Origin of the sequence: Fodinibius salipaludis (assembly GCF_002287075.1) — a bacterium.
GTDB lineage: Bacteria > Bacteroidota > Rhodothermia > Balneolales > Balneolaceae > Fodinibius > Fodinibius salipaludis.
The window spans coordinates 57,672-115,342 of the sequence record NZ_NSKE01000011.1; the positions used below are offsets into that span (position 1 = coordinate 57,672).

Below are 57,671 nucleotides of genomic sequence, written 5' to 3' on the forward strand. Positions count from 1 at the left end.
GTGTGAATTAGATTGAATATCATTGGCGGTATCGTTAAAAAAGCTGGTAAAGGAAGCCGAGGTATAATTATATTCAAATGCCAGGTTGGACTGCAAAAAGTTCATAAATTGGTCTAAACCCAGCCGTGCGAGCAGTGTCTCCTGATTGTCGGTAAGGCGGTAGGTGCCAAAATTGTAGTTGGGAGTGATGGTGCTTGCCGTGGTATAACTTTGGCCGGAGGTAACGTAACTGAAAAAAGTATTGGCTACGAAATTATCCTGCCAGTTGCCATACTGGTATGAAGCTGAAAAACTATTGGATGGAGACAGGCTAAAATCCGTGGTTCCCTCCTGTATACTTCGGTAATCCGTTAGCCGCTGGGCGCTGAAAAGTGTGTTAAAATCGGGCTGATCCTGTTTATAGCTGTATTGCAGGCGTAGCTCGTTTTTTTTATTGGGTTCGTAGGTAACAGAAACCTCGGGGTTCAGATAAAACAATGTCTCATCAATAACTGCCTGCAAATTAGTGCGGTTCCAAACCAGATTGCCGGAAACTTCGGCGTTGGCCTCCCAGCCTTTGCCAATGGTGTATTGATAGCTTAGCGTTGAAAAAGTGCGGTAACGGTTCCAGTCGCGGCTGTCAGTAAAAGCAGGCTGCCCGGCCACCCGGTTTGCCAGGCTGTTGCTCTGGTGCTCGCCGCCCAGGCGAACGGAAAAGAGGCTTCGAGCATTGCGCGACCAGTACTTAAAATCAGTGCCGATATATGATCCGTCGTTTTTTGTTTGTTGCATGAGCGGGTTAGCGGTAGAGTCGGAGCCGAATGGGCCGCCCGAAAGCACCGGGTTCACTCGCAAGGTTTGGGCATTTGATGAATTTATGTAGCGGACCCGAATGCGGTACGCTTTCCGATCGGCAATTTTGCGGGTAAACCGAAGATGCTGGCTCCATTTTTTTTCGTCTGTTTCCAGCTGCGTCTGCAGCGGCTCGTTTCTGAACACGCGGTCGGCAAGCTCGGTCTCGGGGAAGGTGTTGAATTTACCTTCATATTTTAGATTGAACTTTTGGGACGGGTCATAGGTTGCGGTGAGATTACCCAAGCCGGCGTTAATGTCTTTCTGGGTATTTTGCCGCTGTATCAAATTCGGCACCTGCAGGGAGGGGTCATAGATGGTGGCAAATTGCTGGTTTATTTGCCGGTTGGCGGGCAGAAAATAGCCGACCGCTTTTATTTTAAGATCTTCAGAAAGATTATATATACCTGCACCACCGTGGAAGCTGGTTTTATTATTCAAATACTGCTCTTGGTCAAGGCGGGATACACGGTGCGCCGTTGTGCTCACCAATGAACCGCTGCCGCCAGTGGGCCCAAGTGAAGTGGATGACTGAAACGGAAGGCTTGAGCCTGACTGCAGCAATCTATAGATATTGCCCACGGGGTTGTCGCCAATATTGTTGGCACTTTCAAATAAATAGCCTTTAAAATTTTTGGTAATAGACACCAAGTTGCCGTCGGCCTGGTAGTTCTGGTCCAGATCGTAATAGCCGGTGGCCGTGCCAAAAAAATCGATCTTGAATTCCTCTTTCAGCGCCAGATTCAGCACGGTTTCATCCGATTCACTAATATTTTTCAGTACCGCATTTTCTTGATACTCTTCATATATACTCACCGTTTCAATGGCTTTAGCGGTAAAATTTTTGGTGAGCAGTTGGTAGTTAAACCCAAACAGGTCATCGCCACCAATTAACACCTTGGTAACCGTTTTTCCGTTGGCTTTTATTTGGCCCTGGGGGGTTATGGTGATGCCGGGCAGCAGCCGGAGGATATCTTCCACACTTTCCTCATTGCCCCGCATAAAAGATTCAGCGATAAAAATAGTGGTGTCTTCCTTAGCGATAATAGACGGGCGCTTTTCTTCCACTACCAGCTCTTTCAGTGGCTGAGTTTTTTCTTTGAGAAGAATATTCTTGAACAGCGTGTCGGCTTTTGAATGTGCCGGGATATCAATGATCTGTTTCCCGTAGCCAATGGAACTGATGTGCAGCAGATAGATTTTTCGCAGGTTTAATTCTAAGCTAAATTCCCCTTTTCCGTTCGAGTAGTCGAAGGCTTTAATGCTCGTGGAATCGAGACCGGTGGCATAAATATTGACGTTGGGGATGGGGTGACCAAGGCTATCGGTAATGGTGCCTTGCACGAATATCTGTGCCTGGCATATTTCTGCGCCGGAAAGAATAAAAGCCCCAAATAAGATAATAATGTAAATACGCATTCATCGTTGTTAGTTTATTGATTGGTAGGGTCTTCAAAACTTTCCATCAATTCAATATTAGGTAAGTCAAAAGTCATGTTAGCTAAATCTTCTTTACTAACGTAAGGTCGTACCGTTTTAAGAACAGCTTGTTTATGAAGTTTGTCAAAGTTATCGATAATATTCTTGTATTCGACTAAGGTGATAACTTCTTCCTTACCAGTAAGTGGGATGGGGTCAATGGTACTGACATTTTTAAGCGTAACTTCAATTGCGCTAAAATTGATATTACCACTCTCGTCGTATGCCTGCAGGATCAGCCCCGGCAACCCGTGTAACTTCCAAGGTCCAAATGGTACCGGAATTTCAGGGCTGAACCAAACCGTATAGTTGCGTCCACGAAAGTGGGTGGTAGCTTTTTGAGTAGAATAATTGCCGACCATTTTTGAGCTATCTGCAATAACCCAATCAAGTTGGGAGGCTTTTTCCTTTAACAAGAACAATTTTTGGATGTTAATCATATTCATACGGGAATACATACTATCTTTAACCGTATCAAATAGCGTTATTTGTCCTCTGCCATCGGTTGCACCAGGTACTTTTACTACTTTGGCCGTTGGATATTCTTGTTTGGCTTTTTGGAGTCTATCGGTGGAGGAATATAGGTTCCAACTAAAGATAGATCTCTGGCGGTTAAACTTTAATGTATCATTATTAATAGCTGTAGTGCTCATTTTGATGTTTTGCTGGTATACGACGAAGCCATTAAAGGGATCAGAATTAGTAATATTTTGCTGAGCTTGGACATTTTGTGAAATTAGTAGTGTGATAAAGAATAAATATTTAATCATCGCAAAAAATAGAAAATTGAACTAAAAGGCCATTAATTAAAAAAGCTTCAATGCGAATCAACCACAAACTTTAATGTTATTCAGTTAAATAGGATAAACTTAAAGAGGAGTTTTGAATATCACCTTCACTTACATCTGTCACTCAACAGGGAAATAAAAATGAGTGAAAAAAGTGCAGCTTTTGGTGACAATACAAACCCTCTTCAAGTTTAATATTTATCATTTGGTATTATCTAACATTGAATTATTTATCTAATGTCTATTATTCCTTGCCAGTTTGAATGATAGTGATGTTGCAATCACTTGAAACTACTACAACGGTATTATTGCTTAATTTGACCGTTTTGGGTTCACACTCATCCAACATTAAATTGATTGAAAGAATAGAACTTGTCTGTGAAGGAACACTAACTGTCGGCATTGATTGCATACTACATTTTAGTGTAGTAGTATCCATCTTTTCGATATTGGTGACTTTACTTGCTTGTGCATCTTTAGCATAAGCATTCGTTAAACCAATATTGAAAACAGCCATTAATAGAATAAGAAAAAAAGAAGATTTAATTAGCGATTTCATCGTAGCCTCTTATTTAATTAAGATTGATGCACATTATTATTTTACCAAAGCGTGTGATCTTTCACTTTAATTTTGTCCTTTAAAACGTTCTTAATTTTGTTCCCGCCACTGGGTTGGAGTCAAATCCTCTCTGGTTTTGAAGCTATTGGCAAAAGCTGAATGCGAGTTAAATCCCACAGAGATAGCCGCCGTCGTTACGGGCATGTCGGTTTGATGCAAAATTTCTTTGGCTACTTTAATACGATGGCGTAAAATGTAATCTTTGGGATAGCGATTTACGTGCTTGTAAAAGCGGTAAGAAAAACCTTTACTGTTAATATAGCATTGGGTCTTTACCCATTTTACATTAAGGTGCCGATTAAACAGATGCTCTTTTATAAAAGCAAATGCTCTTTTTATTTGGCGCGGCCATCCTTGTGTGGGTTCGGGCAAGGCAAGCCGATAGTTCTCTTTGATCTTTTTAGGTTGCAAAGGTTTCATGTGCTCAACTTCATCTTGATATTTAGTTGTTTATTTTACCTCTAGACAGGAATCTCTCTATTATAGAAGAGTCATCGGCAAGTTTTTTGTTACAAAATCAGGCTAATATTATAGATTTGTAATAGTTGTAAGCGGATAGGTTTTAAAGTATTTGCCAGTTTGCCATTGCAAGGTGGAGAGCCTGAATGCAGCTATTGCCACTTCGATTGCGCTGTATGATTTGTCTGGGAAAACCTAAAATTTTAATTTCGAAATGGAGACCTATTGATTCTGACCGGCTTATTCAATAACCTGTTAGAACTATTTACGATGTGGCTATTTCCTCCAATCTAAATCATTTTTGGTATGACAAAATCCAAGAAAGACAAAATTTACGTTCTGGATACTTCGGTATTACTGTATGATTCTGAGGCGGTAAAGAATTTCCAGAAAAATGATATTGCTATTCCCATTACGGTGCTCGAGGAGATCGATACGTTCAAAAAGGGGAATGATGTTATAAATCTGCATGCGCGTGAGTTTAGCCGCTACCTTGATAAGATATCCGATAAAAATCTGCTGCAGAAATGGATCCCTTTGAATGGCGAAACACACGGGAAGTTGAGGGTTATCAGTAATGAAAATAGTGAGTTGGATGCTTCAAAAGTGTTTGGAAATGAGAAGAATGATCACCGTATTTTGAACTCGGTGCTCAAGTTGATGGAGGAGGAGCCGAAGAAGAAGGTAATTCTGGTTTCGAAGGATATCAATCTGCGGATTAAAGCGCGGTCGCTGAATATTGATGCCGAGGATTACGAGACGATACAGATCAAGGATATTGATCACCTGTATCAGGGAAAGAAAGAGGTTGCCTGCGACGATGCCATCATTAACAAGATTTATGATGAGGGGAAGTTGCCGTATACCGATTTACAGGAGGAAAAACCCAATAATAATCAGTTCTTTATTTTAAAAGGGCAATCCGGTTCGGCCTTGGGATACTTTAATGAGGAAAGTAGTTCGATAGAGCTGGTACAAAAGAAAACGGCCTATGGCGTAACGCCGCGGAATGCTGAACAGACTTTTGCACTGAATGCTATTTTAAATCCCAATAATTTATTGGTAACCATTACCGGTGCGGCGGGTACGGGGAAAACGTTGATTGCACTTGCAGGCGCGTTGGAACAGCGACGCAATTTTCACCAGATATTTTTGGCTCGTCCCATTGTACCGTTAAGTAATAACGATATCGGCTATCTGCCGGGGGATATCAGCTCCAAGATTGATCCCTATATGCAACCGCTCTGGGATAATTTGTCGTTCATTAAGAATCAGTTTCCGGAGAGTAGCAATAAGTTTCAAAAGGTGGATGATATGCTGGAGAATGATAAGCTGCGTATTATTCCGCTGGCGTATATCCGCGGACGTAGTCTGTCGAACGTGATTTTTATCGTGGATGAGGCTCAGAACTTGACGCCCCATGAGGTAAAAACGATCATTACCCGAGCGGGCGAAAACACGAAGATCATTTTCACAGGTGATATCTTCCAGATCGACACCCCTTATTTGGATACGCAGAGCAACGGGTTGTCATTTTTGGTGGATCGCATGCATGATAACGAGCTCTATGCGCACATCAACCTGGAGAAGGGGGAGCGATCGGAACTGGCAAATCTAGCCAGTAAGTTGTTGTAAGTTTTTTTAGGCGACAGATCTACACGGATTTAAAGTTTAAACAAAGATTTCTAACTACGTTCGAAATGACGGGATGAGTTTTTACAAGCAAAATGTCATCTCGACCAGCGGGAGAGATCGTTGTTTTTTAATCCGTTTACTCCATGTCTCTTTTTGGGATGGCACAGAATATAGCAGGGATTTATGGCCATAAATCCCTGCTACGGATAATGGTAAGAAAATCATTAGAATGGATGATTATATTCTATCAATATGTTGGGCAGCAATCCAACCGGTGGTCCAGGCTGATTGAAAATTGTATCCGCCGGTAATGCCGTCAATATTCAGTACTTCCCCGGCAAAATAAAGATTGTCTATTTTTTTACTTTCCATGGTTCCCATATTTACCTCATCCAGTGGAATACCACCGCTGGTTACAAACTCTTCTTTGTACGTTGTTTTTCCTTCAATCTCATAGCTTGTATTCGTAAGCTGTTCGGTAAGGTGGTGAATATTTTCATTGGAGAGTTCTGCCCATCTTATTTTGGGATCAATATCAACAAGTTCCAGGAAGCGATTCCACAAACGGTTGGAGATAGGGAAAGTGTCCTGTTTCTGCGTAGTTTTCCGCGCGTTGGTATCCCGAAGTTCCTTCAGTTTTTGTTGAACCTCTTGTGAATTTTGGGGATACAGCCAGTTGACCCGAATCGTGAAATCATAATTTTGTTCATAAAGATATCGTGCTGCCCATGCTGACGTTTTAAGCACGGCCGGGCCGCTGAGTCCCCAGTGGGTGATTAAAATGGGCCCGTCATGTTGATAGGAGGTACCCTCAATACTGACCGATCCATTGGCTACCGAAATGCCTGCTAGATCTTCAAAAACCTTTTCTTTGAAATTAAATGTAAATAATGAAGGTACCGGTTCTACAATAGAATGTCCCAGATCTTCCAGCCACTGGTATGTACTGCGTCGATTAGAACCACCCGTTGCAATAATGACGGTATCAAAAATTTGGTTTTCATGATCTCGAATGGTCAGCTTGAATTGGTCACCGTTCGTAGGTTTTACTGCTTCAACTCGATATCGGTTAATAACGTTAACATTGTGTTTGTCTGCTTCTCTATTCAAGCAATTGATTATCGTTGCTGAGTCATCGGTAGTTGGAAACATGCGCCCATCGCTCTCTGTTTTTAATTTCACTTCGCGATTCTCGAACCACGAAACGGTATCAGTCGGTTGAAACTGCTCAAAAGCCCAGCGGAGTTCGCGCGATCCGCGAGGATAAGCTTTTGACATTATTTCCGGGTCGAAGCAATGGTGGGTTACATTGCAGCGTCCGCCGCCCGAAATACGTACTTTGGAGAGGACTTGACGACTTTTTTCAAAAATAGTGACGTTGAGGTCGGGGTTGAGGCGTGCTGCATTTACAGCGGCAAAAAATCCGGCAGCCCCGCCTCCAATAACGGCAAGCTTATTGGGTGTTGGCATATTTTTAAAGGTGGATGAACTCGGAATTTATTTTATCGCCCCAGAAAACGTTTGCATGAGCGTCAAAATCCTCGGTTGAGTCGGTCGTAATGAATCTGCGTGTTCTGTTTTGGGAACACTTTCTCTCAATTTCTGGATGTCGGTTTAAATAATCGGCCAGACTTTTAGCGACAATCTCACCTTGACTCAGAATGGTGATATCGTCTTGGACAAACTTTTTGATTTTTTCAATCAATAAAGGATAGTGCGTACAAGCCAGTAGCAGGGTATCTATTTTTTTAGAGTGTGACAGGATTCCATCGATATGTTGCTTTACGAAATAGTCGGCTCCTTCACTGTCATATTCTTGGTTTTCCACAAGCGGTACCCACATGGGACAGGATTCTTGGTGGACTGTTAATCCGGGAAACTGCTTTTTGATTTCCATCACATATGATCTGGAGTTTACAGTACCGCTTGTGCCCAGAATACCCACATGGCCAGTTTTGGAATAGTTGCCGATAACTTCGGCTGTGGGACGAATAACCCCAAGTACTCTTCGCTCAGGATCAATGTTTGGGAGATCTTTTTGTTGGATCGTACGAAGAGCTTTGCTCGAAGCGGTATTACAAGCCAATATTACCAAGTGGCAGTTTTGATCAAAAAGATATTTAACGCACTCCAGCGTGTAGTGGTAAATGGTTTCGAAGGAGCGGGTACCATAGGGAGACCGTGCATTATCGCCGAGGTAGAGATAGTCGTATTGTGGAAGCTCATCAACGATATCTTTCATGACCGTCAGTCCACCAAAGCCGGAGTCAAAAATGCCAATTGGGGCAGAACTCATCAATCTTGAATTAGGAATTATAAATTAGAAATTAAGAAAAGATTCTTCGTTCGTAATTCCTAATATTAGCCTTCAAAATCAGTTTAGTTGCCGAGCCAGGACTACAGTCTTTTTGAAGCTCAGGTCACTTCCTGAGGTACTATCATAAGCTTCAAAAACAACAATATATATTCCGATACGGTTGCGGCTCTTGTTGTCTTTTCGTCCATCCCAAATAAGCTGTCCTTCAAATCCGGCTTGCTTGCCGTCGGCCAATGTGCGCACCAGGCGTCCGTAGCGATCATAAATCCGAACCTTGATCAGGTAGTCCTGCTGATCAAGTTTGTAGTTAATGAACAGATTATCCTCATACCCGTCATCATCCGGGGAAAAAGGATTGGGGTTGAAACGTATACCTGTTTCCTGATTGACTTGAGCATTTTCTTGGTAGATCGAATTTTCCGAATTTGGTGTCCCGCCTTTTTCAGTTACACTGGATCCCCAATTTGAACCATCACTGCTGGGTCCACCGGGTGCGATACGTTCGAGGGCAATACCGCGAGTATCAATGATATTGGGATTATGCCAGCTTTCATCATAAAACACGGAATCGATGGTAGCGCCCGTACTGTCGGCTATGTAAATAGCATCATCTGAAGAAGCTAAACTGAGACTGGAGCGGTCTGCCCGCATAATGGATTGCATATTAGGTGGCTCCAGATCAAAAAAGGCAGCAGTTTGGCCTTCCTCAAAGTTTGTGTTCTCATCTGCATGGAGGAGTACATGTCCCTGTGGCGGAACCCATTTTGCGGTGGTAGATACCGGCCGTATGTCCCGTATATCTCCGTTTTCATCAGGTTCGTCATGTAGAAACAGTCCTTCAAGGGAAAGGGCATAGTCTTGGGTATTGCGCAGCTCAATATACTCAGTTTGATCGGGCTGATTGTCATCAGAATCGGCCAGAGGATTAAACATGATTTCGTTGATAACCAGGTCTCCTTTTTGGAGCGGTTGCGCTACGGGAATTTCGGATATCGTGGTCATATTCCCCTTTACATCGCTAAGATTTTCTGCCCGAATAGTCGTGCTGTTAGTGTTGATATTATTACTCTTTGAAGTAGGAGAAGACAGGGCAATCACATCAGCTTTAGTTGAATCAAAATCAAAAATTGAAAGACGTTCATCTCCGGCATAGAAAGCAACATCGTCGGTTAGGCGGATGAATTCACTAAACCGAATTTCATAATTACCATTCTTCAATATTTTGGAGAAAATTATCTGGGGAGAATCGGTATCCGCCTGGGAAGTAACATTTTGTTTGCCTGCAGAAATGCCGTTGTCAGAGGGGTTGGTCTGCCAGTTCGAGGCATCATTTGAAGCCGCTAATGGATCTTTACGTTCAAGAGAAGAGCCATCGGTATTATTGCTCCAGCTTTGATAGTAGCGCAATGAATCAATGGTTACACCGTTCTTATTTCTGATATAGATATCATCAGGCGTGTTATTATTTAAGGATGGAAACCCGCTTATTGCTACTCCGTTGGGGATACTTGCCCCAAAATTTTGATTCCCGGTAAGCACGATATATTCACCGGCTTTGAGTTTTATAGGCTTTTCGATTGTTGTTTGGGTACTGTAATCGCCCACCACCCATTCAGTTATATTGAAATTCTTATCGGTGGTATTATAAAGTTCAATGAAATCGGCCTTTCCTTCAGCTCCCGGATCATACAATATTTCATTAATAACGATTTGTCTGGATTGGGCTTCATCAATTTGAAGGTATTCGAGCTCCCGGGTAGCATTCGATAACGTATTGCCAAAAATGTCAGAGATATTTGTAGCTGTAACTGCATAGGTTTGACCATCGGTAAGTTCCTGCTCTAAGAAAAGGGTGACTTTTTTATCTTGTACTGATATCAACTGAATACCAATAGGCGGGGAGAGCTGATAGTTTTGTGCATCGGTTGCTGATGAGGCTACTTTTTCTGAGAATGTGAGCTCAATTTTATTATTCCCAATGCTAATTAGCTTTTCAAAAGAAGGCGGGATTTGATCTTGAGGTACTTCATTTCGGGATCCGGGCGTACCAAATCCATTAGAAGCATCGGTCCAGTTTTTCCGAAATTTTCCGGAAACATCAGTGGTGCGACGTTCCAGCGCGACCTCGTCACCGCCCCAGTCGGAGGTATATTGCAAAGAATCCAGCAGCGTACCGTTTTTATCTCGGATGATGATTTGGTCGCCGCCGTTGTTGAGTGCAGGAAAGTCACCCATGGTTACCAGTGCAATGTCAGGGTATTCGGATTCGATTGTGTTATCAGGAGCAATGACTACAAAACTATCCGGAGGTACAATAAATTGACCGGTGGAAATCGTCCCTTCAAAACTTTCACGGTTATCACTAAGAGTCCAGCCCTGCAGGTTGAGAGATTTATCGGAAATGTTATAGAGCTCGATATATTCAGAGCTGTTTACCGGTGGGGCATACATAAATTCATTGATGGCAACATCTCCCGAATCCACCGGTGACGGTTCATAATAGGTAAAAGAGGTATCGATCGGAGATATTGTATTATCGAAAATATCTTCGGCATCTTCGATTGAAAGTGTGTACTCCTGTGCGTTTTGCAGGTCAGATCCAAGCGAGAGCTCTACCGTATCGGCCGCGGTTTGACTTACCGATGAAATACTGTTGTTGGTGATACTAAAGCTGCCAGCCTGATTCAGGCGCTCATCAAAAACAACTTGTAGCGTGTGTGTGGATAAAATATTCAGCTTAGTGAGCCTGGGCGGTGTATTGTCTTTGTCCATCTCATTGGCTACCCCCGGTGTTCCTCCATTAGAATTGGGCGAATCGCCCCAATTTTCTTCATAAATACTCGGAGCGGAAGCCGATCGTCGTTCCAGTGCCACATCTGTGCCGCCCCAGTCAGAGTTATAGGTTAGAGAATCTGCTTTAGCTCCGGTATTAGTAATCAATTGTACCGCATCAGGTGTTGTATTATTGAGAGCGGGAAAGCCGGCCTGGTGATATGCTCGATCACCAAATACATTAAAAAGTTCTGTGGTATCGGCAGATATAACCAAGAAGTTGTCAGGTTCTATGGGGATGGGATCGGAGCCTAAGCTGGAGCTGCTGTAGTTATCAGCAATTTCCCAGTCAGCGAGATTTAAGTATTTATTGCTGGCGTTTTTGAGCTCGATGTATTCTTCGTTGATTGTCGTCGGATAATCATAAGCAAATTCGTTGATAAGGATATCTCCCTGGGTGTAGGAGTCAAAAAGCTGAAACTTAAAGTCCGTGTTGGGATCGATAGTATTGCCTTCGTTGTCGTCAATATCGCTGACGGTCAGGGTGTATTCCCTGCCGGGGATAGGATTATTGTAAATGAGTTGAACAACATTGCCCGAAGTACTGCTGTTGCTGGGACTTCCGATATCAGGGGTGACGGTAAAGTCCGATGTTTGCACACTGGCCGGATCAACATCTAAATTAAAAGAAACATCAATGGTTTGATTATCTATGATCGAGACATTTTGAATATCGAGTGGCGGGTTAACTTTTGTGACTTTTATATCATCGTATTCAAACAGATTTGATCGGGTGCTGGTATAATCACTGAACAGGCCGATAAATTCACTTTGGGCATAGGTATTGTCTGTTGCCGTTCCCTGTGCGTTATATGAGGCGCCCCCGGTGGGATCAGCGAAAAGTTCCCAATTTCCATTGAGATCTCTGGTTACTCGAATGCGAACAGTTACAGGATTAGTATCAATAATATCATCGGTTCCATCTATAATTTTTGTTGTACTGTTGCCATCCTGACGATAGAGGCTTATTTCATCCTCGGTGTCACCTATTTGAACAAAATACCCATCTATATCGCCCTTCATATCTTGCTTATCAGCTACAATATAGAATCTTGACAGGTTGCTGCTTGATGGGTTGAAACCAAGTTCAATGTATGCTTGCCATTCACCATAGGCGGCTGTTGAGCCAGTACTGATTACCGCTTCAGCACTTTCACTTGGTGCATCGAGCTGAAGCATGTTTGCAGAATTTACGAGATGCTTTGATTCACTGTCGGTCCAAGAGGGATTGTTTGTAAAGTCCCCGTCACTGAAATTTTCATCAATAATGATTGATTGAGCGAAGGCAGGTGATTTAATAGAAATGAATATCCCAATAAAAAGGAAAATCAACTTACTTTTGTATCCCATACCGAGTTTCTTGATAAATAGTCTTTAGGAGAATAATAGAGAAGAATATAAATGGCAAGAAAATCCGTCCGATATAAAAAAGAGGGTGAAACTGCTATCAACAGTTTCACCCCGGAAGGACATTTGATATTGCTCTCTATTTCAACGGCTTATACGCTTTTACGCGTTTCTGTTAGTAAGACCGTTGAGATGGCAAATCCTTACAAAGTTTTTTCAATAATTTTCATATACTTCTTTTTTATCAGAGTATAAATCTAAAATATTTTCAATGAATTATTCTTCCATTCCATCAGTACCCGTTGAAATACCGAATATTAATCACGGTCTTCAGGTTGCAAAGGGATTATTGAAAGTAAAAGAAGATGGACTTCATCTGGAATTTGAAGTCAAGGATAGTATAGTGGGATTGATAACATCCGGAGTTAAGTCCGTTGTGGTTACTTATGTTGATCTGGAAAATATCCGTTTTGAAAAGGGATGGTGGAATGCAAAAATTATTGTGGAAGGGAAATCAATGAAGGTATTTGAAGCGTTGCCCGGAAGTGAGCAGGGAAGGTTGAAGTTAAAAGTTAAGCGCTCCGATCGTGATGACGCACAAAACGCTGTTTCATCGGCCCGGGTTCATCTCTCTGAGCAAAAGCTCAAAGAATTGGATGATGAGAAAACAAAAGGATAAGGTTTAAAATGAAAAAACCCTGTCGGAGGTTAAATTTCCGACAGGGATAAAGTGTAAGGAATAAAATTAATTGATATATCCTTTTTCCGCCAAGAGTTCGGCATTAAGAATGGCTCCGCCCGCTGCTCCTCGAATGGTATTGTGAGCCATGGTAACATATCCTAAATCCATGACTGTTCCTTTTCGAAGTCGACCAACGGCTGTTTGCATTCCACCTTCCCGATCGGCGTGGAGCCGAGGTTGAGGATAGCGATCTTCTTTATAAAGTCGCACCGGATTGGCAGGGGATGAAGGTAAGTTCAGATCCGCAATGGGATTCTCCCAGTCGGTAAAGGCTTGTTCGGCTTCCTCAATAGATGTAGGGGCATTTTTCAATTTCACCGATACCGAAAGAAGATGTCCCTCAATCGTAGGGACACGAACAGCTGTTGCCTGAATGTCAAAGTCGTTAAAGGCAATAGAATTATCTGACAAACTGCCGAGCACTTTGGTAGCCTCGGTCTGTACTTTGGGTTCCTCTCCGCCAATGTAAGGAACAACGTTTGCTACGATGTCCATACTTGAGACGCCGGGGTAGCCGGCCCCCGAAACCGATTGCATAGAGGTGACGACAAGCGATTGAATGCCAAAAGCATCGGAAAGTGGTTTCAACGACATCGAAAGCGGTACAGAAACGCAGTTAGGATTGGTGACGATCCAGCCGTTGCCATTAGCATCGAATGATTGGTTTTTGATTATATCCGCGTGATCGGGGTTGACTTCCGGAACCAGCAGCGGTACTTGGTCATGCATCCGGTAATTTTTTGCATTTGAGATTACGGGAATGCCCGCTTCAGCAAAGCTTTTTTCTATTTCTCCGGCAACGGAAGAATCCAATCCGGAAAAAACAAAGTCGACCCCTGCGAACTTGGCAGGGTCACAAGCTTTAACTTCCAGGTTAGCTGCAGCAGAAGGTTGCTCAGTCTTTTCTATCCAATGGGCAGCCTGTTTATACTTTTTGCCGGCAGAGCGTTTTGAGGCTCCCAGTACTTTTACAGTGAACCATGGATGATTTTCGAGTAAGCGAATAAATTTTTGTCCGACAGCTCCGGTAGCACCGAGTACGCCAACCTGATACGAATGCATATATAAATCTTGTTTTTAAACTAAAGATTACGTTTATCAATGGAATTGATGGGAGAAGCATTCCCAACTAAATCCTTTGAAAGCATCTAAAATACGGATAAAAGGATAATTAATTAAAGCAGTTATTTTTTCTATCTTTCGGCATCTTAAAAATCATTATTGAACCCAAATTTAAGCACGTCCATGTCAGTTACCGAACTCGATAGTTTAGATACGCTTGTATCGTTGGCAAAGTCCCGCGCCTTTATTTATCAATCTTCAGAAATTTACGGCGGACTCGGAGCCGTCTATGATTACGGTCCGCTGGGTACAGAGCTCAAACGCAACATCCGCGATTTCTGGTGGAAAGAGATGACCCAGCGTCATGATAATATTGTGGGGCTTGATTCAGCTATTTTTATGCATCCCAAAGTGTGGGAGGCCAGCGGTCATTTGGATGGATTTAACGATCCCATGATAGATGACAAACAGTCAAATAAACGCTATCGGGCGGATATGCTGATTGAAAATCATATTGCCAAGTTGCGGAGTGACGGTAAGGCTGATAAGGCGGATGAACTGCAAGAGCAGCTTGATACAGCGGGATCGCGCGAAGGCGTCTGTGAGGATTTGTACAATATTATTATGGATGAAGAGATCCGTGCTCCGGAATCCGGCGCCTTTGAATGGACCGAAGTTCGTCAATTTAACCTGATGTTTAAGACCCAATTTGGAGCAACTTCTTCCGGCGGTGATGGTGATGATGCGGTGTATCTTCGTCCCGAGACGGCACAGGGTATTTTTGTGAATTTTAAGAATGTGATGGATACAGCCCGCCAACAAGTACCGTTTGGGATTGCCCAGGTAGGGAAGGCGTTTCGTAATGAGGTTGTTGCCCGTCAGTTCATCTTTCGTATGCGAGAGTTCGAACAGATGGAAATGCAATATTTTGTAGAGCCGGGGACCGATAAAGAAAGCTATGATCATTGGCTTAACAAACGTCTCGACTGGCATAAGAAATTGGGTATTCGTGAAGAAAAATTACGCACGCATCCGCATCCCGAGGATAAATTGGCTCATTACGCTGAAGCTGCCGCCGATATTCAGTACGAATATCCCATTGGTTGGCAAGAGGTTGAGGGCGTTCACAATCGCACCGATTTTGACTTGAGTCAGCACAAGGAGTATTCGGGTAAAAAGTTGGAGTATTACGATCAGCAGAAGCAGGAAAAATATGTACCTTATGTGATTGAGACCTCAATTGGTCTGGACCGTACGGTAATGATGGTACTCTGTGATGCTTACCGCGAGGAGGAAGTGGATGGCGATACGCGAACCGTATTGAAAATGAATCCACAGCTGGCGCCAACTAAAGTGGGAATATTTCCGCTTATCAAAAAGGATAAGTTGCAAGATCTGGCCCATAAGATCACCGATAATCTTAGAGAGGATTACAACGTACTATATGATGAGTCTGGATCTATCGGTAAGCGTTATCGTCGGCAGGATGAGGCAGGCACGCCATTTTGTGTGACAGTCGACTTTGACGGTGTAGAGTCCGAAGGTGAAGATACGGTGACGATCCGCTATCGCGATGATATGACGCAGGACCGCGTGCCTGTCAGTCGCCTCAAAGAAGTGATTGATGACAAGATGAAGAGCTGGAAACCGGAATAGGTGGAAGCTACATGTATGTCATCCTGAACTCATTGCAGGATCTGTAATTTTCAGCTTTATTAAATAAAAAATGGGGCCCATCTGAGAGATGGCCCCATTTTTGTTTAGATTTTCTTGTTCTTATGCATCAGCATTAGCAACGCCGATCACTCCGCATCCCATGCGAGGGCCAGCGGCTCCGGTTGGTTGCGATTCAAGATCATCTTCGCCGCCGTGAATGATAACACCACGTCCCATAATACTTTCGGGACCATTGAGTGTGATGGTATTATCTACATAATCGATAGAAGCATTTCCGTCGGAATCAGCTTCAAGATTACCCATATCACCTACATGGCGGCTTTCGGCATCAGGACTAGCATGTGGATTATCAGCGGGATTATAATGTCCGCCGGCTGAAGTACCGTCATCAGCTCGACAATCACCGTACTGGTGAATATGGAAGCCGTGCTTGCCTTCTTCTAATCCTTCAAATTCACCTTGAACACGAACCCCGTCATCTTCTTTGGTAAAGGTTACATGTCCGGTGGTATCGCCATCTTCTGTGGGATGAACAACAGCAACAGCCTCAGTGAAATCTGTTGCTGGTTCCGTTGTTGTTTCTTCTTGTTCCATCTCTTGTTGGGTGCATCCCATGGCAAAAAAGACTAATGCAAAAGAAAGCAAATACTTTTTAAATGATTGCATAAATAATATGATTTTGGTTTTTGTTATAGTTCCAATCCTCAATCTTTAACAAGAGCTAATGTATAGGCATTCAATGAAAGTTAAAAATATCGATTAGCCCAAGCGGCAAGCACTTCAGCGAGGTAGAAACTGTCTTTTTGTTTAGTAAGCAGGTGATTTGCATCATCAAGCGAAACAAAACTCTTGGGATGGCGTGCTTTTTTGTAAATATTTGCCGCGTTATCAATGCCGACAACCTGATCTACAGGTGAATGAAAAATCATTAATGCACGGTCAAGATTGCGAATCTTGTCATCCATATTATTGGCTTCGAGGTCATCAATAAATTGTTTCTTGATGGTAAAGTCGCGACCCGCCAGCGTGACCGTTGCTATGCCTTTTTCCTCAATCTCGTTGAGTCGGGCTCCAAAATTTTCTTTTACATGTTCGGGATCGGCCGGGGCACCAATAGTGGCTACCGCTTTGCTTTTTGGTATTTTCGAGGCGGACTGTAATACAGCGGCTCCGCCCAGCGAGTGGCCAATGAGGATAGCTGGCGCGCGGTAATGCGATTCCATATAATCAGCCGCAGCAATTAGATCTTCGATATTTGAGGAGAAATTAGTATCTGCAAAATCGCCTTCACTTTCACCTAAACCGGTAAAGTCAAAGCGCAAAACACCGATACCATGTTTGGTAAGGGTTTTGCTGAGATTCGAAACTACTTTTAGGTTTTTTGAGCAGGTAAAGCAGTGGGCAAAAAGGGCATAGTTTCGGGCTTCACCGTCCGGTTGGTCTACCCGTGCTGAAAGCTTGTCTCCGAAAGCGCCATCAAATGTAATTTTTTCTGATCGCATGAGTCCTCATTGATTTATATTTTGTCATTCTTAATTCATTCAGATAACAGACAAGATATAAAAGAATTTTCTTACTATGGCTGATCAACCTACACCACTTTTTCATTTGGCTTTTCCGGTTTCCGATCTCGACGAAACACTAACATTTTATCGGGATGTCCTTGGCTGTGATACCGGACGCAGCTCAGATAAATGGATTGATTTCGATTTTTGGGGTCATCAGGTTGTCGCACATCTAAGTCCCGAAGAAGCGGGTAAATCGAGTATGAACGACGTGGACGGACATGCCGTACCGGCCAAGCACTTCGGATTGATTTTAGAGTGGGAGCAGTGGGAGGAACTGGCTGAACGTCTGGAAGAAGAGGATGTTGATTTTATTATTGAACCGTACGTTCGTTTTGAGGGTAAGCCCGGTGAACAAGCCACGATGTTCTTCAAGGATCCCAGTGGCAATGCACTCGAATTCAAAGCGTTCCGAAATAAAGATCAAATCTTTGCGACGTGATGATAGTATTGAGTAGTGAGATGTGAGTATTGAGGTAAGTAATAAGATTTTTTTCTTTACCGCCTGAAGATGAATTATCAGGCTAAAAGTATCTCTGTATATTACTTAAGAGAGATTTTTATACAATTCAGATATTAAGTAGGAAGGAGTAATAACAGATTGAGTCAATGAACAATCTCTTAACTTCTGCTGCGGCATAACTCACTACTCAATACTCATAACTCACTACTATTCACTAAACTCCTCTTCGATTTCACTCATCTGCGTTGCCAGCTCTTCCCACTTGGCGTAGATTTCAACAAGTTTTCCTTTAAGCTTTTTGTATTCCATGGAGATCTCCTTGACCTGCTCTTCATCATCATAGAAATCCGGCTCAGCCATGAGGTCTTCAATCTCATCTTTCCGCTCTTCGAGGTCTTCAATCTCTTTTTCCAGCGGATCCATTTTCTTTTTCAGCGGCTTGAGTTTATCATGCTTTCTTTGCCTTCGTTGCGCCGCCAGTCTACGTTCTTCTTTGCGGGATAATCCGTTATTGGATGCGTTTGAACTGCTATCTTTTTGATTTTTAGCCTTATCAGACTCTTCTCGTTCTTCCACCTTATCCAGATAGTACGATACGTTGCCGTGAAAGGTGTTGGTCTTATCGGGACGCACTTCCAGAACTTTATCCACGATAGGATCCAGGAAGTCTCGGTCATGGCTCACAATCATATAGGTGCCTTCGTACTGGTCGAGTGCCTGCTGTAAAATTTTCTTGGATTGCATATCGAGGTGATTCGTCGGCTCGTCAAAGATCAGGAAGTTTGCCGGCTGAACCAGCATGCGCGCCAAGGCGAGGCGACTTTTCTCTCCGCCCGATAGTACCGATACCTTTTTGAATACATCATCGCCCTGAAACAGGAAACATCCCAAAATAGTACGTAGTCGTGTCTCATCGGTCTTGGGTGCAGCCTCCCGCATAATTTCAAACACTGTTTTGTCAAGATCCAGCTCATCGGCTTGGTGCTGGGCAAAATAAGAGGTCGTTACGTTGTGGCCGGGCTCTCGTTCACCGGCATCAAAGCCTTCAAGTCCGGCAAGCATGCGAATCATAGTAGATTTTCCCGCCCCGTTGGGACCTACGACCGCAATTTTATCCCCGCGATCGATAGAATAGGAGAGATCCTTAAAAACGACGTTATTATCATATTGTTTGCGAATATTTTTGAGCCTCATGACTACTGCGCCGCTGCGTTCGGGGGGAGGAAACTCAAAGAAAATTTCCTCCTCTCGTTCATCAAGTTCAATTTTATCCATCTTCTCCAGCTGTTTTATTCGACTCTGGACCTGCGCGGCTTTGCTGGCGTTATAGCGAAACTTGTCAATAAAATCCTGAATCTCTTTAATCTCCTGCTGCTGATTCTCATAAGCCTTGCGCAGATGTTCTTTTCGCTCGGCATGCTTTTCCTCGTAATAATCATAATTTCCGGCATAGTCATGAAGATCACCGTACTCCAGCGCCAGTGTGCGAGTTGTGATTTTATTCAGGAATGCTTTGTCGTGCGAGACAATGATAACTGCGCCCTCATAACCATTTAGAAACTGCTCTATCCAGCGGAGCGATTCAATATCCAGGTGGTTTGTGGGCTCATCAAGCAGCAGATACATAGGGCGTTGAAGCAACAGCTTACCGAGCGCAATACGCATCAGCCAACCACCGCTGAATTCAGTGGTGGAGCGATCAAAATCATCAGGTGTAAAACCGAGTCCCATTAGTATCTTCTCGATGTTCGATTCCAACGCATAGGCACCGGACTGTTCAATACGGTTTTGAAGCCTGCCCACTTCTTCCATTGCCGACTGATATTCAGCAGTTCCTTCATCGAGCGTGGCCAGCTCTTCTCGTGCTTTTTGCACCTTGTCTTCAAGCTCCTGAATATCTGCAAAAGCACTTTCCATTTCTTCCTGCACTGTCAAATCCGGATCGGGATCAACACCATCCTGTGGTAAATAACCGACGGTAGCGGCTTTTGACATGGTAATATTCCCAGCATTGGGTTCAACTTCGCTGGCAATGATTTTAAGCAGGGTTGATTTACCGGCCCCATTAGGACCTACGAGTCCCACACGTTCACCGGGATTAATAATAGTGCTAATTTCATCGAGCAGGGTTTCATCCCCAAAAGAGAGTGATATGTTTTCGAGTTGAAGCAAGGAGATAAGTTCTTTAAAATTGGCACTTAATATAATCAACACAGTGCTTAGGCTAAATGTTTATTTCAGATGAAATTCAATATTTTTTGAGTGGATAAGACGGCAATAAGGTTTTTTAATCAGGTGTAATACTACTATTTTTGATCTATGTATTTACTGATTTTTTACTTAGCGCTTGCTATTGGGGTATCGTTTCTGTGTTCTATCTTAGAGGCGGTATTACTGTCAGTGAGCCATTCCTATATCGCCATCATGGAGCGAAAGGGTACAAAGGTCGGAAAGTTGTTACGTCATTATAAAGAGGATGTCGATCGTCCGCTTTCCGCTATTCTGAGTTTAAATACTATCGCCCATACCGTGGGTGCTGCCGGGGTGGGAGCACAGGCGCAAATTGTGTTTGGAGATGCATATGTAGCTATCACATCAGCAGTACTTACTTTTCTAATTTTGGTGCTTTCTGAAATTATTCCCAAAACGATTGGGGCAACCTATTGGAGAAGCTTGGCACCATTTGCGGCAAAAACCTTACGCGTACTGTTGTTTCTGATGTATCCATTGGTGATCATGTCAAAAGCTATTACACGTTGGCTTGCAGAGGAAGAAAAAATACCGAGCTTTAGTCGCGAAGAGTTTGGTGCATTAGCAGATCGTGGAGTAGAAGAAGGTATCTTTGAAGAGGAGGAATCCCGCATCTTCAAAAATTTAATTCGCTTTAATTCATTGCGCGTTAAAGATATAATGACGCCAAGAACCGTTGTGGTAGGTTTTGACGAAACCCTGAAAGTGGATGATGTTCGAGATAATATCGAGCAGCTGCATTTTTCGCGCCTGCCGGTTTATGGTAATGGGCGCGATGAGGTTACGGGATACGTCCTCAAAAATGATCTACTGTTAATGTTAGCCCGTGGAGAAACCGATAAAGAGCTCAAGGAAGTGAAGCGTGATATCCTTATTGTCCCCGAGATGATGCCGCTACAGGATTTCTTTGAGCAGCTCATGAAAAAGCAGGAGCATATCGCGATCGTAGTTGATGAGTACGGTGGTTTCGCCGGTGTTGTTAGTATGGAAGATCTTGTAGAAACCTTGCTTGGCATGGAAATTATTGACGAGGTGGATACTATTGAGGATATGCAGAAGATGGCACGTAAAAAATGGATGGAGCGTGCCAAACGGCTTGGAATTGTTCCTGAAGATGCCAAAGAAGCTTCATCAATTGATTCTGTTTCATAAACTCTCCCCGTCTTACAATTAAAAGGTTTAGGCTACCTTTTGTAAAAAACGATTGTATTATGTTAATAGAAAAAGTCCCCATCTACTTTGAACACTGCTTACATTTTTTTACTGTATGCGGTTCGCCATTTGGTAAATTATTTTAGAGGTTAAAAAGAAGGATTTTTGACTATTAGTTTGTATCAAAAGAAAAAAGTATTGGGACATGTCGCTGTCAGGGGAAGGGGCAGTGATCTAACACTTATCGAGTGATCAGCAAAAAGAAGGCATTTATTAGTGTCTATTTTGATTTATTTTTTAATTATAGGCTATTAGCTTATTTATAATATTAGACCAATCTTTTTAAAACGATTAATTGGAAAGGATCTTAGGACAGAAATACTGATCATAATATCAGTTGTTCGCTAACGAATGAATACGGCAAAAGGACAAACGGATGAGCTTGGGGACGATCTTGTGGAAAAAATCCGCCAGGGAGACGAACATGCCTTTGAGAAGCTATTTTGTAAATACTATTATGATTTATGTTCTTTTGCTTATCAGTTTACAAGCTGTGAGGAACGGGCAAAAGATCTTGTGCAAGATGTGTTTGAAAAAATATGGAATCGCCGCAAAAAGTGGGAAGTTCACCGTTCTGTGAAAGCCTATCTTTTAAAAGCGGTGCGTAACTCCGCAATTAATAACATTAACAAAAGAGGACATCGCAGTGAGGTACGGGGGACCTTTTCCAGAGAGAGACTGAGAAATATAAAACCATCGATTTATCGAGGAGCTGATAAAAAGGATGAATTGGTTGATCAAATCTGGGAAGCTGTTGTTGCTATGCCTAAACGCCGGCGCAGGGTTTTTATCCTTTATCATCGACACGGTTTGAGTTATAATGAAATTTCTGAAGTGCTGGATATCAGTCGTAAGACTGTAGAAAATCACATGGGACTGGCACTTAAAGATATTCGCGCACAAATTGGGTAAGTCAGACCCTTTTCATTGATTGGGTGTTATCTAAAATTGAATCATAATCCCATCTCAAATCGTTCTAAGGCCTTTTTATCCAGCTTAAATTTTTTATTGGGGGGAGAGCACTTTACAGCTGTCTTATGGATGAAGAAAAGAATGATCATTAAAAGACGTTGTAATGCAGCTAAATGGAAAAGAGTATCAATTAATTGCCAGCTATTTGGCGGGCGAATGTACTGACCGAGAACAGAGAAAGGTTGAGCAATGGATTGATCAGAGTCAAGAGAATAAGAGACAATTTCAGGAATTGCGTCGTATTTGGCAGCTTTCCGGTGATGCTGTTTCACCCCAGGATATGGAGTGGGACGTTAATCAGGAATGGAATCGGCTGGACAGGCAAATAAATAAAGAGAAGGGGGCATCGGGTAGTAAGAATTCTGATCAAAAGCGTTATTGGTCTTTTCGAAGTTCCTCTATCCATTCTGGAACCCAGAAATTTATTCGAGTAGCTGCAGTTTTTTTAGTTGCGGGACTTATTGGATTACTATCATACCAAAGCTGGGATAAACCGGCGCAAAAAGATCAAGAACCGATCTTGCGACAAATTAGTACAGGTAATGGGCAGAGAGCAAACCTTACGCTGGCCGACGGTACTGAAGTTATGCTCAATGCCGATAGCGAACTTGAACTTCCCAAAGAATTTGCATCTGATGTACGTGAAGTCCATCTGGACGGGGAAGCTTATTTTAGCGTGTCGAAGAATGAAGAAAAACCATTTTTAGTGCACTCAAACCAATCAACGGTTCGGGTTTTGGGAACGTCTTTTTCTATACGGTCATACCCAGAGGACCAAAAGGTGCAAGTTGTCGTTGAAGAAGGACGGGTATCATTTGGACAGAAAAAAGAAGGTGAGGGCCAAAAAGCGATTTTAAATCGTAATGAATTGGGAACCTTTGACCTTTCAACAAGTACTTTGTCAACGCGAACGGTGGAAGATCTTGAATTATATATGAGCTGGAGAAATGGCTATTTGAAATTTGAAGAGTCACGATTGAATGATGTGGCTAAGGCCTTGGAACGACGATACGATATAAGAGTATTTTTTGAAGAACCCACTCTAAAAACTCTTTTGCTTACGGCATATTTAAAGAGCAGGTCGCTTCAAAATGTATTGGACGTTATTTCAACATCATTGGATATAGAATATGAGTTAAAGGATAATACAGTAACTTTTAGGAAATAATTAGTTGAGGTATGCTTATGACTTTTTTGTAACCGGTTTCACTAAAATAGAAAACGAAGTAATTCAAAAGCGATAGTTCTTAAATAAAAAATCAATCCAAACGGAGGTTCTATGAAAGAATCGTTATTGCATATTTTGTCAAAATCGGTGCTTTGCTGCTTGGCAGTATTGTTGATTTCCCCTGTCAGTCACGCATTGACTACCGATGCTCAGGGACAGTATCTTACGTCTGCTGCAAATGAGTCCATCAGTAAATCATTTTATTCGGTTAGTGAGTACTCTGATCGCATTCCGGAGCTGCAGGAAACTGTTTCAGTTAACGCCAAAGATGCCCCGATACGAGAAGTATTAGAAAACATTGTATTGAAAGCAGATCTTGGAATAGCTTATAATGCCGAACTGTTATCGTTGAATCAATCAATAACCGTTGATATGCAAAAGGTGACGGTAGCCGAGGTTTTGCAAAAAGTGCTTGAGAATACGCCATATGAGGCTGCAATTTCTAAAACACGAGAAATTGTCTTACGAGATCGACCGGAGCCGCAACGACTGTTAATACAGTTTCAGCAAGAAATTTCTGGTATTGTGACAGATGCGGAGACTGGTGATCCGTTGCCCGGTGTTAACGTTATGGTTCCCAACACAACGGTTGGAACATCAACTAATGAAAATGGTGAATATTCCATTACAGCCCCTGATAATGCAGATAGTTTGGCGTTTTCTTTTATTGGCTATCAACGGCAGGCTGTTCCCATAAATGGACGTAGTACTATTAATGTACAATTGCAATCTGAAGTACAATCACTTGGAGATGATGTAGTAGTAACGGCATTAGGAATTACACGTGATGAGCGTTCTATTGGATATTCCTCTCAGGAAGTGGGAGGGGATGATCTTACATATTCCCAAGATCAAAATGTGATTGGTTCCCTGTCAGGTAAAATTGCAGGAGTTCAAATTTCAGGTTCTTCCGGTGCAAGTATGGGCGGTACGCAGACGATTAAAATTCGTGGCGTCAATTCGTTAAGCGGTGAAGGCCAGCCATTAATTGTCGTTGATGGCACTCCGATTTCGAACCAAAACTTTGCTGGAAGTGGTGGGGCCGATTTTGGTAACTTGGCACAGGATGTCAATCCGAATGATATAGAATCAGTGAATGTGCTTAAAGGACCGGCTGCTTCTGCTTTGTATGGTATTCGCGGACAATATGGTGTTGTAATGATTACAACCAAGAGTGGTTCCGGAGAAAGAGACTTCTCTGTCGATTTTAATTCCAGCTTTGAAGTGCAACGAGCCGGGAACTTTATGGAATACCAGAATAAGTATGGTGCCGGTTATAAACTAGATTTTAATACCCTTAGTAATGGTGACCCCTACGTAGCAACAAACTGGGACGAAAGCTGGGGACCCCGAATGGATGGCACCATGGTTCGTGAATTTTTCAGCTTTTATCCGCAAGATCCACGTTATGGGGAGCTAACACCTTTTGAACCACAACCGGATAATGTGAAGAACTTTTTTGAAACTGGGTTCAAATCCAACCAGGGTATAACCATTTCTGGAAGTGGTGAAAATAGCAATTATCGGTTGAGTTTTAACGACTCCAGAACCGAGGGAGTATATCCCAACACTTGGCATAAAAGAAATAACCTTGGAGCCAGTGTTACAACGGACGTAAGTGAAGACTGGACATTTTCAACAAATCTCAACTATGCTCGAAATAGTGGACAACGTCCACCACAGGGATATGGTTATGGTTCTCAATACTTTAGGCAGTGGTTTCAGCGTAATGTGAGTATGGAGGAACTAAAGAACTATAAATATGATGATGGGACAATAAAGCATTGGAATATAGGTGTTCCTTCTGCCGGTGAAACCCCCAGTCCTGCTTATTGGGATAATCCATATTTCTTGGCTAACGAAAATGAAACGCGGGATGATCGTAATCGTGTATTTGGCGATTTCAGTGTAGAGTATAATGTAATTCCCGAGCTGACCTTAAATGCATCAGTGCGGGGAGACGTCTACGTACAGTCAATTGAATGGAAATCAGCCGTTGGCGGTACGGGAACATCCGGCTACACGGTCGGTAAATACGAAAACCGGGAAATGAATTATGATGTCTCAGCACAGTATAAGAACAATTGGGACAAGATTTCTGTAGATGCTACTCTTGGTGGAAATATATATGATCGAAATTACTCATACCTGCGCCAGTCAACAGTAGGCGGATTGTCGACACCGGGCTATTACAATATTGAGGCTTCTGTTGATCGTCCCGACAATACATCTTACAAACTTGAGAAGCAGATATACAGTGCTTACGGTCTGCTTTCTCTGGGATATGATGAAACGTATTTTGTAGATGTAAGTGTAAGAAATGATAAGTCATCTACACTACCCGAAAACAACAATTCATATTGGTATCCATCGGTTTCCGGTAGTTTCGTTTTTAGCGAACTTATTGACTGGGATCCCTTAACGTTTGGTAAACTGAGATTGAGTTATGCACAGGCAGGATCTGATTTGAGTCCCTATCAAACAACACCGGTATATAGTATTGGTACCGTTTATGATGGGACAAATACTCTATCAGTACCTAATAATTTAAATAATCCGAATATTGAACCCTCATTTTCTCATTCTTACGAAGGTGGTTTTGATTTAAGTTTCTTTGGGCGCTTGAAGCTTAACTTTACCTACTACGAACAACAGAGTAAGAACCAGATTATTCCGTTGGATATCTCAGGAACCAGTGGATATAATACAGCTACTATAAATGCCGGACTTATTGAAAACAAAGGTATTGAGATAGCACTTTCTGGGACTCCCATCGAGTCGAAAGATTTTATGTGGGATTCAAAATTCAATCTGGGTAGAAATCAAAATAAAGTTGTTGAGCTTCACCCCGATATTGATGTGTACACACACAATAGTAGCGTTTATTCGGGTACTGCAAGTTATTTGAATTCATATGAAGGAGAAGAGTATGGTGCTTTGGTAGGCCAAGCTTATCAGCGGGATGAAGAAACCGGTAAAATTTTATTGGATGATAATAACTTACCGATCTGGACAGATGCTACCCATAATTTTGGAAGTGTACTTCCTGAATTTACCGGTGGTTTCCAGAATACCTTCAATTATAAAAACTTTAGCCTTGCTACGATGATTAGCTTCCAGTCTGGCGGACAGTTCTTTAGTTGGTCGCGCATGCTGGCCCATAAAACAGGTTTAGCACCGGCTACGGCGGCTGTCAATGATCGCGGTAATAATGTTCGCGATCCTGTTGCAGACGGCGGTGGTGTTAAAGTAGAAGGTATTTCAGCTTCTACAGGGCAAGAAGTTTCTACGTACGTTAATGCGCGCGACTATTACAGAGGTGTCCTCGGAGATGATATTTACGAAGATTGGGTAACCGATGCTTCATATATCAAACTGAGCGAAGTTAAATTGGGATACACGTTTGGCAACGATCTGATGAATAGGTTGCCCATACGTTCGGCTGAAATTGCTGTTTATGCCAAAAACCCGGTTATGATATGGCAAGCAGCGCCCAAAGGGCTGGATCCTTCAGAGCTGTCAACGGGAAGTCAGGATATCACCTGGACAGAGACCGGACAGCTAAACACTGTTCGCACATTCGGCTTGAACTTAAGCTTAACCTTCTAAGAGTATAATTATGAAGAAACTAATTTTATCCATAACCGTAATTGCATTTCTGGTTAGCAGCTGCGAAATAGCAAGTTTTGATAACGATATTAATAAGAATCCTAACTTACCGAGTGAAGCTGCCCCATCGCAACTTATTGCTAATGCAATGTTATCGTTGCCAGGGTTGAGTTCTTCTCCACAAGGTGAATACAATGCGCAGTATTTATCAGAGATCATATATATTGATAATTCTCTTTATCCTGAAGGTACAACCAGTTTCTACTGGCTGTATCAAGGACCACTGATGAATCTTCAAACAGCGATTAAGAATACCAATGTTGCTAATGAAGCAGCTGTCGCTAAGATTCTTAAAGCCTATTACTTCTGGCATATGACGGATCGTTGGGGAGATATTCCTTATTCCGAAGCGTTAAATGGGACGGAAGATTTTACTCCGGCCTATGATACGCAAGAAGCAATTTATGATAGTCTCTTTACATTGCTAAAAGAAGCCGGGGATCAGCTCGAAGTAGGTCGTGGACTTTCAAATGACATTATGTATGGTGGTGATATCGAAAAGTGGAGAAAGTTCGGGAATACCGTTCGTATGCTGATGGCACTTCGCTTATCGGAAAGAGACGAAGCATGGGCCGAAGATGAGTTTACCAATGCTATGGATGACGGAGTTATGACATCAAATGATGATAATTTTGTCTTCCAGCATCTGGCTGATGAAAACAATGAAAACTATTGGTATAACCAGATCATACGCCAATCTCGGGTATGGTGGGCACTACCTGTGAGAATAATCGATATGATGGAACCCAATAATGATCCCCGATTAGCGGTTTATGGGGAACAGGCTGCAAATACCGGCGATTATACTGGCTTGCCATTCGGTACGCCAAACGATGTTGAGGCTGATGACTACTCTTTGTTGGGTACGCAAATTTATGAGCAGGATGCTCCTGTATATCTGGTTACGTATGCACAGGCCAAATTTGCGTTAGCAGAGGCCGCCCAGCGTGATTGGACAACGGATAATCCCGAAACACATTATAATGAAGCTATTGAAGCTTCCATTGTCCAATGGACAGGAAGCGATGCAGGTGTCCAAAGTTATCTCTCTGAACCTAATGTTGTTTACAACCCTGCCAATGGTATTGAGATGATTTCAGAACAGCGTTATCTGCACTTGTTCATGCATGGATACGAAGCGTGGGCAGAATATCGCCGAACCGGATATCCCGATAATATGGTAAACCCACAAGGTAGAGATGTTCCTTTAAGACAGGCTTACACCTCTGATGAGGAATTGAATAATACTGAAAATTATCAGGAAGCAGTTGATCGCCAATTTAATGGGGACAACTCAATTTATGGTCGACTTTGGTGGGATGTTGAATAATATTTAAAATTTCATATCCATTATTCGGTGATCATAAAGTTGTCCAAATGAATTAATAAAAGGCACAGGAACTATACGGTCTCCTGTGCCTTTTATTTACCATCAATAATTTTCTAAAAGATTTAATTCAATGAAATATCGATCTATCTCAATATCTCTGGTAATTTTTCTGCTTGTTTCGTTGATGGCTTGTGGGCCGTCCCAAAAGGAGGATATTAAACAGAAAATTGCGAATACTTCTCAACATTTTGCGTCCGACAGCAGAGTAGCTTTATTTGATGTGGAAGCGATATCAAATAATGGAGAATGGGTTCTAAAGGGAGAAACAAATCTTCCAGAAGCTAAAGCGGCATTGCTTGATTCACTTTCAGCAATAAATGTTACGACTGTTGATAGCATCAATGTGTTGCCAGAGGATGGACTTGATGGGAAGACCTTGGGAATTATTAACAATTCAGTAGCTAATCTGCGATCTCGTCCATCACATCCTGCACAGCTGGTTACCCAAGCTACGTTGGGTATGCCTGTAAAAGTGCTTAAAAAAGAGGGGGGCTGGTATATGATTCAGACCCCGGATGATTATCTGTCGTGGGTTGATTATGGCGGTATTCACCAGATGAACCAAGAGGAATACGAGGAATGGAAAGCGGCTGATAAAATGATTTATATTGAAACCAATGGGTACGCTTACGAAGAACCCAATCGTGAAGCGACCAAAGTTTCGGATTTGGTAAGCGGAAGCATTCTAAAAGTGAATGGCACCTCGGGCAATTATTACGAAGTGAGCTATCCCGATGGACGAACTGGTTATGTGAGTAGAATGGAGGCTCGCTCTTTTGACGACTGGAAAGTATCCGTCGAAGCGTCCGAAAACAAACTGGTAGAAGAGGCAAAATCATTGAAAGGTGCGCCTTATCTGTGGGGAGGAACATCTTCAAAAGGGATGGATTGCAGTGGTTTTACCAAGACGATCTATTTTATGAACGGGTGGGTTATTCCCCGAGATGCATCTCAGCAAGTGCATGCCGGAGAATTAGTTGATTCTACCGGTAATTTTGAGAATCTGCGTCCTGGTGATCTGCTCTTCTTTGGAAGCGAAGCTACCGAAGAACGTGATCGGCGCGTTGTGCATGTGGGCATGTGGATTGGCAATGATGAATTTATCCATTCTGCTGGTAGAGTTAAAGTGAGCAGCATTGATCCCGAAGCTGAAAACTACGACGAATATAATCTCAATCGCTATCTCGAATCACGTCGATATCTGCAGCATAAAGAAGGCAATATCATTGATGTAGAAAATATGTACGAGATATAATGATTAACGCAGTACAACTGGGATTAGGTCCCATTGGTCAACGGCTTACGCGCTATCTTTCCGAGCGAGATGGAATACAAATTGTAGGGGCAGTTGATCCTGATCTCCAGAAGGTGGGAAAAGATCTGGGTGAACATGCCGGTGATGATGAGTCGGGCATTATTATTTCTCCGGATCTCAATTCCTGCTCTGCCATTGGGCAGGTTGATGTTGCTGTAATATCTACGGTATCACCCCTGGAAAAGATGGAAGCTCAAATTCAGGAGGTGGCCGATTGTGGATTAGATATCGTATCAACCTGCGAGGAGCTTTCGCATCCCTGGCAAACGCAGCCGGAATGTGCCCACCGAATCGATAATTATTGTAAAGAAAAGGATATTTCCTGTGTCGGTACCGGCGTCAATCCTGGTTTTTTAATGGATTATCTGCCGTCAGTGCTAACGTCGGTTTGTCGAGAGGTAAAGCATATCAAGGTGGAGCGTATTCAGGATGCACGGCCGCGACGCAAGCCGTTTAGAGATAAAATTGGTGTGGGGCTTACGGGTAGTGAATTTGAGGAAAACAGGGATTCGATTCGTCATGTAGGATTGCCGGAATCCGTTTACATGATTGCTGAAGCTATGAACTGGGAGTTAACGAATGTAGATGAAAGGCTGCAACCCATTCAGGCTGAAAGTTCTATTCAGACGGAAAGTGGAATGGTGCAGCCGGGAAATATTGCAGGAGTTAGACAGGTTGCGTTGGGATTACAGAATGACAAAGAAGTGATTAGGCTGGTCTTTGAAGCAGCCGTTGGAATAGAGAAATCACATGACAGCATTTATATAACCGGGACTCCCACTTTTACTTCAACAGTTGATGGTGGGATTAATGGAGACATCGCAACCTCGGCAATTATTGTGAATGCGATACGATCGATAAGCAGAGCTACGCCGGGACTTAAGACTATGCTTAATATAACAGCTCCCGCTTATTTTAGTAGAGTTGATGAAGGAAATTTGGCAAAATATTAAACTTTAGTTGAAATAAGATGGAAAGAAAATTATTGGTTTCGGTTCTTTTAATTGTTTCGTTGGCAATCGGATGTCAATCTACGGAGCAGCTTACCGAAGGTCAGTCTAAAACAGAGATAGAACAAAAGAGCGCCACTCCGCTGGCAACAATGATTGATACCTCTGAGGTATTCTCGGCCAACCTGACTGGGTTTGCGCTGTACGATCCTGAGACAAATGAAATGATTCACAGCCAGAATGCAGACCGCTATTTTACGCCGGCCTCGAATACCAAGCTGTTTACTTTTTATACCGGATTGAAACTCTTGCCGGATTCCCTTAAGGCCCTCGAATACGAAGTGCGCGGTGACTCGCTTATTTTCTGGGGGACGGGTGACCCTTCGTTTTTGCATCCCGACTTTGGTAATGACAAGGTCTACAAGTTTCTAAAAAGTCGTGATGAGGATCTCTATTTTTCGGATACCAATTTTGATGACGAGCTACTGGGGCCGGGATGGTCGTGGAGCGACTACCAGTATTATTATCAGCCGGAGAAAGTGCCGTTTCCCATCTTTGGCAATATTGCACGGTTCACTATTCAGGAAATTGAGCTTCGAAAAATTGCCGAGACCGACAGCGGCTTAGCTGTTTCTCCGAAATATTTTCAGTCGTATGTAGATGAAACCGGAGATCGGGAGGAGTTTCTACACCGCGGTATGGCTAACAATACGTTTTTATATAACCAGGAAGCCGATACCAGCACGTATACCATTCATAAACCGTTCCATTACCGTCCTGAAATGGTTACGGATATGTTATCAGATACGCTCGGAAAAACGGTTGAGTATGTGGATGTTGAGCGTTCGGAATCTCCGGAAAAGATTTACAGCATAAAATCGGATACGGCTTACAAGCGTATGCTGCAACCGAGTGATAACTTTATTGCTGAGCAGCTGTTGCTGGTGACGGCTTCGGAGCTGGGGAAACCGCTGAACTCCCGAAGCGTGATTGAAAAAATGAAAGAAGAGTATCTGGATATGTTGCCACAAGAGCCGCAATGGGTGGATGGTTCGGGTTTGTCGCGATATAACATGTTTACCCCCGAATCGATGATTCGTCTGCTGGAAGCTATTGATGATGAATTTGAGGATGAGGAGGAACTGTTTCACCTATTGCCGGCAGGAGGGGAACGTGGAACTATCAGCAGTTGGTATGGACCGCGTGATGATGGAGAAGAGCCCTATGTTTTTGCAAAGACCGGCACGTTGAGCAATAACCATTCGCTGAGTGGTTATCTGTTGACCAAAAGTGGTAAAAAGCTCTACTTCAGCTTTATGAATAACCACTATGTGACGTCCTCGTCGGTTGTTAAAGAGGAGATGGAGAAAATACTCTGGTATATTCGCAATAATTTCTAAGGGGAAAGCTATTTTTACGAAAACAGTTTCTTGTGAATTTGTTTTACCGAGGGAAGTGTATCTTTTGTATCCACCACGATATTGAGATTACCCTTGGATTTACTGTACGAAATCATAGTTAGGGGGACATCGTCAATCTGACTGAGAATATTTATAATAAGTTGACGAGGGCTATTTTTGCAACCTACCAGGCTTATAATACCTTGATCTGGTCGCAGTTCTACCGTACCATGGGTATTTAGTTGTGTGACAACCTGATCAATTTGATCACTATTTTCTATTGCAATAGAAACAGATGCTTCGGTGGTAGTAACCACATCAACCGGAAGCTGGTGCCAGCGCAGTACATCAAATACATCTGCTAAAAATTCGTACCCCATAACAGTTTGAGAAGAGGTGACCGTAATAATCGTGCAGTGTTCTTTGTATGTGATAGCTTTGACAGGTTGATCATTTGCAGACTCGCTCGATATACGTGTCCCCGGTGCTTCCGGATCAAAAATATTTTTCACGTGAATGGGAATATCCTGTTTAGAAGCGGGTTTTGTTGTGGATGGATGCAAGACCTTGGCACCGAAATAAGCCAGCTCAGTAGCCTCTTGGAAGCTGAGCTGTGGGATGGGGTTAGCATCCACAATAAAGTCTGGGTCACAGGTATAAACACCGCTGACGTCTGTCCATATTTCAATGGCATTGGCATTTAAGGCAGCACCTATGAGACTGGCTGAGTAATCTGATCCCTCAAAACCAAGGGTGGTGATGTTTTCGTTGGCATCCATTCCATAATAGCCCCCCATAACCGGAATACTATCTTCAGATATTTTTTGTTGTAGCGAGTTTATCTTGTTGGCAATAAACTCAAAGTTAGGGGTAGCTTTGCCAAAGTTAGAATCGGTGCGTATTATTTTAGTGGCGTCCAACCAAGTAGTAAATAACCCTGCTGCGTATCCACATTCTGCGAAAAGATAAGAAGAAAGCCGTTCGCCAATCGAAGCTATAACATCTTTAAGAGGTTCTGCAAGTTCTTGCTTATTATGGATGGTGGAAAGGTGTTCTTTCAATTCCTCAGTATGCATTTTAATCCAGTTATGGCAAGCTTCAAGAGTTTGGGAGGAATTATCAAAATCAGCTAAGAAGTTTTCGACGATATTATTGTGGCGGGCTGCAATATCATCGGCAATTTTGTTTGCTTTTGGGAGATCATCAATGGCTTTATGGGCTGCCTTTATTAATGTCCGAGTAGTACGAGCCGTGGCTGAGACAACTATATATGGAGATTCATAGCGTTTAATAATATTGATTACTTGTTTCCAGGTTTGGGCATCACCCATAGAGGTGCCGCCGAATTTAAGAATATGCATCAAACCGCTGTTTTAAGTTGAGAAAATCTGTTGGAGCGTAAAAAAATAGGGATGAATAGATTATACAAACAAAAATTTGTACTACTGCAGTATCGGTAGATTCTTGAATCCCTTGCTCTCAAGAAGAGATTGCTGTTCTTTTAAAAACTCCCTGACTTGATTAATAGGGATTGCTTGCGTAATACCATAATTGATACGGGATTTTTGTGTTACAAATACAGAATCAGAGTAGGGGCGCGTAATATTCGAATAAGTATCTGCATTGGGTCGGGGGACCAGGATGTTTTCGCGACTTGCGGTTGATGAGCTTGCCATACCTACCCATTCGAAAGATTTAAAATTGTCATTACTGGCTAAAATCAATCCGCCGCTGATACCGGGATTAAAAATGGCATCCGTAACGAAAAATCGGTCGTTCCAACTATCTGAAGGACTGGCCAATCCACGAGTAACCATTGGGTAGCTTTTGGGGAATCCCAGAACATATATCAGCGACCCCAATTGAAGAAAATCACTGTTACCCGCGTCTATCGTAAGGGGATAAAGGTCCAAATTGCCAGTTTGCTCGAATTCAACATTCAGAAGGGCCAAGTCTGCTCGTGGCTTGGTAGCTAAAACTTCGAATGGTTGCAGCTCAGACGAAGTGTAAACGAGGCTCGTTTGGTTATTCTTAATACTGATAGATTCTACATAAGTCTCGTCGGGAATATCCGGTCCTTCGTAATATGTGATCATTGTATCCGGAAAAAAGACGGTGTGATGACAGGTTGCCAGCAGAGAATTTTGGTTGTTACGTCCCAGAATAATAGCCGTTCCACTGGTACTCTCTTCTACTGAGGTTTGGGAAGTGGCAATATCTTTTGGAGGGTTAGTTTTGATATCGGCCAGCGTTATGGCTTTGTCGTTAAAGCTATAGTTGTTATAGAATCCGGTGGATACAATACGAACAACCGACTGCTGGGCATTTTTTAGCTGAGAGCTGATATTTTTTTGGGGGAATGCAGAGGTGTAGTACTTGGAATATTCAGTTTGTGACTGTTGACCAGAAGAACCAGTAGATGCTGATTGCTGTGAGCTGCTGCAGAATGTGAGAGTTAATGCAATAGCAACCAGGGTTAATATTGGCAACTGATTCTTCATGGTATAGTTATTTGAATTATGAAGTTATTGCAATATCTGCTTTACTGTATTGTACTATTTAATTTTATAAAAACCTTTCCACATTTTTTAAACGGGTCAGATAATCCGATTAGTATATTCAGAGCCGTTTATTTTGACTGATTGGCGTTTGAAGTCTCTAAAGAATTACTCTCCTGTTTAATTTGTTGGCGGATTTCATCATTCAGATGGATGTAAAATGCTTGATCACCATTGGAAGGGGAAGGCGGATTATTAACAGTATAGGGATGAATTTCGTTACTTGAAGTAATTAGGAAAAGGGGGATATATTCTTCTCCAATTTGTTCCTCAAATTTAGCTGCAGGATTATCCTTATTAAAGGAAGTTGACTGGATTTCGGTGTGTTTTGAAAAGAACCGTGATAAATTTTCAAAATTCAAGCGTTCGTGAAACAGAATTCTTCCGCTTAGATGACTGGTAACATCTTTATTTTCCACTTGGCCCTGCGTGTTAGGAGCAAGCTGAAAAACGTGTGAGCGACCGAATATCTCACCAAATCGAAGAGCAGCCAGAGAGTTTGTTTCATCATTGGGTGTTAATGAAAGCATTCGACCAACACCATCAAGGTTCAACTCTTCCAAAGCAAATTCTGACAGGATATTACCATGGTATGTTTTAAGTCCCTTCTGGCGGGCGCGACTTATATTTTTCCAATTCGAATCAGCAACTAAAACTTTAAAGCCTTCTTCTTTGACCGCTTTTGCAATTTTTAAAGCCCAGTTGTGTGCTCCAAGAATTAAGAGCCCATTTGGTACAGGTTTGGCAACGCCTAATTTGCGGGCAACCCATGCGGCCGGCAGACCATAAATTGTAACGGTACCAATAATTACCAGAAACACAATGGGCACCAGTTGGTCGGCATGTTCAAAACCATTTTGTATTAAATTTATCGCAAAAATTGAGGAGATAGATGCTGCTACGACTCCACGCGGTGCCATCCAGCAGAGGAAAAGTTTTTCGCGCCAGGTAATTTCAGAAAAGTACGTAGAAATATATACTCCAACGGGACGAGCGATTAGGATGAGAATGGCAAGAAATGCGGCAAGGCTCCAGCTTAAATTTTGGGTTAAGCTACTCAACTCTACCCGTGCTGCCAGAAGAATAAACAAAGCAGACAAGAGGAGTACGCGTAGATTTTCTTTGAACTCTGTGATGTGGTGAATGCGGGCTGCTTTTTGATTCGCCAATGCAATCCCCATCAAGGTGGTAGCCCAGAGTCCCGATTCATGTTGAAGCATATTTGAAATAGTAAATACAGTAACTACTACCATCAGGTTTACCGGGTTTTGCAGGTAATCGGGAAGTAGGTGACGCTTGAGGAGGAAATATATCAGCGCGGCACCGCCCAGGCCTACCAGTGTCCCAAAAAATATAGTTTTCATGATGCTCATTACAGCAACGCTGGTAGCAGCCGATAAGCTGGCACTTAAAATCACCTCAAATACGAGAACAGCAAGCATGGCTCCAATGGGGTCAATAATAATACCTTCCCATTTTAGGATAGACCCTACTTGTCCTGAGGGGCGAACCTGACGAAGCAAGGGGATAATAACGGTTGGGCCAGTGACTACAAGAATAGCTCCGAGTAGAATGGAAAGTTCCCAGTCAAACACAAACAGGTAGTAAGCTGATACGGAGGTGATTCCCCAAGTTAAAACGACTCCTATGCTTACCAGATTTCCAACGGTGCTGCCAATATCTTTGAGTTCTGAAAAACGAAGGCTTAGGCCTCCTTCGAAAAGGATAATAGCAACAGAAACAGAAATAAAGGGAGCCAGTAGATCACCCATTAAATGATCCGGATCAAGAAGTCCAAAGACCGGCCCTGCAAGAACTCCGCTGATAAGCAAAAGTAAAATAGCAGGTAGTTTAAAACGCCAGGCAACCCATTGTGCGCCAATACCAAATACTAAAATACTTGTTATGCCAATTAGGAGATGTTCGCCCATAAACTGGAGAGAATAATGTTTTAATTACTATAAATGATGAAAATCTATAAATGAGGTGTTAGAAACAACATTATTCCGGACTTTCTTAGTGAAGATTATTAGAAGATAGATTCTTTGTTTAAAATAAGTTGGTATTAAAATTGTCAAATATTACTATGTGATTAAAAATATTTTAAAAACTATGCTAATAATTTTAGGAATAAAACAATCCTTGTATTTTAACTGCTTTCAATAAATAAACTGTTAAACAACGATTGATGAGATGAACAGCCAAATAAAAAATAAACTTATTAGAGAATTTTCTTGGTTGTTGGGAATTATTATCGTGTCAGCTGCATTAGAATATACTATTATTGAAGTTTTTGACCTGCATCCAATATTAAGCGTTAAAGTTCAGGGACTTATTGGTCTTGTTGTAATCGCCTATATCATTCGCATGATTGCTCGAATGGGTAAACAGGGAGTCATTGCTTTTGAGGACGATGAACAGAAAAAGTCCGACAAACGGGAATAACATTTCTCAATAAATTATTTTTCAACAAGCTGTTTTTCAATTCTAAATAGCTTTAAAACCACATTTATTTTACTTTGGCAGAACTAAAAGAATCTAAAAAACTTAACAAAACACTTGGGGCATTTGATGTATTTGCAATAGCAACGGGAGCTATGTTTAGCTCCGGCTTGTTTTTGCTGCCGGGTTTGGCTGCAAGTGTTACGGGACCATCAGTTTTCCTGGCTTATTTGGTGTCGGGTATATTGGTGCTGCCCACCATGTTGAGCAAGGCCGAACTTGGAACCGCTTTTCCCCGTGCGGGTGGTACTTACTATATTATTGATCGTACTCTGGGACCGTTGATGGGTAGTATCGGGGGATTCGGCTCGTGGTTATCCCTGGTATTCAAGAGTGCCTTTGCACTTATCGGTATGGGAGCGTACATCTCCATATTTTTTGAAGTGCCTATAACACCGGTGGCTATTACCCTAACAATTGCTTTTGGCGCACTTAATGTTTTTGGCGCTAAAGAAACGAGTCAGCTACAGAATATCCTTGTTATTACCCTGCTCTCGGTTATGGCTTTTTACTTGGTGCAAGGGTTTTCACATCTTTTTTCTTTAAGCATGTTGGATATCCATCGAGAGAAATTCACTCCCTTTTTTAAGGATGGGATGCAAGGCTTTTTTGCTACCGTAGGGATGGTTTTTGTCTCTTATGCCGGCCTGACCAAGGTTGTAAGCGTGGCAGAAGAGGTTGAGGATCCGGATAAAAATATACCGAGGGGTATGTTTTTATCGATATTAACCGCCATCGTGGTGTATGTTGCAGGCGTATTTTTGATGACATCTGTATTGGAGCCTGCCGCCTTTTATAAAGATTTGACTCCTGTGGCTACAGCAGGTAATGTGTTTTTGGATTGGTTGCCAGGAGACACAGGCCTCATTTTAGTAGTTATAGCTGCGATTGCTGCATTTGCCTCTACCGGTAATGCCGGTATTATGTCAGCCTCTCGATTTCCATTGGCTATGGCCCGTGATAAGCTGGTTCACTCTAACTTCTCGAAGTTAGGTAAGTTTGATACTCCGGTTTATTCCATCGTTGCAACCACCGGAATGATGGTATTTTTGCTGTTGGTCTTTAATGTGAAAGAAGTAGCCAAGCTGGCCAGTGCTTTTAAGTTATTGCTCTTCGGACTCCTCAATTTAGCTGTTATTGTGATGCGTGAAAGCCAGATTGAGGAATATGATCCGGGATATACTTCTCCATTCTATCCCTGGGTGCAAATGGTCGGGATGCTAACTTCAGGACTACTTATTTTTGAAATGGGGATTCTTTCCATCTTATTTACCGTTGGAATAATGATTTTATCAGTAGCCTGGTATTACTATTACGCCTATAGTAAGATTGATCGTCAGGGAGCTATATTTCATGTGCATGAGCGATTGGGCCAATATAAAGATCGTGGGCTTGAGCACGAGATGCGTCATATCCTACAGGAAAAAGGCTTGCGCGACGAAGACCCATACGAGCTGGTTGTCAGCAAGGCTACAATCTTGGATGTAACTGATAACCAGACATCCTACGAAGACATTGTAGAAAAGGCCTGTTCCACTCTGGCAACAAAAGTGAGTATGGATAGGGAAGAGCTGATAAAGGCATTTCACAAAGAGAATGATTTTGGAGCTCTTTCGATCGGACAGGGAGCGGCGCTTAATCATACAAGAATACCTGCTGAGGCAGAGCCGGAGCTCTTTATCGTGCGAATAAAAGACGGATTAGTTACACGTGATACCTGCTTTGAGGATAAGGGTAAAGAACAGGAAAAACATGAATTTTATGCCCTGTTCTTTTTAGTCAGCTCAGAAAAAGATGCTACTCAACACCTGCGATTTTTGGCTCACATGGCTGAAGTGATTGATCAGGAAAATTTCTTTAATCGATGGGTTTCGGCAAAAGATGAAGCGGAGCTTCGTGAAGTATTGTTACGGAACGAGCGGTTTATCAATATTTATATTCGCTCTGATGATAAAACGGCTAAGCTGATTGGAAAGAAAATATATGAGGTTGATCTTCCGGGAGAAAGTCTTGTAGCTATTTTGAAAAGAGGGGATAGTGTTAATATTCCCCATGGCAATACAGAAATCCGGGAGGGAGATAAATTGTCGATTATTGGACAGATAGAGGATATTGAGGAGATAAAAGAACTCAAAGGTAAGTAGCCGACATCGATATCTGGAGCGGATAACAATAGAAGAAGACTCAGTGATCTTTGTTGGTATTCTGTCAACATGATAGATAAGAAGTTTTTTAAGAAAATGACTTATTTTCTTAAACTCTGAACTAAAATTTTATAACCGTTTTAACTTAAAAAGCATGGCTCACGAAAAACTGGAAAAGCAACTTGGATTGTGGGATGTATATGCAATTGCGACGGGAGCAATGTTTAGTTCCGGGTTTTTCCTGTTGCCGGGTATTGCTGCAGCAATAACAGGTCCATCGGTATTTATCGCATATTTTGTTTCAGGGCTTTTGGTATTACCGACGATGTTTAGCGTGGCAGAGCTGGCCACAGCCATGCCCAAAGCCGGAGGGACCTATTATATCATTGATCGCAGCCTTGGTCCCGTGATGGGAACAGTTGGAGGTTATGGTTCTTGGCTGGCTTTGGTGCTAAAAAGTGCTTTTGCATTGATTGGGATGGGTGCTTATATCTCAATATTTGTTGAGCTTCCAATTGTACCGGTCGCTGTGGTCTTGACGATTGCTTTTGGGGTTCTAAATATTGTAGGAGCTAAAGAGACAACGGCCCTACAGAAAGTACTGGTTGCCGCCCTGATAAGTATTATGACTTTTTATATTGCTCAGGGATTGTTCTCCGTTTTTTCGGCCGACTTTTTTGAGGTAACTCGTAATCAGTTTACGCCTCTCTTTATTGATGGTGCTACCGGATTTTGGGCCACGGTAGGGATGGTTTTCGTATCCTACGCCGGTCTCACAAAAGTTGCCAGTGTGGCTGAGGAGGTTAGAAATCCCGATAGAAATATTCCGTGGGGTATGTTCCTCTCTATCATGTCGGCCATTTTTGTTTATGTTGCCGGTGTATTTATTATGGTTTCGGTGTTGGATCCTGCTGAATTTCGCGAAGATCTAACTCCAGTTGCTACGGCCGGAGAAGCTTTTATGAGCTGGCTGCCGGGAGAGACCGGTATTATATTAGTGGTAATAGCTGCTGTAGCCGCCTTTGCTTCCACTGGTAATGCGGGTATTATGTCAGCTTCTCGCTATCCGTTGGCAATGGCACGAGATAAGCTCATTGATAACCGATTTTCAAAAATTGGGTCGATGGGTACGCCGGTCATTGCAATTATTGCCACGGTATTTTTGATGATTTTCTTCCTGGTTGCTTTTAATGTTGCACAGGTAGCAAAATTGGCCAGTGCGTTTCAGTTATTGCTGTTTGGCTTATTGAATCTGGCAGTAATTGTAATGCGCGAAAGTAAAATTGAGGAGTACGATCCCGGTTTTAATTCTCCTTTCTACCCTTGGATCCAAATTGCCGGGATGATCCTTTCGGCTATTCTTATTCTGGAAATGGGCTTGCTGTCAATCCTCTTTACTTTGGTAGTGAGTATTTTCAGTATTGGTTGGTTTTACTACTATGCGTATGGCAAGATTGATCGTGAAGGAGCTATCTTTCATGTAACGGCTCGTCTTGGTAAACGCAAAGATCAGGGATTGGAGCGAGAAATGCGTGGCATACTTCGAGAAAAAGGACTTCGCGAGGAAGATCCTTATGAGCATGTAGTGGCTAGTGCTGCGGTTATTGATGAGCCAAATAAAAACCTGAGTTATAAAACGATTATAAAACAGGCTTCAGATATTTTTGCCGAACGCCTTGATATGGATCGGGAGTTTCTTGTAGATAATTTTTGTAAGGCTCAGGATATGGGGACGATACCGCTTGGTAATAGTGCGGTTATCAATCATATTCGAGTGGACGAAGATTGCCAGCCTCAAATGGTGTTGGTGCGTATTCCGGAAAGTATTAAGGTATCCACCGAAGGATTTGATGTTCTTGATGAAGACCAGACGGGAGATGTGGAAAATCTGCGTGCAATGATTTTCTTGGTTAGTTCTTCAGAACATTCGAGCCAGCATCTGCGGCTGATTGCCCATCTTGCAGAAATGATTGATGCCAAGCACTTTATTGAACGATGGAAAAGTGCGGAAAATGAGTCAGAACTGCGGGAAATTCTGCTCAGAGATGAACGCTTTATCAATATTACCATCAGGGAAAACAATAGAACCAAAGAGCTTATTGGTAAAAAAATTATGGAGCTTGACCTGCCTGGAGAAAGTCTCATTACCATTCTTAAACGGAATGGTAATATCAAGATTCCACATGGTTATACGGTTTTAGAGGATGGAGATGAAATATCTATTATCGGAGAAGTAGAAGATATCGAAAAGGTTAAAGAATGGCGTAAAACAGACGATAAATAGTGAAATCCATATTATCTAAGATTACACAAAATGTTATATTCAACACATAATTTTAAAAGTTAAAAAAATAGGAAAGTGACAGATAACAGTAACGGTTTAGCACAGAAAATAAAGAGTTTTTTTCAAAGAGACTCTGCGGCAGGTATGATGCTTTTGTATGCTACAATACTTGCTTTAATCGTAGCAAATAGTCCGCTTTACGAATGGTATCATCATCTGTTAGAACTCCATATCTCTATAGGAGTTGGCGATTTGATGATAGATGAATCGGTTCATCATTGGATTAATGATGGATTGATGGCCATATTTTTTCTACTCGTTGGGTTAGAAATTAAACGAGAACTGAAATATGGAGAACTTTCAACCTTTCAGTCAGCTTTATTACCGGCTGTAGCAGCCGTTGGCGGAGCTGCATTACCAGCGTTAATATTCTGGGGCTTTAATGCAGGTACCGGCTATATGGATGGCTGGGCTATTCCAATGGCTACCGATATTGCTTTTGTTATTGGTATTGTAGCACTGCTTGGTTCTCGTGTTCCGGTTTGGGCCAAGGTTTTTGTAACAGCTATTGCGGTTGTTGATGATTTGATTGCCGTTTTGGTAATTGCTTTTTTCTATACTGAATCTATCAGCATGGTGGCACTGGGTGTTGCCGGTATCAGTTTCCTCTTTTTAATGCTCCTTAATTACCGTGGGGTTCACAAAATTTCTCCCTATATGATTATTGGATTTATCATGTGGTGGGCCGTTCTTAAATCTGGTGTGCACGCAACAATTGCGGGAGTGATGCTTGGTTTTGTAATGCCGGCAAGTCGCGGATGGAGCCTGGAGCGTTTGAAAGAATACGCACAGGAAGGTTTTGATCTGTTTAAGCAGGCTGAGGACGATGACATGCCTGTTACGAAAGAGCAGGCACTGCATCACATGGAGGAAACAGTAGAACATGCCGAATCGCCCCTGCATCGCTTAGAGCATAAGCTCCACTTTTCGGTTTATTTCCTCATTATGCCGATATTTGCTTTTGCTAACGCTGGGGTTGTTTTTGATCCCGAGGTGATGGGACATGCGTTTGTTTCGACCTTGACATGGGGAATTGCTATCGGATTATTTGTTGGTAAGCAGATAGGTATCTTAGGATTTACCTGGATACTCACCAAGTTGGGTTTTACTGATTTAGCCGATAACAAGGAAACATGGAAGGTGGTTTACGGTGTTGCCCTGCTTGCGGGTATCGGATTTACGATGTCTCTGTTTATTGCAAACCTCTCATTCGAGGCCGGATCGGAAGTGCTTGAATTTGGGAAGGTAGGAATTTTGGTTGGTTCTCTTGCCAGTGGCCTATTGGGTTATTACTTCTTGAGTCGACGTCCGGATTACGGAGCGGATACGCAACAACCCTATGATGTGCCCGAGGGAAGTGAGGCAACCTCTTAACTTTCACACAACTTAGCTTAATAAAAAAAGGCGACCTTCGGGTCGCCTTTTTTTATTAGATATTTATTGAAATTTGTGGAAAGAAGTATGGGAAGCTTATCGGAATTCTATTCAGTAACCCTGGGATTATCAATAGAGCCTTGTAGTTGAATGGTAATTCCCGCTTCGGATTTCGGTAGGGTGATAGATAATAGTTGTTCAATATTGTTTAACACGTTGCCAAATTTTTCCGAGAAGTCAGAGAGTGAAATTTGCATATCTCGAAATTCGGAATCTTCCAAGGGCTGTTTAAGAATGATATTTCCTTGGCTGGTAAGTAAAGCTAATTCCGATTTAACAGTGGAATTAATTGCCAATGTATCATCAGCTTGAGAGACGGGTTTAGTCCGTAATTCTGCAGACTGGAAGGGGATGGCATCAGTTGGATAGCCAAAGCCTTTAATAAAGAAACTATACTTGTTCTGTAATGATTCGGAGGGTGTCCAAAGCAGTGAATCCAGGCGAATATGATGAGAACCCTCTTTCCAAAAGTTTGTTTGTGCTTTTGAAATGCTGCCGGAATAGCTCAACTCTTGAGCTTTAATGGTTGAAAGTAATGTTTGGGGAACCGAGAAAGTAATATTACTACTCCGGATTTTGAGAGACTGATCTGTACTAAAAGGAGTTCCGTTGACAGCACTTTGAATACCATCAAGGGCATTGCCTTGATACGTAATCGTAAGCGAATCAGACTTTACTTCCTGCAGTTCTGCTTTGTTTGTATATGAAGGGGATATCGCATTGATAATGGTTTTATCCAAGTGATTTAATCCGTATTCGACCCCGCCAAAATATATATTCAAAAAGTCGAGGTAGTTTAGGTCCAGCTTAAGCTGCCGGGCGCGTTCGATATGATTTCCCAAAATTATATTCAGGTCATTTATCGTAATATCTGCGGAAAAGGGGGCTACATCTATTTCGGAATATTGAACAGATATTGTATTTCTTTGGCTCGTCTGTTCTTGGATGGCCTCATCTATCTGCTGCTCGGCATGTGAAGCTGCTAAAAAGTGATAGCCGATAATAGCTATAACAAGGACCAACCCCCCTATGAAATAATATTTTATGTTTTTCATAGGAAGTGTTCTTTTTTAATTGGTTAGCTTATTAAGGATTTCATCAAAACTATACGAATCTTCTTCGCTGGCTTTCATGTTGCGAAGCGTGAACTTACCCTCAGCCAGTTCATTGCCGCCGACAATAATTACGTGACGGGCATTTTCGCGGTCAGCGTCTTTCATCTGTGCTTTAATAGATCGACCAATGTAATCCATTGAGGCCGAAAGCCCGGCTTTGCGAAGTTTTGGGAGGTGATTGATGCCCCATTTTCTGGCTTCGTCGCCGAGCGTAACGATATATACATCCAGCATTTCTTCTTCCACCAGATTAATATCGAGCTCGTCACAAGCAATGAATAACCGTTCCATGCCGGCCGCAAATCCTACGGCTGGAGTATGTTGTCCGCCAACTTCTTCAATCAGCAAATCGTAACGCCCACCACCACCGAGTGCATCTTGTGCTCCCAGGTCCGGACTGATAAGCTCAAAGGCGGTACGCGTGTAATAATCGAGTCCGCGTACTAAGTATGGATCTTCTTCGAATGGGATCTCCAGCTCCTTTAATAATTCTTTGACTCGGGCGTAGTGTGCTTCCGTTTCTTCGGTAAGAAAATCAGTTATTACAGGTGCGTTCTCAATAAACGGCTGATCTTCCTCTTCTTTGGAATCCAATATACGCAGGGGGTTTTTTTCGAAGCGTTCCCTGGAAATATCGCTCATCTCATCAAGATGGGGCCGAAAATAATCTTTGAGTGCTTTGGTGTACGCCTTTCGACTGGCGGGATCTCCTACGGAGTTAATCTTTAGCGAGGTATTGCTGATGCCAACGCGGTCATAAATCGACATCATTAGTGTGATAATATCAACATCGGCAGCGGGATCGTCAGCGCCGATAATTTCTGCCCCGAACTGGTGGAACTGACGCTGGCGACCTTTTTGTGGTTTTTCAGCGCGAAACATCGGCCCAATGTAATACAAATTTTGGGTACCGCCACGCTGCTCAAGGTGATGTTCAACAAATGCGCGTGCAACGGGCGCAGTGCACTCGGGACGAAGTACATACTGGTCATCTCCGCGTTCGAAGGCGAACATTTCCTTAGAGACGATATCCGTCAACTGGCCCACGCCGCGGGCAATAAGCTCTGTCTGCTCCATAATAGGGGTGCGGATTTCCTCAAAGTTGAACTTTTTGGCCTCTTCGTGGATGATGCGTTCCAGTGCTTGCCATTTGCCTACTTCGTCGGGCAGGATGTCCACCATTCCTACATGGGTACTAAAGGTCGGTTGCGCCATGAATGTAAATCAGTTCGGTTCTAAAAATTGTTCGCTCCAAAGATAAGAGTCTGCCTGTAGAAATTCTCACCCAATTTCGTAAGGATGCTTTTTGGTAAAGGTCTTACTTATAGCAAGCCACAGAATAAATACTATAAGGATGTATGATCCCCAAAAACATAACCGGCAGTCAATCAGATTAAAGGGATACGATTATTCGCAACCAGGTTATTATTTTATAACGATATGTGTTGCTGATAGATATTATTTATTTGGAAAAGTTGTTAATGGTTGTATGGCTTTGAATAAGTATGGGCAAATTGCTAAAAAGGAATGGAACAGGACGGAAAATTGCGTGATAATGTTCGGCTGGACGAATTTATAGTGATGCCTAATTATGTGCATGGAATAATTGTGATAACCCAAAAAAAACAATGGCAGGGAGGTATCACGATACGTCCCTGCCATTGGGTCAGAAAATGAATTCAGATCTCCATCAAAGAATTTGGGTGCGATAGTGAGAGGTTATAAATCAACGGATACAAAACAGATCAATGAATTAAACAACCAGCCGGGTGACAAGGTTTGGCAGCGCAATTATTATGATCACATTATTCGTAATAAAAACGAATTGAATAGGATCAGAAAATATATAAGAGAAAATCCCAAGAATTGGGAAAATGATAAATTGAATCGGTGAATGTATGTAGCAGTGGCGTATTGCAATACGCCACTGTATAATGGTTTGATATCCTTGTATGTCTAAAAATATCACATCCCCGTCAACACTATTTTCCCTGTGTTTTTATTGTTTTGCATGCGCTCGTGGGCCTCTTCTGCATCCGACCAATTATAAACAGAGTCGATAATTGGATTTAACACACCATCCTCAAAAAGGGAGAGCGTATTAGAAGCAAAATCGTTAGTGAGATCGATTTTATATTCCTCAGATCTGTTGCGTAGCGTTGATCCCATAATAGATAATCGCTTGCGGAGAATTGGAATAAGACTAATTTCTTCCACTTTGTGTCCGCCCAAAAATGACAGATAAACCACACGTCCGTCCATGGCAAGAACCTCCATATTTTTATGCCAGTACGGTTTGCCGATAAAATCGATAACCACATTTACTGAATCCGGACCAACATCATTGACAATCTCTTCAGCATAATTTTGCTCTTTATAATTATAGGTAAATTCAGCCCCCAGTTTTTTGGCCGTATTCAGTTTATGGTGTTTGCCAGCTGTGGCAATAATTCGGGCATCGTATAAGTGATGCGCCAGCTGAATAGCGGAAGTTCCTACGCCACTGCCTGCAGCATGAATGAGAACAGTTTCTTGTTCTTGAAGTTTTGCCAGCCAATCCAGTGCCTGGAAAGCCGTTAAAAATGTTTCGGGGATGGCAGCGGCCTCTTCAAAGGACAGGTTTCCCGGCATGGCCATTGCCATATCTTCGTGTATCGTACAGTATTGGGCATATCCGCCGCCGGGCAACAGTCCAAAAACGTGGTCTCCGACTTCCCATTTGGATACTTTGTCTCCCACTTTTTCTACGATTCCCGACATTTCCAACCCTAAAATATCGGGGGCTCCTTTGGGTGGGTCGTAGTTGCCTGTGCGCTGGAGCAAGTCGGCGCGATTGAGTGCCGTAGCCTCAATTTTTACCTGAACTTCGTTTGCACTCGGTTCGGGTGTTGGGGTTTCTCCAATTTTTAGTGACGAATTTTTGCCGGGATTTTGAATGAGAATAGCTTTCATAACAGAAAATAGAAATTGTAAATTAAAATAGATCCAGTTTTTGAACTCGTTTATACCCTTCTTGCAGGAGATTTTTGACATCCTCGGACAGATCAAAAAGAAGAATGCTGCCGGCAAAGATAATGGTGATAATTCCGGATCGGACGACTACATCTATTACAAAGTTATAGAGATAGGGAATTTGCCACGATATCCCCAGACAGATGGCGGCAATAATAAGGACCGCGAGTGCATTCCATCGAAAGGGCTGCATATCGAATTTGATCCACACAAAAATGAATTTTATAAAGTTGTAGATGAAGATTGACAGTGCTGTGGCGATGGCGGCGCCGAGCATTCCCCAGTACTGAATAAAAAAGTAGTTGGATGTGATAGTGATAGCAATAAGCAGGATGTTGGTATAGAGATCAAACCGAAAATATTTAGAATTCATGATGATATGTCCATTGATACCTGTAGCCATATTAAAGAGTTTGGCCGCCCCGATAATGATGATTACCCATTCGGCACCGTGATATTCCTCGGGGAGCAAATCCATCAAGTTGTGCATGTTGGCCCAGATGCCGATGTAGAGCAAGACGCCGCTGATGACTTGTGTCAGGGATGTTCGTTTGTATAGTGATTCGACCTGGGTAAAGGCTTTCTCTTTGATTAATCCCGCTAAAATGGGAACGGCAATTTTGTTGATTGAACGCTGCGGGACGGCGATAACTGATCCTACATAAAAGGCGATAGCGTAGACGGCGGTGTCGCTGAGATTCGTCATGGCGCCGAGCATAATAATATCGATATTTCCAACGAGCAGGGTAGCCAGTCCTCCGAGCAGGGAGTAGGCTCCGTAAACGCCCATCCCTTTAATGAATTTGGCGCGCTTGTCGAGTTTGGGATATGAGAGCGAGAGTTCTCCATGCCGGTAAAGGTAGATCAACAGATAGAATGGTTCGATGCAATACGTTGCAACAAACCCAATCATAAAGGTGGGAAAAGAAATCAGTTCGAAGTAATGAACGATTAGCAATACAATAATGAGTGCCCGCATGACGACTTCGTTGAGAAAAGATCCGGTTATAGAATCTTGCAGGGCACGGACGTAGTTATTAAGAACTTCGAAAAAGAGGGTGGCGAAGACGAGCGGAATCAGGAATAGAAAGTATTCGTCAAAGAGGGCTGAGCGATCATCATAGTAGCTAATAAATATATCCTGCCCCAGCAAATATAAAACGGTAAAAAGCAGAAACCCAACGAATGGAATAAGTAGGGTTAGGGTTAATAGCTTGCTTTTTTCTTTCTGGGACGACTGGAAATAGGGAAAAAAGCGTATAATGGTATTTTTGATTCCCAGGTGAGCAAATTGGGCACAGATAAGGGCAAGGGATACAAAAAGCCGGGTAAGTCCGTATTGGTCGGGGGTTAAAATACGGGGAAAAAGCAGGATGGTAGAGATAAATCCCAGTACAATTCCCACATATGAGATCACCGTATTTTGAATGCTCTGTCGGATTATTACGCCCAAATTAGATAAAAAGGTCTTGAGGTTCGAGTTTATGCAATAGTTACTTCTATTCGATGTTCAAGTCAAGCCAGGAACCTACGTTATATTCCAGCTCTTGCGGTTGAAAAGGCACAAAACCGTTTCCGGGATAATTGGTTAGTTCTCCGAAATAGATCTCCTCACCCATCAGATACAGATCCGCACGTAAAAACGTAAAGTCAGATGATAGCTTTTCTGCTATTTCAATTGCTTTATCGAGCTGTTTTGGTTTTTGGGTATCTCCCTCATATGGAGGGTACAACAACTTGCCTGCCATACGATTAAAGTTTCGATCAAACAGATTACGTCGTTGATCCCCAAAACGATCGTAATCAACCTGGATCATTTTAACTTCACCGTTAAAACAGAAGAACTTGTAATCATTGGGGATTTCACCGGCCTCAGTCAGCAGTAACTTTTCTGCTAAAATAGTTCTTGGCAATCCCTTGTATGCCCACTCTCGGCTGAATGAATAGTAATCAGTTTGTTTCCATTTCTTGGTCTGTCGGCGTACTTCTTCCAATTGCTCTTCTTGTTTGTTTTGGATGATGGCAACCATTTCGCATCCGTGATTGGCCTTTAGCACAAATTGATCAGGTAATGAATTCCATTTGGATTGTGTAAGCTCTCTAAATTTGGATAGAAGAGGAACTAAGTGCTTATTATTTATTTTTTTGGCTACGTAATTCCTAACGGCGAAACGATTGGCAGCAAGCTGTCTTAGATCAGTTCGCTCATTGAGTTTTATCCACTGAATTTTCTCGGTGAATGTTTGCGGATTTTGAAAGTCCGGCCATGTATCGAGCTCCAGCCAATAGCGAATTTTAGCGTACCATTTGTCGGATAGCAGGTGACGCCCGAATCCCCAGAAGAGCTTGGTTAGCAGATATTTAATAGTTTTTTTCATGTTGATGAATATTGAAGCCTTTCAAGATAGATCGCTCGAAAAATAACCTTCTGCGATCCATTTGCGAAACTTGATCAGCATTCGCGCTTTGGCAGGTTGAAGTGCAAGAGTATAGGGTATTACAAGGCCAATACTAACTACCCATTTGACTAATTCCGGGATCCCGTATTTTAATTTTTGAATAGGTTCGTCCGCAACTTGCAATGCAATACTTTGTCCCAGTCCAACAGCTTGACGTTTGATATATTCTTCGGTGAGCCGCTGTTTGTTAACACGGTGATAAAGTTTTGCTTCAGGGAGATAATGGATCTGAATATGTTCGGTTTTAAGTCTGTTGAAAAGCTCTTTTTCCTCGCTGGCTTTAAGCTGTTTGCCTTTCCGCCCGAGGTCGGTATCAAAATTTCCAAACCGTTCAAAAATCTGTTTGCGAAATCCCATGTTTCCACCAAAGGGATATTTGTTTTTGGGATAGATTTTGGAGCTATTTCCCAGATCATGATGCCCCAACAGCGGGAGTAAAAAGTGCGACATCCATTTCGGACGCGGGTCGTCGAACTGAACATGAATTTTTCCTCCGCCCGCCATTGCTTTGGGATGATTCTCAAAAAAAGAAACCCAGCTTGGGATTAACGACTGGGTGGCACGAATATCATCATCCAAAAACACCAAACACGACCCCTTGCCCTCCTCGATACCTCGATTGCGGGCAAAGGACAGCCCTTGATTTGTCTCTTTGATATAACGGATCGGATTGCCATCTTTAGCGTACCGCTCTACGACTTGCGGCGTGTTGTCGGTGGAGTTGTTATCAATAATGAGCAGCTCGGTATTATAAGTTGAAAGATCAGTCTGCAGTAGCGACTGTAGAGTATCAGCAAGATAATCGGCACGGTTATACGTGCAGATAATAAACGTAACGTGCGGTTGGTTTTTCATGCGGATGTTCGAGTACCAATTAATTTAATGACTGAAAATACATTTTTTACAGTGAATAATGCCAATTTTCATATTGACCCGATTTCCCTGCGATGAGTGAACTTCCTTTGGTATCGGCAATTGTAACTACACACAATCGCGCTGATTTGTTGCCCCGTGCGCTCGATTCGGTGGCGGTGCAGAGCTACGAAAATATCGAGCTGGTGGTTGTGGATGACGGGTCGGATGATCCTTTTCGCTCGATTGTGGCAAAGTATGAAGATATTTTGCCGGTGCGTTACTTGAGAAATGAGCAGGCCCACGGGGCTTGCCGTGCACGTAATCAGGGTATTGAAGCGGCATCGGGCATTTTTGTGGCAGGGCTTGATGATGATGACGCTTGGACTGAAGATCGAATCGAGAAACTTGTGAAAGCCTATGATGATGACTTTGCTTTTGTGACATCGGATGTGCAGATGATGTATGAAAAGGGGGCACCCGTTTGGGGTAAGCCGAAAGTGATATCGCTGGAAAAATTGCTGTATTCCAATTATGTGGGTAACCAGGGGCTCATTAAAAAAGAGCGTCTATTGAAGGTGGGGGGATTTGACGAGTCGCTGGATGCAGCTCAGGACTATGATCTTTGGATTCGATTGTGTGAGCGATTTGGGCCGATAAAAAATGTGCAGCAGCCGCTGCAAAAAGTGTATTTAGATCATGATGGAGAACGAATTACCAATCCGAAGGATCAGCTTCGCGGGTACTTGGCGTTTTATCAAAAGCACAAGAAAAAGATGAATCGCAGTCAGCGCAAATATCAGCTGTATAACATTCGCAAAGCCACTGGGAAAGTAAGCGGACTTTCGGAGTTGCTCGGCTGGGTGCCGCCGCACCGCTGGTGGAAGGAGATCAAAAGTTGGATTTTGAAAACTTTTATGAGCAAGTGATGGGATTAGCCAAACAACTTTTTGATGACACTAAACTCTATTTACGTTATGCCTTTCGGAGGATGGGTCTGCCTGGATACCAGATCCATCAAATTTATCTGCCTGAACAAAAGCTGATTTATATTCCTATCCCCAAAAATGCCTGCACCTCTATCAAGCACGCCCTCCATGAAATCGAGTTTGACAAACGGTTTGATACCGACCTGCCCGAGTTCAGCGATTATCGAGAGCATCACGACTATTATTTGAAGCGTACAGATGCGTTTACGAGCGTGAACACCTTGCGAGAAAGAACCGATTGCTTGCGTTTTGCATTGGTGCGCGATCCGGTAAAGCGGTTAATTTCGTGTTACCGAAATCGTGTTGTTGATCTGGGTGATTTGGAATCGAGCGAGACGAATTTAAAACGATATGGACTGCCGATTATTCCTGATTTGAATACCTTTGCAATGAACCTGGATACCTATCGGAAAGTGAATAAAAGCATCGAGCATCACGCGCGTCCGCAGACTGAATTTCTGGGTAACACGCTGTATTACCTGGATCGGGTATTTACCTTGGCCGATACTTCTGAACTGCTGGGTATGTTGCAAAAATATAAACCGGGTTTGGAATTGCGGCAGCGGAAAACCGGAGGTACAACGCGAACACTTGCGGATTTATCGCCCGAAGCGCTGGAAGCTGCCATCTCCTACTACAGACAAGATTACGAACTGCTTGGTGAATTTTATTCGCCGGAAAAAACTTGCAAGGAATACGAAAGCTCAGTCAGCAATTAATTTTCTTCCTCATCAGCCGAGCTTCCAATCCATCCGAAGTGAAAGCCTATGACTCCCAATCCGGCAAACCACAACGCGATATGACCGAACCAAGCAATTCGGCTTCCCCATATTTCGGATGTAGGCTCAAATGTTAATCGTACCGTGTGCTTACCAGCCGGGACCTCCAACCCGCGTAGCACAAAATTGGTTTTGAAAATTTCCGTAGGGTCACCATCAATGGTAGCTTCCCACCCAGCGGGATAATAAATCTCACTGAGTACCAAAAATTGATCTTCTTGGGATGAAGTCTGCAGCTTTATTTCATTGGCCTTGTAGTTCTCTACGGATACTGTTGCTGAAGTATCGGAATTGCTATTAAGAGTTTCATCAGTTTCAACGATGGCAACGTCAGAGGCATCAAAATTAGCCGAAGGTTTCATTTTATCAACTGCTTGTTGGGGGGTATCAACAGTGGCAACAGAATCCACAAAAAAGGCTTTGGGCAGTACATCATCGTTGCGGTACACCCGCTGGTTATTTTGATTAAATACCTCCGTATATCCACCGAAGGGAAGTTGCTGCTGAATGGTAATATATTTTGTGTTCAGCATATCCAGCACAGCGTGATTGAAACCCGTTTGATTATCCATCAATAAATGGTCAATTAGATCTTGATAGTGGGCCAGCTTTGCACCGGAATATCCGCCAAGCGTGGGATAAAAATACGAGGGTATTGCGTTATTGAAGGGATTGCGATCCAATGCAAAAGCGCGATAGGGATAACCATCCTCTGAATCAATATTCTGCATGATGAACTTATCGGCAGGCGTTTGCTGCTGTTGGATCATCTGCTCGGCTTCAAGGGTATCTGAGGTCATTCGGTCTTCGTTAACGTAGCGGCTGTCGACACTGAGCATATCGTAGGCCGTAAGAACCAGTAAGCCAATAAGCAGATATCCTTTACTAACTTTTCGTTTTACAAATCCTACAATAAGTCCGCCTGCAAGTAAGGCCAAAATAAGATAACGGGTAGAATCACTACTGGCCATATCTTTGCGATCGGGTTTTAATCGTGTGTTGATATAGTTTTGTACCCGTTGTTGAACCTGTTGATTATCAGGTGATACATTGTTCTGTTGTGCAACTTGCTGAGCGTACTGCTGGAATTCACCCGGCTTTTCAAAAGAAAGCAAGGCGTTGCTACCGAAGGCAAAGATTAAGCCCAGCCCAATGGCGATACCCAGTGGCGTATATAAATCTTTTATAGATTTTTGTTTGTCCTTGGCGATATCAAACAGGGCCTCAATACCATAGACAGCCAGTACTGCAAAACAGAAGACGGTTGCAATGAGCCAGGTTTCGGGCACGCGAAATTTATCAAAATAGGGGATATAGTTGAAGGCAAATTCATTAAAGGCCGGGAGGTTATGGCCCAGTGAAAAGAGCAGAGTAAGCGATCCAACTCCAAAAAAGATATATTTTATTTTCTTACGGTATGCGAAAAGTCCGATTAAAGCCAAGATAAAAGCGATGGCTCCGAAGTAGTGCGGACCGCTGGTAAATGATTTTGGTCCCCAGTAGGCTTCGCCGGATGAACCGCCATAGAGTCCCGGAATAATGAGCGTTAACAGTTCCCCTACACCCTGCGACCAGCTAAAAGCATATTCAAGTGTTAGTCCGCCGCTACCTGATGTTTCGAGGGTAGAGCCTCCGCGGGTACTGTATTGCGAATATTCGTAGAGCCGCCAGTATAAATCGATGCTGCAAATAATAGCTAAAACACCTGCTCCGAATGCAATCCCGGTTCGTTCGAACCAATCTTTAATTTCATCTTTTTTGTAGGCCAGCCAGCTGTCGTACATCCACCAGAAGCCCAGCAGGTACAAAAAGTAATAGGTTATCTGTGGATGGTTTGCCCTGAGTTGTAGCGTTACGGCCAGTGCGAAAGTGAAAAAGGCCAACAGTTTTTTTTGTGATCGAGAAATTAGATAATAGCCCAAAAACATCCATGGGATAAACGCAAAGGCCATGAATTTGGCGTAATGACCAGCCTCGATAACGATGGGCAAATAGGTTGTAAAGCCAATAAGGATAGCCCCGATAGCTGCTGAAAACGGGCGAATTTTTTGAACGACAAAGAAGAGGTAGGCGCCGCTCAGTAATATCCAAAAGAATGCCAGAGGATGGGCCTGTCCTCCCATCCACTTAAAGAAAGAATCGATACTGGGTGGAGAGGATGGGTTATGGATGACAGCAGAAGGCATCCCTGAAAACATATTCGATGCCCAGAGCGGATGCTCATCAAAAGTATCAATATGTTCTATGACAGACTCTGCACCGGCACGCCACTGTAGAACATCGTTGCCCAAAAATTGCGTACCGCCGAAAAATATTGCTGAGTATAGCAGCAGCGGTAGGATAAAAAGCACAACCAGTGAAATCCAATGCTTCTTATTAGCCGATAGCTTTGAAATAAAATCTTCCTTTAAAGAATGGGTATGCTCTTTTTTACTCAAAGTGGACAAGGTTTAAGTAGAATGAAATGTGTTAGCCGGGCTGTTGCTGATACTCATTAGTCGAGAAACCAACCGAGGATAGAATTTCTAAAATTGTATTCCTATTCAATAACACGCGGCACACGGAAGTAGTCGGTATCAGCGTCGGGTGCGTTTTTAAGAGCATCCTCGTGCGAAAGCGGCTCTTTTGCTTTGTCGTCACGCAGGCGATATTCCAGGTCAATAACATGTTCGAGTGGTTCTACATCAGAGGTGTCAAGCTCTTCGAGGGTTGTCATATAGTCAAGGATCTGGTTCATATCATTTGCCAGCGATTCTGTTTCCTCTTCGCTCAGTTTTAGTCGAGCCAGATCGGCAACGTAGTTTACGTCCTTTTTTGTTACAGACATGTAGTTTCTTTTTTGCAGTTATAAATGGCAATTAAGTTAAGAAAACAGCAGCTAAGTTTACAATTCTTTCGAGGCCTTCTGTGAACGATATTTTATTGTTAACTGCTGTGGATAGTTACTTTAATAATTGGCATTTTACGCTTTAAACTAAATAATACAGCATGATAAAAGAGAAAATAACAATTGTTAATGATGCCGGTTTGCATGCACGACCTGCTGCTGCATTAGTAAAGGTGGCATCGAAGTATGAATCGGATTTTTACATTCATTTGTATGGATATAAAGTGAATGGGAAGAGTATTCTTGGGGTGATGACCCTCGCTGCTGAAAAAGGGGCAGAGCTCGAACTGGAACTTGACGGTCCTGATGAGGAAGAAGCTTTTGAGGCTATCAGTGAGTTAATTAACGATGGGTTTGGTGAGGTTTATGAGGATGGAGATGAGTAACCAGCTGGATAAAAAAGAGATATTTATTTCCGGAGCCCCGGCTTGCCCTGGTATTGTGATTGGAGATACCAGCCTTTATCAGCGTGTGCGGCCAAATGTCTCTGATACCCAAATCGCTGATGATGAGGCGGAGGATCATATCCATAAATTTTATGAAGCTCTTGATGTTGCCGAGGAGGAACTCCAGGTATTGCTGGGAAATAGCGAACTGGAAGAATCGGCTGACCTTATTCAAACACAGATTGCTATTTTAAAAGATCCGGAGATGCAAGACCGGGTGGAGCAAGAAATTTCAGCAAATAATAAACCTGTAGATTCGGCGGTAGAAAGTATTTTCCGAAATTACTTGCAGGTCATTCAGGAGAATCATGGGGGAGCATTCCAAAACAAATCGGTGGATATTTCTGATATCCGCGACCGTTTGTTACAGATTATACATAACAAGAGGGATGATATTAAGGAGGGGACCATCTTAGTAGCCCGGGAGTTGAGCCCAAGAGAGGTCATTTCATTTTCCAATCGCAATATTAAAGGATTAATTACCGATCAGGGCGGGGCCACTTCGCATGCAGCAATTATTGCCCGTTCGATGAATATCCCAACAGTAGTGGGAACTCAAAAGGCGACTGAAGTTATCAACTTTGACGATGAAGTTGTTCTTGATGGGCGCAATGGAGAAGTGGTTGTTAACCCCAAAAAAGAAACGCGGCAAAAGTATGAACATCTTATTACCCAGCAGAGTAAAAGGAAGGCTGATTTTGAATCCCTATGCAAGAAACCAAATGAAACATTTGATGGAAAAGCTTTTTCCTTGCAGGCTAATATTGAGTTTGCTGAAGAACTGAGTATTGCCAATAAATATCAGGCTGAAGGGGTAGGGCTGTTGCGGACAGAATCTATTTATCTAAGCCGAAAACATTTTAAAAATGTAGATCAGCAGGTAGCTTTTTATAAATCTATTCTTGAGCTGACTACTCCCCATCAAGTTACAATACGTTTGTTTGATGTGGGGGGAGATAAATTTTTTGGGGATGAAGAAAAGGAACAGAATCCTTTTCTTGGCTGGCGTGGAATCAGGATGTTATTGGAGCAGCCAGAATTATTAAAGAATCAGTTACGAGCTATTCTTGAGACCTCTGCAGATTTTATGGGGCGCATTCGAATTCTAGTCCCGATGGTTTCAACGATTGATGAGATTTATAAACTCAAAAATATTATTGGTGAGGTTCAGAAAGAATTACTGAATCAGGGGTTCGATATTGACAAAAATATCCCTCTTGGATTAATGGTAGAGGTACCGAGTGTGGCTCTGAAAGCCGACCTTTTTGCCAGTCATGCCGACTTTTTAAGTGTTGGCACCAATGATCTTACGCAGTACGTTCTGGCAGTAGATCGGGGAAATGAGCGAATATCGAACTTATATGATCAACGGCATCCGGCTATATGGCGGTTAATAAAAGAAGTTGCAGAAGCCGGTGAACGCAATGAAGTGCCAGTAAGTGTATGTGGAGAACTGGCTTCTGATCCCATTGCTGCGAGCTGCTTAATTGGGCTCGGAATTGATACGTTGAGTATGAATGCAGTAGTACTGCCATCGGTAAAACAGGTGTTGCGATCAAATTCTTATATTGATATGCAGCAGCTGGCTGAAAAAGTATTGGATGCGGGAACGCTGGATGATATTGATAATATATTTTCAAATTGGGAGACAAAGGAATAAGCATATATGGATTTGGAGGAGATTAAATCGATTGATAGCCAAAATATGTGGGAGTTATTAAATACCTTTCCCGAACAATGGAAAGAGGCTGTAGAGAGTACAAAAAATATTGATCTGACCATTGATAAAGAGCGTATCTCCAACATATGTTTTGTGGGAATGGGAGGCTCCGCAATTGGGGCCGATCTCATTCGGTCTTTTTGCTACGACCGTTGTCCATTCCCTATTCAGGTAGTACGACACTATGAAATACCATGCTGGGTGGATGAAAACACGTTGTTTATCGCG

The 57,671-nt window shown here is 42.6% G+C and carries 43 protein-coding genes (2 of these 43 cut by a window edge); 21 read left to right on the plus strand and 22 right to left on the minus strand.

The annotated features are described in order from the left end of the window. The 4 genes from CK503_RS13870 to CK503_RS13885 all read right to left on the minus strand — a co-directional run. Nucleotides 1-2,250: the 5' portion of a carboxypeptidase-like regulatory domain-containing protein gene (locus CK503_RS13870; protein ID WP_095607428.1), read on the minus strand. The gene continues 405 nt to the left of window position 1, outside the view; the window shows 2,250 of its 2,655 coding nt (coding positions 1-2,250); the start codon lies at nucleotides 2,248-2,250; the stop codon falls past the left edge of the window. A 14-nt stretch (nucleotides 2,251-2,264) separates the two neighbouring features. Continuing rightward, nucleotides 2,265-3,080, minus strand: a complete 816-nt coding sequence (locus tag CK503_RS13875) for a GLPGLI family protein (protein ID WP_095607429.1) — start codon at nucleotides 3,078-3,080, stop codon at nucleotides 2,265-2,267. 262 nt (nucleotides 3,081-3,342) lie between these two features. Continuing rightward, nucleotides 3,343-3,657 carry a hypothetical protein gene (locus CK503_RS13880; protein WP_095607430.1) on the minus strand — a complete coding sequence of 105 codons (315 nt, stop codon included), beginning with the start codon at nucleotides 3,655-3,657 and terminating at the stop codon, nucleotides 3,343-3,345. Nucleotides 3,658-3,747: 90 nt separating this feature from the next. Then, entirely contained in the window at nucleotides 3,748-4,137 is a 390-nt protein-coding gene (locus CK503_RS13885; RefSeq protein WP_095607431.1) for a helix-turn-helix domain-containing protein, read from the minus strand. 345 nt (nucleotides 4,138-4,482) lie between these two features. On the opposite strand from CK503_RS13885, the gene CK503_RS13890 reads away from it, so the two are divergent. Further along, entirely contained in the window at nucleotides 4,483-5,811 is a 1,329-nt protein-coding gene (locus CK503_RS13890) for a PhoH family protein (protein WP_095607432.1), read from the plus strand. 237 nt (nucleotides 5,812-6,048) lie between these two features. Here the strand turns inward: CK503_RS13890 and CK503_RS13895 are convergent, their stop codons facing one another. The 3 genes from CK503_RS13895 to CK503_RS13905 form a co-directional block, all read right to left on the minus strand. Further along, a complete protein-coding gene (locus tag CK503_RS13895; RefSeq protein WP_095607433.1) occupies nucleotides 6,049-7,281 on the minus strand; it encodes a BaiN/RdsA family NAD(P)/FAD-dependent oxidoreductase in 1,233 nt (410 codons plus the stop codon). A gap of 4 nt (nucleotides 7,282-7,285) precedes the next feature. Then, the gene (gene murI, locus CK503_RS13900) at nucleotides 7,286-8,107 is read right to left on the minus strand and encodes a glutamate racemase (protein ID WP_095607434.1); all 822 of its coding nucleotides are present in this window, start codon (nucleotides 8,105-8,107) and stop codon (nucleotides 7,286-7,288) included. A gap of 78 nt (nucleotides 8,108-8,185) precedes the next feature. Next, on the minus strand, nucleotides 8,186-12,310 hold the full coding sequence (locus CK503_RS13905) for a lamin tail domain-containing protein (protein WP_095607435.1): 4,125 nt from the start codon (nucleotides 12,308-12,310) through the stop codon (nucleotides 8,186-8,188). A gap of 268 nt (nucleotides 12,311-12,578) precedes the next feature. Between CK503_RS13905 and CK503_RS13915 the strand changes: the two genes are divergently transcribed. Then, a complete protein-coding gene (locus CK503_RS13915; RefSeq protein ID WP_095607437.1) occupies nucleotides 12,579-12,986 on the plus strand; it encodes a hypothetical protein in 408 nt (135 codons plus the stop codon). Nucleotides 12,987-13,052: 66 nt separating this feature from the next. Here the strand turns inward: CK503_RS13915 and asd are convergent, their stop codons facing one another. Beyond that, the gene (gene asd, locus CK503_RS13920; protein WP_095607438.1) at nucleotides 13,053-14,111 is read right to left on the minus strand and encodes an aspartate-semialdehyde dehydrogenase; all 1,059 of its coding nucleotides are present in this window, start codon (nucleotides 14,109-14,111) and stop codon (nucleotides 13,053-13,055) included. A 183-nt stretch (nucleotides 14,112-14,294) separates the two neighbouring features. Between asd and CK503_RS13925 the strand changes: the two genes are divergently transcribed. Next, complete coding sequence (locus CK503_RS13925; protein ID WP_095607439.1) at nucleotides 14,295-15,767, plus strand: glycine--tRNA ligase; 1,473 nt, start codon at nucleotides 14,295-14,297, stop codon at nucleotides 15,765-15,767. Between the two features lie 120 nt (nucleotides 15,768-15,887). Here CK503_RS13925 and CK503_RS13930 read toward each other — a convergent pair whose 3' ends face one another. Next, nucleotides 15,888-16,454, minus strand: coding sequence for a superoxide dismutase family protein (locus tag CK503_RS13930; protein WP_095607440.1), 567 nt, complete (start codon nucleotides 16,452-16,454; stop codon nucleotides 15,888-15,890). Nucleotides 16,455-16,534: 80 nt separating this feature from the next. Further along, nucleotides 16,535-17,290, minus strand: coding sequence for an alpha/beta hydrolase family protein (locus CK503_RS13935; RefSeq protein ID WP_095607441.1), 756 nt, complete (start codon nucleotides 17,288-17,290; stop codon nucleotides 16,535-16,537). Nucleotides 17,291-17,366: 76 nt separating this feature from the next. Here CK503_RS13935 and CK503_RS13940 point away from each other — a divergent pair, with 76 nt between their 5' ends. Continuing rightward, nucleotides 17,367-17,795 (plus strand): VOC family protein, encoded by a 429-nt coding sequence (locus CK503_RS13940; protein ID WP_095607442.1) that lies wholly within the window; start codon nucleotides 17,367-17,369, stop codon nucleotides 17,793-17,795. Between the two features lie 228 nt (nucleotides 17,796-18,023). On the opposite strand, the gene CK503_RS13945 is transcribed toward CK503_RS13940, so the two are convergent. After that, nucleotides 18,024-20,030: an ABC-F family ATP-binding cassette domain-containing protein gene (locus tag CK503_RS13945; protein WP_255233436.1), complete on the minus strand. Its 2,007-nt coding sequence runs from the start codon at nucleotides 20,028-20,030 to the stop codon at nucleotides 18,024-18,026. Between the two features lie 105 nt (nucleotides 20,031-20,135). Between CK503_RS13945 and CK503_RS13950 the strand changes: the two genes are divergently transcribed. The 8 genes from CK503_RS13950 (at nucleotide 20,136) to CK503_RS13985 (ending at nucleotide 32,202) form a co-directional block, all read left to right on the plus strand. Continuing rightward, entirely contained in the window at nucleotides 20,136-21,218 is a 1,083-nt protein-coding gene (locus CK503_RS13950) for a hemolysin family protein (RefSeq protein ID WP_095607443.1), read from the plus strand. A gap of 411 nt (nucleotides 21,219-21,629) precedes the next feature. Then, a complete protein-coding gene (locus CK503_RS13955) occupies nucleotides 21,630-22,190 on the plus strand; it encodes an RNA polymerase sigma-70 factor (RefSeq protein ID WP_095607444.1) in 561 nt (186 codons plus the stop codon). A gap of 163 nt (nucleotides 22,191-22,353) precedes the next feature. Next, nucleotides 22,354-23,418, plus strand: coding sequence for a FecR family protein (locus CK503_RS13960; RefSeq protein WP_095607445.1), 1,065 nt, complete (start codon nucleotides 22,354-22,356; stop codon nucleotides 23,416-23,418). A gap of 111 nt (nucleotides 23,419-23,529) precedes the next feature. After that, nucleotides 23,530-27,087: a SusC/RagA family TonB-linked outer membrane protein gene (locus CK503_RS13965; protein WP_255233437.1), complete on the plus strand. Its 3,558-nt coding sequence runs from the start codon at nucleotides 23,530-23,532 to the stop codon at nucleotides 27,085-27,087. Nucleotides 27,088-27,097: 10 nt separating this feature from the next. Beyond that, the gene (locus CK503_RS13970; RefSeq protein WP_095607446.1) at nucleotides 27,098-28,477 is read left to right on the plus strand and encodes a SusD/RagB family nutrient-binding outer membrane lipoprotein; all 1,380 of its coding nucleotides are present in this window, start codon (nucleotides 27,098-27,100) and stop codon (nucleotides 28,475-28,477) included. Nucleotides 28,478-28,607: 130 nt separating this feature from the next. Then, the gene (locus CK503_RS13975) at nucleotides 28,608-29,792 is read left to right on the plus strand and encodes a C40 family peptidase (protein ID WP_095607447.1); all 1,185 of its coding nucleotides are present in this window, start codon (nucleotides 28,608-28,610) and stop codon (nucleotides 29,790-29,792) included. Continuing rightward, on the plus strand, nucleotides 29,792-30,805 hold the full coding sequence (locus CK503_RS13980) for an NAD(P)H-dependent amine dehydrogenase family protein (RefSeq protein ID WP_095607448.1): 1,014 nt from the start codon (nucleotides 29,792-29,794) through the stop codon (nucleotides 30,803-30,805). The genes CK503_RS13975 and CK503_RS13980 overlap by 1 nt, the downstream gene beginning before the upstream one ends. Before the next feature lie 17 nt (nucleotides 30,806-30,822). Further along, nucleotides 30,823-32,202: a D-alanyl-D-alanine carboxypeptidase gene (locus CK503_RS13985; protein WP_095607449.1), complete on the plus strand. Its 1,380-nt coding sequence runs from the start codon at nucleotides 30,823-30,825 to the stop codon at nucleotides 32,200-32,202. Between the two features lie 14 nt (nucleotides 32,203-32,216). Here the strand turns inward: CK503_RS13985 and CK503_RS13990 are convergent, their stop codons facing one another. The 3 genes from CK503_RS13990 to CK503_RS14000 form a co-directional block, all read right to left on the minus strand. Beyond that, complete coding sequence (locus tag CK503_RS13990; RefSeq protein WP_095607450.1) at nucleotides 32,217-33,563, minus strand: aspartate kinase; 1,347 nt, start codon at nucleotides 33,561-33,563, stop codon at nucleotides 32,217-32,219. An 81-nt stretch (nucleotides 33,564-33,644) separates the two neighbouring features. Then, on the minus strand, nucleotides 33,645-34,703 hold the full coding sequence (locus CK503_RS13995; RefSeq protein WP_095607451.1) for a S1 family peptidase: 1,059 nt from the start codon (nucleotides 34,701-34,703) through the stop codon (nucleotides 33,645-33,647). Nucleotides 34,704-34,831: 128 nt separating this feature from the next. Continuing rightward, nucleotides 34,832-36,691 (minus strand): cation:proton antiporter, encoded by a 1,860-nt coding sequence (locus CK503_RS14000; protein ID WP_095607452.1) that lies wholly within the window; start codon nucleotides 36,689-36,691, stop codon nucleotides 34,832-34,834. Nucleotides 36,692-36,953: 262 nt separating this feature from the next. On the opposite strand from CK503_RS14000, the gene CK503_RS14005 reads away from it, so the two are divergent. From CK503_RS14005 to nhaA, 4 genes are all read left to right on the plus strand, one after another. After that, on the plus strand, nucleotides 36,954-37,205 hold the full coding sequence (locus CK503_RS14005) for a hypothetical protein (RefSeq protein ID WP_095607453.1): 252 nt from the start codon (nucleotides 36,954-36,956) through the stop codon (nucleotides 37,203-37,205). 74 nt (nucleotides 37,206-37,279) lie between these two features. Beyond that, on the plus strand, nucleotides 37,280-39,406 hold the full coding sequence (locus CK503_RS14010; protein WP_255233438.1) for an amino acid permease: 2,127 nt from the start codon (nucleotides 37,280-37,282) through the stop codon (nucleotides 39,404-39,406). 154 nt (nucleotides 39,407-39,560) lie between these two features. Further along, a complete protein-coding gene (locus CK503_RS14015; RefSeq protein WP_095607454.1) occupies nucleotides 39,561-41,690 on the plus strand; it encodes an amino acid permease in 2,130 nt (709 codons plus the stop codon). 75 nt (nucleotides 41,691-41,765) lie between these two features. Then, nucleotides 41,766-43,124, plus strand: coding sequence for a Na+/H+ antiporter NhaA (gene nhaA / locus CK503_RS14020; protein ID WP_255233439.1), 1,359 nt, complete (start codon nucleotides 41,766-41,768; stop codon nucleotides 43,122-43,124). A 107-nt stretch (nucleotides 43,125-43,231) separates the two neighbouring features. Here nhaA and CK503_RS14025 read toward each other — a convergent pair whose 3' ends face one another. From CK503_RS14025 to CK503_RS14055, 6 genes are all read right to left on the minus strand, one after another. Then, nucleotides 43,232-44,239: a hypothetical protein gene (locus CK503_RS14025; RefSeq protein WP_095607456.1), complete on the minus strand. Its 1,008-nt coding sequence runs from the start codon at nucleotides 44,237-44,239 to the stop codon at nucleotides 43,232-43,234. Nucleotides 44,240-44,254: 15 nt separating this feature from the next. Continuing rightward, nucleotides 44,255-45,514 carry a histidine--tRNA ligase gene (gene hisS, locus CK503_RS14030; protein ID WP_095607457.1) on the minus strand — a complete coding sequence of 420 codons (1,260 nt, stop codon included), beginning with the start codon at nucleotides 45,512-45,514 and terminating at the stop codon, nucleotides 44,255-44,257. Between the two features lie 750 nt (nucleotides 45,515-46,264). Continuing rightward, nucleotides 46,265-47,251, minus strand: a complete 987-nt coding sequence (locus CK503_RS14040) for an NAD(P)H-quinone oxidoreductase (protein WP_095607458.1) — start codon at nucleotides 47,249-47,251, stop codon at nucleotides 46,265-46,267. 22 nt (nucleotides 47,252-47,273) lie between these two features. Beyond that, the gene (locus CK503_RS14045) at nucleotides 47,274-48,764 is read right to left on the minus strand and encodes a lipopolysaccharide biosynthesis protein (RefSeq protein ID WP_095607459.1); all 1,491 of its coding nucleotides are present in this window, start codon (nucleotides 48,762-48,764) and stop codon (nucleotides 47,274-47,276) included. Nucleotides 48,765-48,810: 46 nt separating this feature from the next. Continuing rightward, a complete protein-coding gene (locus CK503_RS14050) occupies nucleotides 48,811-49,689 on the minus strand; it encodes an ATP-grasp fold amidoligase family protein (protein ID WP_095607460.1) in 879 nt (292 codons plus the stop codon). Nucleotides 49,690-49,710: 21 nt separating this feature from the next. Then, a complete protein-coding gene (locus tag CK503_RS14055; RefSeq protein WP_095607461.1) occupies nucleotides 49,711-50,625 on the minus strand; it encodes a glycosyltransferase in 915 nt (304 codons plus the stop codon). A gap of 92 nt (nucleotides 50,626-50,717) precedes the next feature. Between CK503_RS14055 and CK503_RS14060 the strand changes: the two genes are divergently transcribed. Continuing rightward, nucleotides 50,718-51,551: a glycosyltransferase gene (locus tag CK503_RS14060; RefSeq protein ID WP_095607462.1), complete on the plus strand. Its 834-nt coding sequence runs from the start codon at nucleotides 50,718-50,720 to the stop codon at nucleotides 51,549-51,551. Continuing rightward, entirely contained in the window at nucleotides 51,521-52,330 is an 810-nt protein-coding gene (locus CK503_RS14065) for a sulfotransferase family 2 domain-containing protein (RefSeq protein ID WP_095607463.1), read from the plus strand. Before CK503_RS14060 ends, CK503_RS14065 begins: the two co-directional genes overlap by 31 nt. Here CK503_RS14065 and CK503_RS14070 read toward each other — a convergent pair. Beyond that, nucleotides 52,327-54,828: a YfhO family protein gene (locus CK503_RS14070; RefSeq protein ID WP_095607464.1), complete on the minus strand. Its 2,502-nt coding sequence runs from the start codon at nucleotides 54,826-54,828 to the stop codon at nucleotides 52,327-52,329. The genes CK503_RS14065 and CK503_RS14070 overlap by 4 nt on opposite strands. Nucleotides 54,829-54,929: 101 nt before the next feature. Then, entirely contained in the window at nucleotides 54,930-55,217 is a 288-nt protein-coding gene (gene gatC / locus CK503_RS14075) for an Asp-tRNA(Asn)/Glu-tRNA(Gln) amidotransferase subunit GatC (RefSeq protein WP_095607465.1), read from the minus strand. Between the two features lie 161 nt (nucleotides 55,218-55,378). Here gatC and CK503_RS14080 point away from each other — a divergent pair, with 161 nt between their 5' ends. The 3 genes in view from CK503_RS14080 to CK503_RS14090 are tightly spaced (at most 6 nt apart) and all read left to right on the plus strand, a layout consistent with a single transcriptional unit that may run on beyond the window. Next, nucleotides 55,379-55,663, plus strand: coding sequence for an HPr family phosphocarrier protein (locus CK503_RS14080; protein WP_095607466.1), 285 nt, complete (start codon nucleotides 55,379-55,381; stop codon nucleotides 55,661-55,663). Then, a complete protein-coding gene (gene ptsP / locus CK503_RS14085; RefSeq protein WP_176466322.1) occupies nucleotides 55,656-57,383 on the plus strand; it encodes a phosphoenolpyruvate--protein phosphotransferase in 1,728 nt (575 codons plus the stop codon). The genes CK503_RS14080 and ptsP overlap by 8 nt, the downstream gene beginning before the upstream one ends. Before the next feature lie 6 nt (nucleotides 57,384-57,389). Beyond that, nucleotides 57,390-57,671, plus strand: partial view of a bifunctional phosphoglucose/phosphomannose isomerase gene (locus tag CK503_RS14090; protein WP_095607468.1) — the beginning only. The gene runs 756 nt beyond the window's last position; only the first 282 of its 1,038 coding nucleotides appear in the window; the start codon lies at nucleotides 57,390-57,392; the stop codon falls past the right edge of the window.

Coding starts and splice junctions, on each gene's coding strand:
- CK503_RS13875 (WP_095607429.1), bottom strand. CDS start 3,080: ATGATTAAATATTTATTCTTTATCACACTACTAATTTCACAAAATGTC.
- CK503_RS13880 (WP_095607430.1), bottom strand. CDS start 3,657: ATGAAATCGCTAATTAAATCTTCTTTTTTTCTTATTCTATTAATGGCT.
- CK503_RS13885 (WP_095607431.1), bottom strand. CDS start 4,137: ATGAAACCTTTGCAACCTAAAAAGATCAAAGAGAACTATCGGCTTGCC.
- CK503_RS13890 (WP_095607432.1), top strand. CDS start 4,483: ATGACAAAATCCAAGAAAGACAAAATTTACGTTCTGGATACTTCGGTA.
- CK503_RS13895 (WP_095607433.1), bottom strand. CDS start 7,281: ATGCCAACACCCAATAAGCTTGCCGTTATTGGAGGCGGGGCTGCCGGA.
- murI (WP_095607434.1), bottom strand. CDS start 8,107: ATGAGTTCTGCCCCAATTGGCATTTTTGACTCCGGCTTTGGTGGACTG.
- CK503_RS13905 (WP_095607435.1), bottom strand. CDS start 12,310: ATGGGATACAAAAGTAAGTTGATTTTCCTTTTTATTGGGATATTCATT.
- CK503_RS13915 (WP_095607437.1), top strand. CDS start 12,579: ATGAATTATTCTTCCATTCCATCAGTACCCGTTGAAATACCGAATATT.
- asd (WP_095607438.1), bottom strand. CDS start 14,111: ATGCATTCGTATCAGGTTGGCGTACTCGGTGCTACCGGAGCTGTCGGA.
- CK503_RS13925 (WP_095607439.1), top strand. CDS start 14,295: ATGTCAGTTACCGAACTCGATAGTTTAGATACGCTTGTATCGTTGGCA.
- CK503_RS13930 (WP_095607440.1), bottom strand. CDS start 16,454: ATGCAATCATTTAAAAAGTATTTGCTTTCTTTTGCATTAGTCTTTTTT.
- CK503_RS13935 (WP_095607441.1), bottom strand. CDS start 17,290: ATGCGATCAGAAAAAATTACATTTGATGGCGCTTTCGGAGACAAGCTT.
- CK503_RS13940 (WP_095607442.1), top strand. CDS start 17,367: ATGGCTGATCAACCTACACCACTTTTTCATTTGGCTTTTCCGGTTTCC.
- CK503_RS13950 (WP_095607443.1), top strand. CDS start 20,136: ATGTATTTACTGATTTTTTACTTAGCGCTTGCTATTGGGGTATCGTTT.
- CK503_RS13955 (WP_095607444.1), top strand. CDS start 21,630: ATGAATACGGCAAAAGGACAAACGGATGAGCTTGGGGACGATCTTGTG.
- CK503_RS13960 (WP_095607445.1), top strand. CDS start 22,354: ATGCAGCTAAATGGAAAAGAGTATCAATTAATTGCCAGCTATTTGGCG.
- CK503_RS13965 (WP_255233437.1), top strand. CDS start 23,530: ATGAAAGAATCGTTATTGCATATTTTGTCAAAATCGGTGCTTTGCTGC.
- CK503_RS13970 (WP_095607446.1), top strand. CDS start 27,098: ATGAAGAAACTAATTTTATCCATAACCGTAATTGCATTTCTGGTTAGC.
- CK503_RS13975 (WP_095607447.1), top strand. CDS start 28,608: ATGAAATATCGATCTATCTCAATATCTCTGGTAATTTTTCTGCTTGTT.
- CK503_RS13980 (WP_095607448.1), top strand. CDS start 29,792: ATGATTAACGCAGTACAACTGGGATTAGGTCCCATTGGTCAACGGCTT.
- CK503_RS13985 (WP_095607449.1), top strand. CDS start 30,823: ATGGAAAGAAAATTATTGGTTTCGGTTCTTTTAATTGTTTCGTTGGCA.
- CK503_RS13990 (WP_095607450.1), bottom strand. CDS start 33,563: ATGCATATTCTTAAATTCGGCGGCACCTCTATGGGTGATGCCCAAACC.
- CK503_RS13995 (WP_095607451.1), bottom strand. CDS start 34,703: ATGAAGAATCAGTTGCCAATATTAACCCTGGTTGCTATTGCATTAACT.
- CK503_RS14000 (WP_095607452.1), bottom strand. CDS start 36,691: ATGGGCGAACATCTCCTAATTGGCATAACAAGTATTTTAGTATTTGGT.
- CK503_RS14005 (WP_095607453.1), top strand. CDS start 36,954: ATGAACAGCCAAATAAAAAATAAACTTATTAGAGAATTTTCTTGGTTG.
- CK503_RS14015 (WP_095607454.1), top strand. CDS start 39,561: ATGGCTCACGAAAAACTGGAAAAGCAACTTGGATTGTGGGATGTATAT.
- CK503_RS14025 (WP_095607456.1), bottom strand. CDS start 44,239: ATGAAAAACATAAAATATTATTTCATAGGGGGGTTGGTCCTTGTTATA.
- hisS (WP_095607457.1), bottom strand. CDS start 45,514: ATGGCGCAACCGACCTTTAGTACCCATGTAGGAATGGTGGACATCCTG.
- CK503_RS14040 (WP_095607458.1), bottom strand. CDS start 47,251: ATGAAAGCTATTCTCATTCAAAATCCCGGCAAAAATTCGTCACTAAAA.
- CK503_RS14050 (WP_095607460.1), bottom strand. CDS start 49,689: ATGAAAAAAACTATTAAATATCTGCTAACCAAGCTCTTCTGGGGATTC.
- CK503_RS14055 (WP_095607461.1), bottom strand. CDS start 50,625: ATGAAAAACCAACCGCACGTTACGTTTATTATCTGCACGTATAACCGT.
- CK503_RS14060 (WP_095607462.1), top strand. CDS start 50,718: ATGAGTGAACTTCCTTTGGTATCGGCAATTGTAACTACACACAATCGC.
- gatC (WP_095607465.1), bottom strand. CDS start 55,217: ATGTCTGTAACAAAAAAGGACGTAAACTACGTTGCCGATCTGGCTCGA.
- CK503_RS14080 (WP_095607466.1), top strand. CDS start 55,379: ATGATAAAAGAGAAAATAACAATTGTTAATGATGCCGGTTTGCATGCA.
- ptsP (WP_176466322.1), top strand. CDS start 55,656: ATGAGTAACCAGCTGGATAAAAAAGAGATATTTATTTCCGGAGCCCCG.